The organism is Undibacterium parvum (assembly GCF_003955735.1).
GTDB classification, from domain to species: domain Bacteria; phylum Pseudomonadota; class Gammaproteobacteria; order Burkholderiales; family Burkholderiaceae_D; genus Undibacterium; species Undibacterium parvum.
Genome location: NZ_CP034464.1, coordinates 4,493,745 through 4,550,867, shown reverse-complemented (window position 1 = coordinate 4,550,867; position 57,123 = coordinate 4,493,745). Strand labels below are relative to the sequence as shown.

At 50.9% G+C, this 57,123-nt stretch carries 59 protein-coding genes (2 of these 59 running past the window's edge); 31 read left to right on the top strand and 28 right to left on the bottom strand.

Annotated elements, in window-relative coordinates:
* The 3 genes from EJN92_RS19860 to EJN92_RS19850 form a co-directional block, all read left to right on the top strand.
* Positions 1-327, top strand: the 3' end of a protein-coding gene (locus EJN92_RS19860) for an agmatine deiminase family protein (protein WP_170174925.1). It extends 792 nt beyond the left edge of the window; 327 of the gene's 1,119 nt are visible here — the last part of the coding sequence; its start codon lies off the left edge, out of view; its stop codon occupies positions 325-327.
* A 79-nt stretch (positions 328-406) separates the two neighbouring features.
* Positions 407-1,756 carry an MATE family efflux transporter gene (locus EJN92_RS19855; protein WP_126129414.1) on the top strand — a complete coding sequence of 450 codons (1,350 nt, stop codon included), beginning with the start codon at positions 407-409 and terminating at the stop codon, positions 1,754-1,756.
* A gap of 56 nt (positions 1,757-1,812) precedes the next feature.
* On the top strand, positions 1,813-2,664 hold the full coding sequence (locus tag EJN92_RS19850) for a dienelactone hydrolase family protein (RefSeq protein ID WP_126129413.1): 852 nt from the start codon (positions 1,813-1,815) through the stop codon (positions 2,662-2,664).
* Between the two features lie 31 nt (positions 2,665-2,695).
* On the opposite strand, the gene tatA is transcribed toward EJN92_RS19850, so the two are convergent.
* The 14 genes from tatA to EJN92_RS19780 all read right to left on the bottom strand — a co-directional run bounded on the left by tatA (position 2,696) and on the right by EJN92_RS19780 (position 16,600).
* Entirely contained in the window at positions 2,696-2,908 is a 213-nt protein-coding gene (tatA, locus tag EJN92_RS19845) for a Sec-independent protein translocase subunit TatA (protein ID WP_126129412.1), read from the bottom strand.
* Between the two features lie 82 nt (positions 2,909-2,990).
* Entirely contained in the window at positions 2,991-3,707 is a 717-nt protein-coding gene (locus tag EJN92_RS19840; protein ID WP_126129411.1) for a type 1 glutamine amidotransferase, read from the bottom strand.
* 81 nt (positions 3,708-3,788) lie between these two features.
* Positions 3,789-5,108, bottom strand: coding sequence for an NAD(P)/FAD-dependent oxidoreductase (locus EJN92_RS19835; RefSeq protein WP_126129410.1), 1,320 nt, complete (start codon positions 5,106-5,108; stop codon positions 3,789-3,791).
* Between the two features lie 138 nt (positions 5,109-5,246).
* Positions 5,247-6,092 carry a gamma-glutamyl-gamma-aminobutyrate hydrolase family protein gene (locus EJN92_RS19830; RefSeq protein ID WP_126129409.1) on the bottom strand — a complete coding sequence of 282 codons (846 nt, stop codon included), beginning with the start codon at positions 6,090-6,092 and terminating at the stop codon, positions 5,247-5,249.
* A 135-nt stretch (positions 6,093-6,227) separates the two neighbouring features.
* On the bottom strand, positions 6,228-7,376 hold the full coding sequence (locus EJN92_RS19825) for an agmatine deiminase family protein (RefSeq protein ID WP_126129408.1): 1,149 nt from the start codon (positions 7,374-7,376) through the stop codon (positions 6,228-6,230).
* Between the two features lie 587 nt (positions 7,377-7,963).
* Entirely contained in the window at positions 7,964-8,758 is a 795-nt protein-coding gene (locus tag EJN92_RS19820) for a substrate-binding periplasmic protein (RefSeq protein ID WP_126129407.1), read from the bottom strand.
* Between the two features lie 371 nt (positions 8,759-9,129).
* Positions 9,130-10,125 (bottom strand): agmatine deiminase family protein, encoded by a 996-nt coding sequence (locus EJN92_RS19815; RefSeq protein WP_126129406.1) that lies wholly within the window; start codon positions 10,123-10,125, stop codon positions 9,130-9,132.
* Positions 10,126-13,230, bottom strand: coding sequence for a Tn3 family transposase (locus tag EJN92_RS19810; protein WP_126129405.1), 3,105 nt, complete (start codon positions 13,228-13,230; stop codon positions 10,126-10,128).
* Between the two features lie 108 nt (positions 13,231-13,338).
* Positions 13,339-14,076 (bottom strand): arsenical resistance protein ArsH, encoded by a 738-nt coding sequence (gene arsH / locus EJN92_RS19805; RefSeq protein ID WP_126129404.1) that lies wholly within the window; start codon positions 14,074-14,076, stop codon positions 13,339-13,341.
* A complete protein-coding gene (arsC, locus tag EJN92_RS19800; protein WP_126129403.1) occupies positions 14,042-14,473 on the bottom strand; it encodes an arsenate reductase (glutaredoxin) in 432 nt (143 codons plus the stop codon). The genes arsH and arsC overlap by 35 nt, the downstream gene beginning before the upstream one ends.
* A gap of 19 nt (positions 14,474-14,492) precedes the next feature.
* The gene (locus EJN92_RS19795; protein ID WP_126129402.1) at positions 14,493-15,203 is read right to left on the bottom strand and encodes an MIP/aquaporin family protein; all 711 of its coding nucleotides are present in this window, start codon (positions 15,201-15,203) and stop codon (positions 14,493-14,495) included.
* Entirely contained in the window at positions 15,200-15,700 is a 501-nt protein-coding gene (locus EJN92_RS19790; protein ID WP_126129401.1) for an arsenate reductase ArsC, read from the bottom strand. Before EJN92_RS19790 ends, EJN92_RS19795 begins: the two co-directional genes overlap by 4 nt.
* Before the next feature lie 44 nt (positions 15,701-15,744).
* Positions 15,745-16,224: an arsenate reductase ArsC gene (locus EJN92_RS19785; protein ID WP_126129400.1), complete on the bottom strand. Its 480-nt coding sequence runs from the start codon at positions 16,222-16,224 to the stop codon at positions 15,745-15,747.
* 34 nt (positions 16,225-16,258) lie between these two features.
* Positions 16,259-16,600: an ArsR/SmtB family transcription factor gene (locus EJN92_RS19780; RefSeq protein WP_126129399.1), complete on the bottom strand. Its 342-nt coding sequence runs from the start codon at positions 16,598-16,600 to the stop codon at positions 16,259-16,261.
* 354 nt (positions 16,601-16,954) lie between these two features.
* Here EJN92_RS19780 and EJN92_RS19775 point away from each other — a divergent pair, with 354 nt between their 5' ends.
* Positions 16,955-17,827: an undecaprenyl-diphosphate phosphatase gene (locus EJN92_RS19775; protein ID WP_126129398.1), complete on the top strand. Its 873-nt coding sequence runs from the start codon at positions 16,955-16,957 to the stop codon at positions 17,825-17,827.
* A gap of 169 nt (positions 17,828-17,996) precedes the next feature.
* The gene (locus EJN92_RS19770; RefSeq protein WP_126129397.1) at positions 17,997-19,925 is read left to right on the top strand and encodes a cytochrome c/FTR1 family iron permease; all 1,929 of its coding nucleotides are present in this window, start codon (positions 17,997-17,999) and stop codon (positions 19,923-19,925) included.
* 34 nt (positions 19,926-19,959) lie between these two features.
* Here EJN92_RS19770 and cadR read toward each other — a convergent pair whose 3' ends face one another.
* On the bottom strand, positions 19,960-20,406 hold the full coding sequence (gene cadR, locus EJN92_RS19765) for a Cd(II)/Pb(II)-responsive transcriptional regulator (protein ID WP_126129396.1): 447 nt from the start codon (positions 20,404-20,406) through the stop codon (positions 19,960-19,962).
* 223 nt (positions 20,407-20,629) lie between these two features.
* Here cadR and EJN92_RS19760 point away from each other — a divergent pair, with 223 nt between their 5' ends.
* The 8 genes from EJN92_RS19760 (at position 20,630) to EJN92_RS21650 (ending at position 30,776) form a co-directional block, all read left to right on the top strand.
* Entirely contained in the window at positions 20,630-22,954 is a 2,325-nt protein-coding gene (locus tag EJN92_RS19760; protein WP_265415627.1) for a heavy metal translocating P-type ATPase, read from the top strand.
* A gap of 67 nt (positions 22,955-23,021) precedes the next feature.
* Positions 23,022-23,372 (top strand): hypothetical protein, encoded by a 351-nt coding sequence (locus tag EJN92_RS19755; protein WP_126129394.1) that lies wholly within the window; start codon positions 23,022-23,024, stop codon positions 23,370-23,372.
* Between the two features lie 90 nt (positions 23,373-23,462).
* Positions 23,463-24,794 (top strand): TolC family protein, encoded by a 1,332-nt coding sequence (locus tag EJN92_RS19750; RefSeq protein ID WP_126129393.1) that lies wholly within the window; start codon positions 23,463-23,465, stop codon positions 24,792-24,794.
* A 47-nt stretch (positions 24,795-24,841) separates the two neighbouring features.
* Positions 24,842-26,029, top strand: a complete 1,188-nt coding sequence (locus EJN92_RS19745) for an efflux RND transporter periplasmic adaptor subunit (RefSeq protein WP_227869615.1) — start codon at positions 24,842-24,844, stop codon at positions 26,027-26,029.
* Between the two features lie 11 nt (positions 26,030-26,040).
* Complete coding sequence (locus EJN92_RS19740; protein ID WP_126129391.1) at positions 26,041-29,139, top strand: efflux RND transporter permease subunit; 3,099 nt, start codon at positions 26,041-26,043, stop codon at positions 29,137-29,139.
* 49 nt (positions 29,140-29,188) lie between these two features.
* Positions 29,189-29,518, top strand: a complete 330-nt coding sequence (locus tag EJN92_RS19735) for a P-II family nitrogen regulator (RefSeq protein WP_126129390.1) — start codon at positions 29,189-29,191, stop codon at positions 29,516-29,518.
* A gap of 111 nt (positions 29,519-29,629) precedes the next feature.
* Positions 29,630-30,223: a flagellar basal body rod protein FlgB gene (locus tag EJN92_RS19730; protein WP_126129389.1), complete on the top strand. Its 594-nt coding sequence runs from the start codon at positions 29,630-29,632 to the stop codon at positions 30,221-30,223.
* 208 nt (positions 30,224-30,431) lie between these two features.
* A complete protein-coding gene (locus tag EJN92_RS21650; protein ID WP_126129388.1) occupies positions 30,432-30,776 on the top strand; it encodes a hypothetical protein in 345 nt (114 codons plus the stop codon).
* Between the two features lie 231 nt (positions 30,777-31,007).
* Here EJN92_RS21650 and EJN92_RS19720 read toward each other — a convergent pair whose 3' ends face one another.
* The 3 genes from EJN92_RS19720 to EJN92_RS19705 form a co-directional block, all read right to left on the bottom strand.
* Positions 31,008-31,538 (bottom strand): ankyrin repeat domain-containing protein, encoded by a 531-nt coding sequence (locus tag EJN92_RS19720; RefSeq protein ID WP_126129387.1) that lies wholly within the window; start codon positions 31,536-31,538, stop codon positions 31,008-31,010.
* A gap of 233 nt (positions 31,539-31,771) precedes the next feature.
* Entirely contained in the window at positions 31,772-32,377 is a 606-nt protein-coding gene (locus tag EJN92_RS19715; protein ID WP_126129386.1) for an HAD family hydrolase, read from the bottom strand.
* Positions 32,378-32,983: 606 nt separating this feature from the next.
* Positions 32,984-34,036, bottom strand: coding sequence for a DNA-binding protein (locus EJN92_RS19705; RefSeq protein ID WP_126129384.1), 1,053 nt, complete (start codon positions 34,034-34,036; stop codon positions 32,984-32,986).
* Positions 34,037-34,219: 183 nt separating this feature from the next.
* Here EJN92_RS19705 and EJN92_RS19700 point away from each other — a divergent pair, with 183 nt between their 5' ends.
* From EJN92_RS19700 to EJN92_RS19670, 7 genes are all read left to right on the top strand, one after another.
* Positions 34,220-35,224, top strand: a complete 1,005-nt coding sequence (locus tag EJN92_RS19700) for a site-specific integrase (protein WP_227869614.1) — start codon at positions 34,220-34,222, stop codon at positions 35,222-35,224.
* 207 nt (positions 35,225-35,431) lie between these two features.
* Entirely contained in the window at positions 35,432-35,797 is a 366-nt protein-coding gene (locus EJN92_RS19695; protein WP_126129383.1) for a hypothetical protein, read from the top strand.
* Positions 35,794-36,705: an AAA family ATPase gene (locus EJN92_RS19690; protein WP_126129382.1), complete on the top strand. Its 912-nt coding sequence runs from the start codon at positions 35,794-35,796 to the stop codon at positions 36,703-36,705. The genes EJN92_RS19695 and EJN92_RS19690 overlap by 4 nt, the downstream gene beginning before the upstream one ends.
* A complete protein-coding gene (locus EJN92_RS19685; protein WP_126129381.1) occupies positions 36,705-37,175 on the top strand; it encodes a hypothetical protein in 471 nt (156 codons plus the stop codon). The genes EJN92_RS19690 and EJN92_RS19685 overlap by 1 nt, the downstream gene beginning before the upstream one ends.
* The gene (locus EJN92_RS19680) at positions 37,172-37,672 is read left to right on the top strand and encodes an HORMA domain containing protein (protein ID WP_126129380.1); all 501 of its coding nucleotides are present in this window, start codon (positions 37,172-37,174) and stop codon (positions 37,670-37,672) included. The genes EJN92_RS19685 and EJN92_RS19680 overlap by 4 nt, the downstream gene beginning before the upstream one ends.
* Positions 37,672-38,571, top strand: a complete 900-nt coding sequence (locus EJN92_RS19675) for a CBASS oligonucleotide cyclase (protein ID WP_126129379.1) — start codon at positions 37,672-37,674, stop codon at positions 38,569-38,571. Before EJN92_RS19680 ends, EJN92_RS19675 begins: the two co-directional genes overlap by 1 nt.
* Before the next feature lie 23 nt (positions 38,572-38,594).
* Positions 38,595-38,843, top strand: a complete 249-nt coding sequence (locus tag EJN92_RS19670) for a DUF6602 domain-containing protein (RefSeq protein ID WP_194074948.1) — start codon at positions 38,595-38,597, stop codon at positions 38,841-38,843.
* Here the strand turns inward: EJN92_RS19670 and EJN92_RS19665 are convergent.
* Positions 38,840-41,806 carry a Tn3-like element ISPa38 family transposase gene (locus EJN92_RS19665; RefSeq protein ID WP_003100881.1) on the bottom strand — a complete coding sequence of 989 codons (2,967 nt, stop codon included), beginning with the start codon at positions 41,804-41,806 and terminating at the stop codon, positions 38,840-38,842. The genes EJN92_RS19670 and EJN92_RS19665 overlap by 4 nt on opposite strands.
* A 158-nt stretch (positions 41,807-41,964) precedes the next feature.
* Here EJN92_RS19665 and EJN92_RS19660 point away from each other — a divergent pair, with 158 nt between their 5' ends.
* The 10 genes from EJN92_RS19660 to EJN92_RS19625 all read left to right on the top strand — a co-directional run bounded on the left by EJN92_RS19660 (position 41,965) and on the right by EJN92_RS19625 (position 45,780).
* Positions 41,965-42,255, top strand: a complete 291-nt coding sequence (locus EJN92_RS19660) for a nucleotidyltransferase family protein (protein WP_001247892.1) — start codon at positions 41,965-41,967, stop codon at positions 42,253-42,255.
* The gene (locus EJN92_RS19655) at positions 42,252-42,638 is read left to right on the top strand and encodes a HepT-like ribonuclease domain-containing protein (RefSeq protein WP_003100872.1); all 387 of its coding nucleotides are present in this window, start codon (positions 42,252-42,254) and stop codon (positions 42,636-42,638) included. The genes EJN92_RS19660 and EJN92_RS19655 overlap by 4 nt, the downstream gene beginning before the upstream one ends.
* A gap of 15 nt (positions 42,639-42,653) precedes the next feature.
* Positions 42,654-42,815, top strand: a complete 162-nt coding sequence (locus EJN92_RS21645; RefSeq protein ID WP_170174923.1) for a hypothetical protein — start codon at positions 42,654-42,656, stop codon at positions 42,813-42,815.
* A gap of 59 nt (positions 42,816-42,874) precedes the next feature.
* Positions 42,875-43,231 carry a cupin domain-containing protein gene (locus EJN92_RS19650; RefSeq protein WP_003465043.1) on the top strand — a complete coding sequence of 119 codons (357 nt, stop codon included), beginning with the start codon at positions 42,875-42,877 and terminating at the stop codon, positions 43,229-43,231.
* A gap of 93 nt (positions 43,232-43,324) precedes the next feature.
* Complete coding sequence (locus tag EJN92_RS21480; protein ID WP_157984399.1) at positions 43,325-43,462, top strand: hypothetical protein; 138 nt, start codon at positions 43,325-43,327, stop codon at positions 43,460-43,462.
* A 23-nt stretch (positions 43,463-43,485) separates the two neighbouring features.
* Complete coding sequence (locus tag EJN92_RS19645; protein WP_003100858.1) at positions 43,486-43,812, top strand: hypothetical protein; 327 nt, start codon at positions 43,486-43,488, stop codon at positions 43,810-43,812.
* Positions 43,809-44,309 carry a hypothetical protein gene (locus EJN92_RS19640; RefSeq protein WP_003100856.1) on the top strand — a complete coding sequence of 167 codons (501 nt, stop codon included), beginning with the start codon at positions 43,809-43,811 and terminating at the stop codon, positions 44,307-44,309. The genes EJN92_RS19645 and EJN92_RS19640 overlap by 4 nt, the downstream gene beginning before the upstream one ends.
* Positions 44,306-44,677 carry a hypothetical protein gene (locus EJN92_RS19635; protein WP_003100853.1) on the top strand — a complete coding sequence of 124 codons (372 nt, stop codon included), beginning with the start codon at positions 44,306-44,308 and terminating at the stop codon, positions 44,675-44,677. The genes EJN92_RS19640 and EJN92_RS19635 overlap by 4 nt, the downstream gene beginning before the upstream one ends.
* Entirely contained in the window at positions 44,671-45,228 is a 558-nt protein-coding gene (locus EJN92_RS19630) for a recombinase family protein (protein WP_003100847.1), read from the top strand. The genes EJN92_RS19635 and EJN92_RS19630 overlap by 7 nt, the downstream gene beginning before the upstream one ends.
* A 39-nt stretch (positions 45,229-45,267) precedes the next feature.
* A complete protein-coding gene (locus EJN92_RS19625; RefSeq protein ID WP_456119783.1) occupies positions 45,268-45,780 on the top strand; it encodes a DUF6602 domain-containing protein in 513 nt (170 codons plus the stop codon).
* A gap of 241 nt (positions 45,781-46,021) precedes the next feature.
* On the opposite strand, the gene EJN92_RS19620 is transcribed toward EJN92_RS19625, so the two are convergent.
* Both EJN92_RS19620 and EJN92_RS19615 read right to left on the bottom strand, forming a co-directional pair.
* Entirely contained in the window at positions 46,022-46,672 is a 651-nt protein-coding gene (locus tag EJN92_RS19620) for a hypothetical protein (RefSeq protein ID WP_126129377.1), read from the bottom strand.
* Positions 46,673-47,183: 511 nt separating this feature from the next.
* Positions 47,184-48,503, bottom strand: a complete 1,320-nt coding sequence (locus EJN92_RS19615) for an NAD(P)/FAD-dependent oxidoreductase (RefSeq protein ID WP_126130029.1) — start codon at positions 48,501-48,503, stop codon at positions 47,184-47,186.
* 453 nt (positions 48,504-48,956) lie between these two features.
* On the opposite strand from EJN92_RS19615, the gene EJN92_RS19610 reads away from it, so the two are divergent.
* Positions 48,957-50,021, top strand: coding sequence for a DNA-binding protein (locus EJN92_RS19610; protein WP_126129376.1), 1,065 nt, complete (start codon positions 48,957-48,959; stop codon positions 50,019-50,021).
* A 371-nt stretch (positions 50,022-50,392) separates the two neighbouring features.
* On the opposite strand, the gene ftsB is transcribed toward EJN92_RS19610, so the two are convergent.
* From ftsB to EJN92_RS19575, 7 genes are all read right to left on the bottom strand, one after another.
* Positions 50,393-50,731, bottom strand: coding sequence for a cell division protein FtsB (ftsB, locus tag EJN92_RS19605; protein ID WP_126129375.1), 339 nt, complete (start codon positions 50,729-50,731; stop codon positions 50,393-50,395).
* A gap of 71 nt (positions 50,732-50,802) precedes the next feature.
* Positions 50,803-52,086, bottom strand: a complete 1,284-nt coding sequence (gene eno / locus EJN92_RS19600) for a phosphopyruvate hydratase (protein WP_126129374.1) — start codon at positions 52,084-52,086, stop codon at positions 50,803-50,805.
* Between the two features lie 253 nt (positions 52,087-52,339).
* Complete coding sequence (gene kdsA / locus EJN92_RS19595; RefSeq protein ID WP_126129373.1) at positions 52,340-53,194, bottom strand: 3-deoxy-8-phosphooctulonate synthase; 855 nt, start codon at positions 53,192-53,194, stop codon at positions 52,340-52,342.
* 1 nt (position 53,195) lies between these two features.
* Positions 53,196-54,833, bottom strand: a complete 1,638-nt coding sequence (locus EJN92_RS19590) for a CTP synthase (protein WP_126129372.1) — start codon at positions 54,831-54,833, stop codon at positions 53,196-53,198.
* Between the two features lie 113 nt (positions 54,834-54,946).
* Positions 54,947-55,912 (bottom strand): lipid A deacylase LpxR family protein, encoded by a 966-nt coding sequence (locus tag EJN92_RS19585; protein WP_126129371.1) that lies wholly within the window; start codon positions 55,910-55,912, stop codon positions 54,947-54,949.
* A 2-nt stretch (positions 55,913-55,914) separates the two neighbouring features.
* Positions 55,915-56,730: an alpha/beta fold hydrolase gene (locus EJN92_RS19580; RefSeq protein ID WP_126129370.1), complete on the bottom strand. Its 816-nt coding sequence runs from the start codon at positions 56,728-56,730 to the stop codon at positions 55,915-55,917.
* Positions 56,731-56,765: 35 nt separating this feature from the next.
* Positions 56,766-57,123: the 3' end of a DNA internalization-related competence protein ComEC/Rec2 gene (locus tag EJN92_RS19575; RefSeq protein ID WP_322348670.1), read on the bottom strand. The gene runs 2,006 nt beyond the window's last position; only the last 358 of its 2,364 coding nucleotides appear in the window; the start codon falls outside the window, past its right edge; its stop codon occupies positions 56,766-56,768.

The following is a 57,123-nucleotide window of genomic DNA, read 5'->3' as shown; positions in this document are numbered from 1 at the left end:
ATCTGGGCGCAAGAGGCGCGTGCCATGCATAAAATCATGTCCGCAAGCACCGATGCAAACGGGCGAAAATTTGAGATTACCCTGATCGATGAACCGGTCAAATTGCGCTCAAAAAATCCACAAATTTTACGTTTTTATATTAATTATCTGGCAGTGAATGGTGCCATCATTTCGGTTAATTTCGGCGATGAAAAAAACGATGCATCGGCCAAAGAGACTTTTCAAAAATTGTATCCGGGACGTGTCATTGAAATGCTGGAACTCGATCACCTATACGCAGGTGGCGGCGGCATACATTGCGTCACCCAACAACAGCCACTCGCTTAGCTATGTATCCACAGAAAATATCCGTCCCAGTGCTGTCGCTGCAATTTGTGTCTTGCCGTAAGCCTTTGATGAGCCCTGTATGCAAACTTTAGATTTAGGTCAGGCGCCAACTGGGCGTTTGTTGTGGCAGACCGCCTTGCCCTCGGTGGTCTCTTTGCTGTTGGTGGCGCTTTACCACAGCATAGACCGTATCTTTGTCGGGCATTACGTGGGTACGGTCGGCTTGGCGGCGGTCACTGTGGCTTTGCCGCTGATGCTGTTAGGCTTTGCTGGCACCATGATGGCGCAGGCTGGCGGCTCCAGCCTGATGGGGCGCTTGCTCGGTAGCGCAGATGCGCCAGCGGCGACCCGCGCCTTGGGCCAAACTTTGTTGCTTGCTTTGTTGATTGCGGCTCTGAGCTCAGGCTTGTGCTGGATGTTTCTGGAGCCTTTGCTATTGGCTTTTGGTGCTAGCCCAGCTAGTCTGGCTGATGCGCGCAGCTTTAGCCTGCTAATGATTGCGGCTTTTCCGATTCAAGCGGCCACGGTGGCGCTCGATTGTGGTTTGTGGGCGCAGGGGCGGCCCAAAACCGCCTTACTGGTAATCCTTTCTGGCGTACTGATGAATACCGCCCTGTGCGTTCTGTTCGTGGCGTATTGGGGTTGGGGCGTGCGGGGTTCTGCTTGGGCCACGCTATTGGGCGAAAGTTTTTCTCTGGGGCTGGTCTTGGCGATTTACAGCTGGGGTGGTGTGACGCTCAAGCTACATTGGCGCAGCCTGCGTTGGCACAGTGCGCAGTTGCGCGAAATGGTGCAAGTGGGTTTTGGCAGCGGCTTGGCTGAATTGCTGCCGGTGCTGTTACTGGTCTTGTTGACCCAAGGCATGGCGCGCTTGGCGGGCGACACTGGGGTGGCGCTGGTGGGGATTTTTGAGACCTTGTGGATGCTGACCATGATGCCGGTGTTTGGCGTGTGTCAAGCCGCAGCGGTGCTGATGAGTTTTAACCATGGCGCCGGCCAGCCAGCACGGGTGCAGCGGGTGCTATGGCAAAGCTGGGCGGCGGCCACTGGCGGGCTGTTACTGGCATGGGTGTTGCTGCAAGCCGCGCCGCAGGCCGTGCTGCAGCTATTTGCCGGGGATGCGCCGGACTTGCTGGCTTTGGGGTTACAAGCGATGCCGATTTATTTCCTGGCCTTGCCATTGGCGGCTTTGCCGAATGTCTTAGCGGCGTATTTTCGCTCGTGTGGTCAGGGCCTGCTTTCGGCCTGTGTCGGTTTAAGCCAACCTGTGTTATTTTTAATTCCGGCCTTGCTCTTGTTTCCGCATTGGTGGGGCTTGCCTGGTTTGCTCTGGGCCACGCCGGTGGCGGATAGCCTCGCCTTATTACTCAGCGCTGGTTTTTTGTGGAAGATTAGCCGCCCAGTGGCAGGGCTTAGAAGCTACTCATGAGCTTTGCCGCCGGGTATATCAATTTTGAGAACGATAAATTTTGAAAACGATAGATTTTGAAATTACACCATTACTTACTCACGCTGGTATCCGCTGTCTTTGTGTTTGGATCTTTGCCAGCCTTGGCTGCGCAAGGGCAAGAAGTCCATTTTCCTAGCGCCGATGGCAGCACCCTATTGGCTTGGCTTTTTATGCCCGAGCATGCCCCTTTGGGAACGGTCATCGCTTTGCATGGCTGTGGTGGCCTGTATGCCAGCAGCGGTGCCCGTCAAGGCGAACTCAATGCGCGTCATCAAGCCATGGCCGACATGCTGCTAGAGCAAGGCTATGCGGTGCTGTTTCCCGATAGCTTGACACCGCGCGGGGTGCGTGAACTATGTAGCCAAAAAATTGGCGCGCGCAACATAGACCAAACTGAGCGCCGCCACGACGCTTTGGCTGCGCTGGAGTGGGTCGCACGGCAAAGCTGGGCGAATCCGCGCAAGTTAGCTCTGTTGGGTTGGTCGCATGGCGGCAGCGCGGTGTTATCTGCTACCCACCAAGGACGCAAACAAGTGGCCGCTCAAGCCGCAAAGCCAGTCGTGGCGATTGCGTTTTATCCGGGCTGTAGTGCGGCCAGAAAGGCGGGCTACCAGCCGAATACGCGGCTGCTGCTCTTGTTGGGCGAAAAAGACGATTGGACCGCACCCGGGCCGTGCCAAACATTGGGGCGTGAAGTGGGCGCGCAAGTCCACGTATTCGCCGATAGTTACCATGATTTCGATAACCCGGTGGGTAGCGTCAAACTGCGCAAAGATGTGTCGAATGGGGTGTATCCAGGCGAAGGCGTGCATCCGGGAGCCAACCCGGCTGCACGCAGCCTGGCCTATGCCTTGCTACGCGCAGAACTCAAGGTCGCTTTTGAGTAGTCGGTTCTAACGGCCAACAGAAAAAAACGTTTTAACGCGGGATGTTCTGAGGGATCGGGCTAGCCGCTGCTGGCGCTTCCTTTGCGCCCTCAGTCGCACCCTCAGTCGTACCCTTTATGCCATCCTTAAAACCTTTTACCGCCTTACCAAGATCGCCGCCTATATTGCCGAGTTTTTTGGTGCCAAATACCAACATGACGATTACCAGCACGATCAACCAATGCCAGACGCTAAATGAACCCATGTTTATTCCTAATGAGAGCATGGCTCTCGTGATGATTAATCGGATAAATAGTAATACTGCGCTGCTAGTTTTGCTAGTTATCCTATCTCTTTAAGCCATCTATCCAGCGGCTATAAATATCATCGGCAATCGCCTGGCTTGCGGCAATCCGTTGCTCCAGGCTGGCGAGGATAGAGGCCGAAGACTCTACCGTTGGCAGATGGAGTAGCGCATCGATATCGGCTTTTTCTTCACTGGCCCAGTAGGCTACTTTTTTGGGTTTGACTTCGCAATGAAATTGCATGCCTAGATGTTTATCATCGATCACAAAGGCTTGATTTTGGCAGTAGTGGCTGCTGGCGATTTGTACCGCGTTTTCCGGTATAGAAAAGGTTTCGTTATGCCATTGGAAAATGTCGAAATCCATACGGCCGCCGAACCAGTCGTTGGCGGCTTTCTGACATAAGACCCGTATCGGATTCCAACCGATTTCCGTGTAGTTTGAGGCTTGTACGGTGCCACCCAAAGCCGTGCTCATTAATTGCCCACCCAAACAGTGGCCGATGACCGCGATATCAGCTAAAACAGCCTCTCTCACCAAAGCTTTTTCTTGCCGCAAAAAAGGAAAATTAATTTCGTCGTTCACGCTCATGGGACCACCCAACATGCAGTAGCCAGAATAGCCGGCGATCGACTCAGGCAAAGGCTGACCGGCCTCCATGCGACGCAGATCGTAAGGAATCGCGTGTCTGGCTAAAAAATCGACAAAATAGTCGGGTGTATCGAGTTCTACTTGCTGGACGATTAATACCGGTTTCATGGGACGTTAGCTAAAAAATGAGAATAAAAATGCAGCACCGACCCGACAGGGATAATTGGTGCTGCAGCAAAGTGTGGGTAATTAAACCCCTAAACGGTCACGCAAATCATACCAAACGGCACCCATGGCTGTCAGTGGCACGCGGAACATACGGCCGCCTGGGAAGGGGTAATGCGGCAGTGATTCAAAGGCGGAGAAGCGCTCGGCCTGGCCGCGAATGGCCTCGGCCAGCAAGCGGCCGATTAAATGGGTGAAGGTAATCCCATGCCCGGAGCAGCCTTGCGAATAATAGATATTGTCGGTTAATTTACCGACTTCTGGCATGCGCGATAAGGTCAGCAAGAAGTTACCAGTCCAGCCGTAATCGATCTTGACGTTTTTTAACTGCGGGAAGACCTTGCACATATTTGGTTTCACGATCGATTCTATATGCGATGGATCACGCGCGCCGTACACCACACCGCCGCCAAAAATCATGCGCTTGTCACCAGATAAACGGTAATAGTCGAGTAAGAAATTATTGTCTTCAACGCAGTAATCAGAAGGCATCAATTCATCGGCTAGCTTACCCAAAGGCGCCGTGGTGATGACTTGGGTGCCGCAAGGCATAGACATTTTCGCCAGCTTAGGTTCGAGATCGCCAATGTAGGCATTGCAGGCAACGATCACAAATTTTGCTTTGACTTCACCTTGCACGGTCCGTATCACCGGATTAGCACCACGCTCGATTTTAGTCACGGCGCTATGTTCGTAGATCACACCACCATTTTGTTCAAAGGCGGCGGCTTCGCCCAGTGTCAGGTTTAGAGGGTGAAAGTGTCCACCGGTTTTATCTACCAAGATGGCTTGATAGCGATCGGTATTGACGACATTTTTGATCGCGCTGGGATTGTCGATCAGCTCCAGATCTTTGTGCCCCCATTTTTCCCACAACTCTTTTTGTTCTTCTAAGGCTTTGACTTTCTTCTTCGAGAGCGCGGCGTACACACCACCTGATTTTAGGTCGCATTGAATGTCATATTTGGCGACCCGCTCACGAATGATTTGCGCGCCTTCAAACATCATCTCGGCCAAAGGTTTTGCCTTTTCTTTGCCATAACTGTTTTCTATGACGTCGATATCGCGTGAATAACTGTGGACTATCTGGCCACCATTGCGGCCGGAGGCGCCCCAGCCGACTTTCGCCTGTTCCAGTATCACCACCTTAAAACCAGCCTCAGCCAGATGCAGACCTGCGCTTAAGCCGGTATAGCCAGCGCCGATGATACAGACGTCGGCCTCAACCGCACCGCGCAAGGATGGCCGCTCGGGTGATGCGTTGGCGGAAGCTGCGTAATAAGAGGGTGCATGCGCAGTGGCAGCATCTGTGGCATTGCTGTGATTGGAATTCGTGTTACTCATGGTCTTGCCTTCCTGTGATCTTGGGCGCTACTGCCGACAGACCTAAATTCTTGACGTCTGCCAGCAGCGGCAGTTTTTGTGGCGCGTAGCGAAACACGGCGCGGCCACAAGGAAATTTTTTTACTTGATTGCTGAAGCTTAGGCGGCCAAACCGATTTTTGATTCTTTCGGTAGGATCTCGTCAGAGCTACCTGATTTTTGGCTTTGTGCCACCCGCAGCCGGCAGGCATCACCAAAGGCTTCAAATATGCGTATCGAATGGGGATTTTGTGCCGCTTGCCATTCCGGATGCCATTGCACGCCCAAAGTGAATTGCGGCAGGTCGGGCAGATGCACGGCCTCGACCAAGCCATCTTCTGCATGCGCCAATGCTGCTACGCCATGCCCCAAGATATTCAGACCTTGCCCATGCAGGGAATTCACCGCAATCTCTGTGCTCTGCAGTAATTCAGAGAACCAGGTGTCGGCCACCAGCTTAACTTGATGGACGTCCGCATATTGCTGCGCGACCGGTGCGGTGCTGTCCTCCCGGTGATCCAGCATGGCCGGCAGGGTATACAATTTTTGATGCAAATTGCCACCGCGCGCGATGTTCAGCTCTTGCATGCCACGGCAAATTCCCAGAAAAGGCAGACCCATTTCCAGTGCAGCTTTGATCAAGGGAAGGTCAAAATCATCACGTCCCTGATCCTGAGTTTTTTCTGGAGTGAGGTTTTCTTGATGGTAGTGGACAGGATCGATATTGCTGCCTGCACCGCTGAGGTAGATGCCATCGACCATAGAGAGGTAAAGTTTGAGATCATCCGCACCGAAACAGGTGGGGGCGAGCACCGGCACGCAGCCAGCATGCTCGACCAAGGGGCGCATATATTTGACCGTCATGACTTGGTAATCGTGCTCATTGCGCATCTGTGCGCCCATGGACATCAAGACTATCGGTTTGCGTGGCAGCTGATTAGGCTTGCTAGAATTCTTATTCGACATAGTTGGCTTTGCTGCAGAACGCCGCGACGACAGCGCGGCACCTGCAAAAACTTCAAAAAGAGATAAAACATGAGCATTTGAAACTAGCCAGCAGCTGAACGCTGCTGGCCCTACAACACGGAAACTATGAGCGCTTTAGGCGATCGGTTCTTGTTGGGTAGAACAATGCACGCCGCCGCCCCCGTTATACAAACGATCCAGATTTAACATCTCAATAGTGCGACCCGGGAAAGCCGTCTGGAAGGCCGCCTTGGCAGCTGCATCGCCTGCTACATCGCCAAATTGGGCAGTAATGACGGCGCCATTGCAGACGTAATAATTCATGTAAGAATTTAAAAAATCAGGCGAAGTAACCCGTGTCGTGGCGGGTGGATTGATTTTGATCACTTGTAATTTCCGGCCTTTGGCATCTGTGGCGGCCGACAAAATAGCAAATTGCGAACGTGAATCCGCACCCCAGACCGAGGTGTCGGATGCCGGTGCAACCTGCACCATGACCACGCCTGGACGCACGAAGCGGCTAGTCGCGTCGATATGATCATCGGTAATATCCTGGCCGGCGATACCTTTGACCCAAATGACCTTGCTTGCGCCATACGCTGCCATCATTGCGGTTTCTAATTGCGCCTTGGTTTTACCCGAGTTGCGATTGGCGTTGATGATACTGCTCTCGGTGGCAATCAGGGTACCTTCGCCATCTTGTTCGATTGCGCCTGGCTCAGAAGTGAAGCTAGCGGTGCTGAATGGAACACCCGCTTTGGCGGCAATTCTGCCTGCGACCAGTGAGTCTTTGGCGTGGGTTTGCTTATTGCCCCATCCATTGAAATTGAGTCCAATCGCATCATGCTTGCCAGCACCGTCAACCCTAAACAGGCAACCAGTATCACGTGCCCATAGATCATCGACCGGGATGTCGCTGACCACGGTAACGCTGGTGCCGGCTTTGGTCCTGGCATTGCTGGCGTTAGTGGCGCCATCGGCGCACAAAATGACAGGCTCATATTTGGCGATAGTCTTGGCGATCAGGGCGATATCGGCTTGTATGCCCGGTAGTAAATTGCTACCCCAGATTGCCGTGCTGGCTGGCCAGGCCATCCAGGTTCTGGCGTGCAACTTGTCTTCGCCAGGAGCCACAAAAGTGGCGCTAGGTGGCGGTGGTGGGCAAGTCTGGGCAAAGACTGTTGGCAAGCTGCTGACCAGGACCCCAGCGGCTGCGCCCATGCTAGTGAATTTTAAGAAATTGCGGCGGGAAGCATCTGCTTGCTGATTTTTGTTCTGTGACATTGTAAATTCTCCGTATGGTTTTTTATATTACAAAGCGATGTAGAAGTGATCTCAGCGTCATTTGCTCGCAATCCCTTAATTACTCGATTGCCAGTTGACGATATTCGCGCCGAAATTTATTTCCATCACCATCCTAAGGTGTAAGCGAAACTATAGAAAAGTGATGATTTAAGCTTTGATTGATCTAAAATTCTCATATCGGTGATATATGTTTAAGTTTTCCTAGTGAGCTTGCTGCTAGGAGTTCGTGGGCATGCAATATTCCATATAAAAATCGATGAAGACTGAGATGTACTTTGTTGTATTTGGCACTCAAACCGCATCAGCCTTGCTCTTTTTTTGGCTGGGTGAGCAGCTCAAACAGGGCGCACGCTGCTAATGCGTAGGCAGTCCTTTTCTGAGTATTTGGGAAAAATATCCAAGTCATCACGCAATCTACATGCGCCTCGCAGCCGTTTTTGCTGCCAGCAAGCGCATGGAATATGCGCAAAGGATTTTAGTAGTCCCCTTTTGACACTCCGAAATTGGGAAAATTTAAGGGAGGGGAGGGGAGGGGAGGGGAGGGGCGGCCCAAGCCATGCCTGGGCTCATTCCATGATGGATTTGATGCTTAGTCCATATTTTTGCAAAATCGCGATGCCTTGAGGGCTTTTTAGAAATTGTAGATAGTGCTTGTCCCAATGCGCATTGAGTTCTTTGGCACCCGCGAAATCGGGACGGAAGGCCATGTGCAAGGGTAAGCTCAGTACACAATTTGCTTCGCGAATTGCCTCTTTCATGCGCAACTTCATGAGCTGATACTCGACTGCCGGCCGCAATTCTGCGAAGTAATCAAAGCGGCCCGCCTTTAATTTGCGCATACTGAGTTCTATCGGGTTATCGGCAGCGATACTGTCGACCTTGCCATCGTTCTGATGCTGGGCGATGTAGCTCAATAGTTCAGGCCAATAAAAATAGCCGGCAATCACGCCCAGTCGTCCTTGTAAAAGCGAGGCTGTGCTTTGATAGGTCCAAGTCTCTTGCGCCCGCGTGTAAAAGCACATGCGCGGCGACATGACGGCGACACTAGACAAGGCAGCTTGCGCAAAGTGAGGGTTGTCGTCTTTGGCAGCACCGGGTATCAGATCGACCCGTCCTTCTTTAAAATACTTAAGCGCGCGTTGAAACGGTACGAATTCGTAGCGTACTTCCCAGCCTAATTGGCCGTACAGTTGCTGAGCAAATTCGTAGGCAAAGCCATTTTGCCCGGAAGCCGGATTACAGCTTAAAGGGCAGTAGTCATCGCCAGCGATGACGATGGTTTTTTTTGCTTGATCCGCTAAAGTCAACTGGGCTACCGCACTCAAGGCCAAACCACAGATGACTTGTTTCAAACGGTGCATACCAACTCCTAAGTCTATTGCAAACGATCAGGTAGATCGCGTATTAGTCTAGTTCAACTTGGATAATGAAAAACCAAACACTCGTTTTAATTCTATGAAGTCGCACAGATTATCTATTGCGCGGGTAGAAATGTGGCGCTACCCCAACGGATTGTTATGCTCAATTGCCGGGATGGGAACTTCTAAAAAACCCATACTCGGGCGCATCGCGGTGTTGCAAATCCTCGCAATACCGAAGTATTGCTCCGGTTTGCGCCTTGCGCTGCATCCCGATTACAGGGTTTTTAGAAGTTCCTGGATCGCATTGCGCAATCGCTATGCGGCCTGCAGCCTGATTTGAGGCTGCAAGCCGCATGTTTATTCGGATTTATTTAGACGATTTGCTGTTGCGTAGCGCAATGTATAGTGCCACCGCCATTGGCAACGCCATCGGTGGCGATCTGTATTACAGTGCGTTCGGGATAGGCCGCCTGCAGAATATCGTAGGCTTTTTTATCTGCCGCAGCGTCACCGAATTGCCCCATCAAGATACAGTTATTTGCTTCGTAGTAGCCGACATAACCAGCTGCAAACGTGTCATTAAAACTCTTGCGCTCCGTCATAGAAATCCCTGGGTTACGCGCTGCAATTGCGCTCAGTACTGAGCTCTTTGGGGTCGCCAATTCGAGTAAATTAAGCGTGGCATCGGCGGCGCCTAAATACTTGAGCTTGTCGGCGGCGCTCCAGCTGGCGACTTGGGCTTGATAGGCTAACAAGGCATCTTTGTTTTTGGCATCGATACTCTTATTGATCTTATCCGGCATCAGACCTCCATCCCAGTTAAACAGGATGCTGTTGTCATTGTAAAAACGCGCGTAGAAATCGACGTGGCCATCAGTGATTTCTGCCGCCTTGATACCGGGTATCCAAATCACTTTCTCTACCCCCATGATGCGCTTGATTTCAGCCTCAAAATCGGCCTTGCCCTTACCCGGGTTGCGGTTGTTATTGATGATGCAGCTTTCTGCGACCACCGCCAAGCCACGGCCATTGAGCTCGATTGCCCCACCTTCCATAGTGATCCAGGTGGCTAATTTAGGGAAGGAGAGCGTGCTATTGATAAACGCCGCGATGGTTTTATCACCGCTGATGTCCTGATCTTGTACGCCGTTGGCGGCTTTCTGAGCGTCTTTGACCCAGCCCGACAAATCAGTGCGCAGCTTTTCCTGGCCCCAGCCATTGAAGTTGAGGTCGATCCCGTAAATCTTGCCATCTGACCCTTTGCTGAACACCGGCGCCGTATCGCGTGTCCATAGATCATTCACACCTTGATTGGCTAATTGTGCCCATCCCCTCGAAAAGGTAAAAGTTTCTTGATGGCAGCAAATTTAGGCCAGCGACCCCTCATCATCCTCGTCTAGTGCGGTTTTCCAATATCCAGGTTCTGCATATCGGGCTGCCAATGCGTCCAAGTCAGGTATCGGCGTTTCTGCCGTAAAATCAAATTTTCCAATCATGTTCACGTGACGCCAAGCGACTGGCGATACGCCTCGTAAAACATTGATCGCCGCTTCGTCTCCGGTATCGCGTTTTTGATCATATACTTTGGACAATAACAAGGTATTGTAATAGATAATCGCATTGGCAATTAAGCGTGCGCATTCATTCCAGATATGCTGCTCTGCTTCAGTTTTAACGCGAAATTTTCCACCATTGACATAGGAAACCGACTTGCGAAATCGATGGTAAGCCTCGCCCCTATTCAATGCCTTTTGCACGCTTTGCCGCAAAGTTACGTCGTCTATGTAGTCAAGAATGTAAATTGTTCGACAAATGTTGTCCAGTTCCCATAGCGCTTTCTTGGTTTGATTTTGACGTGCGTAGCTGCTGAGTTTTCGAACGATTGTCGCTTGTGTGACGTCTTTCTGCGCTAACGATGCCAGGATGCGTTGAACATTGGGCCATTCAGTGATGATGATATCTTCGTATATTTTGCGCGATGGTTTGATCAGTAGATCACCATAGTCCTTAAGGTTATGAAAACCAACCAATTTTTCCATCTTTTTATGTAGATTCCGATACCGTGGCGCAAACTGATATCCGAAAGCTTTCAAAATGAAAAAATTTACTTGATTTGTTCCGTGCGTGTCTGTGGAATGCAGATCCGGTTTGATGTCCGAGGTATTGTTGTAAAGTATATCGAAAACGTAGTGACTCTCGTGTTCGTGTGTACCTATCACTTTTGCATTGATAGGTACATGGTTGGCTACAATGGTGTATCCACTGACGCCTTTATGTAGTCCAAAATATTTGGGCGAATGCCTGGAATTAACAGTATTAATTTGAGTTTCTATCCGCTGTCCATCACTGCTGGAATGCACTTCATCGCGGATTTCGAATAGGTGAAATGCCGATAAGGATGCGGTTGCATTGCTGATTACGTCATTGGATGCGTGGAGTGTTTCCTGACGTAAAAAATTACGTGCGGTATTTAAAAGTGAGGCAAAATTCAAGCCTGAAACCTCTGCCATTTTCCCTAAGCCCATATTTGTTCCCATGGCAACGATGCAGGCAAGCAGCTCCTTCGGATCAGGGTCGTGTTTCACATAGCGATCAAGTACATGCGTGAATGAATTCAAAAAGCCGGTACGCTGATGGACAAACCACAGAAGATCGGCGACACCTATACCCGGAAGTTTGCCGTAGAACGGGCTGTTGACAGGCTCCTCCTCACTTGGATAGAGTAATGCCCATTTCTTTTTTTCGCCTCGGCCACTAACCTTGATGTGTTGATTGACTGCGTCCGTAATGCGTTGATTGACTGCCTGAATTTTTGTCTCAAGCTCAACTTGAAGTTGTTCTAACGTTTGCTCTATTGGGGCAATCAGGATTGCGGCTCCGATTTCCTGCAGGATCGCATCCTTGTTCTTCCAGCGTTCTTCACTGATTAAATCATCTTCGAAGCGTCGGAACTCAACACTATCTTTGACAAATAAATTTCCGGCCTCCAATGCGTTGCGCAGTAAACGATAGAGCAGGAATTCATAGCGATCGATATCCAATGGATTTTCTTCATCACCGTCTTTGCTATCCGTGCCTTCAACAGCTGGAAAAAGATAAGGTTGCAGGGATTTGGGAATAACGTCAATAGGAAACAGTGAAGGCTTGGTTTGGCGAAGTGATTTTCCTTGCCGCAGCAGATCCTGCAAAAATTTTACTGCGTCGAGAAGCGGCGCTTCTTCAACCCTGCCAGCAAAATCGAGTACGCAAAAAAGATGCCGTATGTTGCGTTTGAATTGACGTGACAGAGATGCGTAATATGCCCATTCAAAGGCCGTCTTATCAAACTCAATATTTTGCAAATACTTTGATACAACAGGAAATTGCTCTTGTTCCAGCAAGTTGAATGCTTGCGTTTTAACTTTGGAAAACGGAGCATCTTCAGGAATGGAAGTATCAGTAAAAAGACCAAGTACCTGCCCAGCACCTTCAAGATACTCAGCCATATCCTCCATGGATTTTTGCAGCGCTTCATCGGAGGCGTGCTTGGCTTCCTTTTCGTATTGATGAACTAAGTGAACAAACGCTTCAATAAGATTGTCGTTGATTTGACGGAAGCGATGATAAGCGAAACATAATAGATACAATCGCGTTGCTGATGGTGCCATACGCCGCAATTTGTAGACCGTGTAAAACTTTACTAGAGACGCGTAGTATTTCCCGCTTTCTACCGATAACCCTGCATTTGTAAGAAACGTCCGCGCAAAATCGTGCAGTGGTTGAAAAAACTTGCGCCGGTCGACTTCCTGCTTTAGCTCTTTATTACTAAAGTCTCTCGCTTCGCGTTTTAGGGCACTAATACGGTATACATTTTCATCCGCCTGCAAAAGCGCATCGAGTTGCTCTGTCGTCTCCGATGTCAGATTTTCGGCCAATAATTTGGTTATCCGATTGCGTTCGCTAGTAACTGCACGACCGACTAGATCCTGTAAGTAGCTATAGCCAGGAGCAATAATTCGTTCGTTTTGCATATACTCCAACAGCTCGCGCAAAATGTATTGCGGCTGTGTTGATAGCATAGAGAAACGCTGGGCTTTATTTTCAAGTTCGTCTTTAATTGTCTGGTCGGCGTTCCGATAATTGAACAGCGCCAATATGATTTTTTGGTGTTCGAGTCTTGTTGGCTTGGATAAGGTTTTTAGTAAAGATGCGGCATTCTTATCTGTAAAATGACGTTTCTCCACATAGGCATAATCATCTCCGACCTGCTCCGGTTCATAAACAAAAAAACGCCGTTTGGCTTTGAAATAGCCGAGTTGCAGTGCTAAGTGGATAGCCACCGCTGCGGTATGTATGCGCTTGATTGTGTCAAGCTCAAGTATGCTGAAATCGAAGTAAAGTTTCCTATCATCATCGTTAAATTTTGGTAGATCATAAAGATCCTCTACTTCTTCGATGGACAGGATGTTAAGGCGGCGTGTATCAGAGGACATAATGGAATTGAGGGGTGACCGAGATATGCAAAATGAGGCCTAGTCCTGTAATTAGAACGTAGGCGGAAAGAGGCCAAGTAGCAATTCGCCGAGGCCCGATGATAACTCTTATATCGCTTTCTGATTGACCCGTTTGGATAACTCTGCTGCACTCTCTTTGCGCTCGCTGTAGCGGTCAACCAGATACGCTGAAGCATCCCTGGTCAGTAAAGTGAATTTCATCAACTCTTCCATGACATCCACTACACGATCATAGTAAGCCGATGGCTTCATACGACCAGCTTCGTCAAATTCCAAAAAGGCTTTCGCGACGGATGATTGATTAGGGATAGTGATCATGCGCATCCAACGACCCAAGATACGCAGTTGATTCACCGCATTGAAAGATTGCGAGCCACCGGAAACCTCCATCACAGCCAAGGTCTTGCCTTGGGTTGGACGTACTGCGCCACCCGACAAAGGAATCCAATCTATCTGCGCTTTCATAATACCGGTCATGGCACCGTGGCGTTCAGGTGAGCACCACACCATGCCTTCCGACCACGATGCCAGCTCGCGCAATTCCTTTACCTTGGGATGGTCTTCTGGTGCGCCATCGGGTAAAGGTAAGCCTTGCGGATCGAATACCTTAACTTCTCCGCCCATCGCCTCCAATAGACGTGCTGCTTCCAAGGTTAAAAGTTTACTGTAGGAGCGTTCACGTAACGAACCATACAGTAGCAAGAAGCGTGGCGCGTGCGTTGTAGGCGCTTGATGTGTCAGTTTTTCCTGATCAGGTTTCTCAAATAATGCCTGATCCAGGCTAGGGAGATTAAGATGTGTGAGCGACACGATTACCCTCCGCATCAATTACTTTTTCGCCGTCTTCTTTGGTGAATTCTTTCAGTTGCGGCAATGGCAGGATATCTAAAACAACTTCCGACGGACGACACAATTTAGTACCTACTGGCGTCACAACAATAGGACGATTGATCAGGATGGGATGCGCCATCATGAAATTAATCAAATCATCATCGCTCCATGTCGTTTCATCGAGATGTAACTCTTCGTAGGGTGTGCCTTTTTTACGCAGAACTTCGCGTACAGAGACGCCCATCGCTGCGATCAGTTCTACTAACTTTGTTCTCGAAGGAGGATGTGTCAGGTATTCAATGACTTCCAGTTCGACACCGGTATTGCGGATCAGCGCCAGAGTATTACGTGACGTGCCACATTTGGGATTGTGATAAATGGTAATGGTCATGAGCTATCTACTAACGAAATTAATGAGGTGCAAAATCACTGGGAGCCACAGTTCCGCCAACAGTGGCGTCTTTCGGTGGTGCAGGATACAACCAGCAAAAGATTAGCGTTGCCATAGCAGCACCCAGCAACTGGGCGATGATGAAGCCTGGTGCATCGATGGGACGAATGCCCGCGAAGGTATTGGTGGCTGCACGCGCCAGCGTTACAGCTGGATTGGCAAATGAGGTTGATGAGGTAAACCAATACGCTGCCGTAATATACGCCGCTACTGCAAACGGAGTGACCGCCGGACGGCTACGTGAACATCCTATGATCACGGCAATCAAACCAAAGGTGGCAACGAACTCGCTCCACCATTGCGACGTGCCAGTACGGATATGCTCGGATGCAAAAAAGACCGGATCTTGAAACATCACATGGGCAGCTGCCACACCAGCGAACGCGCCGAGAATCTGCACCAGAATATAAGGTAGCACTTCCGCGCCGGGCATATTCTTTTGCCAGGCTTCAGATAGTGTGACGACAGGATTAAAGTGTGCACCGGATATGGTGCCAAACATCAGGATCAAGGCAATCAAACCGGCGCCGGTCGCAATCGCATTGGCCAATAAAGCGAGCGCCACGTTGCCACCGGCCAGCCGCTCGGCCATGATGCCGGAACCTACTACCACCGCCAGCAAAAAGGCGGTACCTAGTCCTTCGGAAACTAAACGTCGTGCAATGGTCATGGCTTAAGCATCCCTATTTTGTCGAGTTCCAGCTTTAACGCCAGACGCTCCAGTTTCTCCATCGGCAGACACAAAAAAATATCCAGCCTGGTCTTGATTTCGCGGCAAATGCGCGCAAACGCATGGTGTCTTTCTTCTTCACTGCCTTGCACTTCAGCGGGATCTTGAAAGCCCCAGTGTGCGGTGACCGGCTGCCCTGGCCAGAATGGGCAGATTTCACCTGCAGCCTTATCGCAAACGGTAATGACAAAGTCCATATGGGGCGCATAGTCTGGCGCAAACTCGTCCCAGCTTTTGCTTCGTAGATCCGTGGAAGGATAGCCAATATGCTGGATTTGTTCAATCGCGAATGGATGCACGATACCCGTAGGATGGCTGCCCGCGCTATAGGCTTTGAAGCGGCCTTTGCCAGCGACGTTTAACATCGCCTCTGCCATGATGCTGCGAGCCGAATTGCCCGTACATAAAAACAGCACGTTATACACTTTGTCGTTCATGGAACTCTCCTGAACAGATAGGTTAATCAGATAAGCAAGAAAGCTTAGGGCATCAATTGACCGACACGATCAAGTTCCGCTTTTAGTTGCGTCATGTCGTTTTGTAGCTGGTCCAGTGGCAGTGCCAGAAAGGCTTCAATCCGTGTGCGTAAGATGCGATACGCAGTCATGAACGCCGCATCGATTTCCGCATCGGTACCAGTCACGTGTGCTGGATCTTCCACTCCCCAATGAGTGCGCAATACCGGTCCCAGGTAGGCGGGACAAGTTTCCCCTGCGGCACTGGCACAAACGGTAATCACGATGTCCGGTGTGGCAGGTAGGTTGTCCCATGATTTGCTGTAGTAACCTTCGGTAGCGATGCCTTCACGTGCCAACAAGGCAAGCGAGCGTGGGTGCACTTCACCCGTCGGTTTACTGCCCGCACTCATCGCTCTCCAGCCTGCAGGCGCCAGATGATTAAAGGTGGCTTCGCCCAAGATCGAGCGGCAAGAGTTACCGGTGCAAAGAAATAAAACGTTCATAAAACGGTCCTTGAGTAAAAATTGGAATACGTGATTATTTGGCGAGAGTGCCGACTGGCATACATTGCTGTATCTGCACAGGCGTGCACGGATTGCCGCCGCAACAGTTGTCGGTTAAAAAGCCCAGTACCGAGTTCATGGTCACGATATCGGCGGAATAGATGACAAAGCGACCGTCCTGTCTAGCAATCACTAGATCGGCATGCGACAACTCTTTAAGATGAAAGGACAAGGAAGACGGCGGTATACCCAGTTGTTCGCCTATTTTGCTGGCCGCCAAGCCTTCCGGCCCGACTTGTACCAATAGGCGAAAGACGGCGAGGCGAGATTCTTGCGCCAAGGCGGCGAGCGCGGAGAGGACTTTTTTGGTTTCCATCTATTTTTTCCATTAACAATTCATTGACTATAATTCTATAATAATGGAAATATGAAATAAATGCAAAAAAATACACACTTACTAACAAAGTTTCTCTGATGGATGACACAACAAGTTACTTGCTCTTTGAATTACTTATTGAGGCTCACTAGTGTCCGGTTAAATTGCTTTAAAAGCTGAAGAATCCAACGCGGGTTCAAATATAAATATCAGCCTCAGATACCAATCGAACTCTCGCCGATAATGTACATGGCCGCAATCAAATAAGCCTTGACTCTATATCAGCTATAGACTTTAAAATAATGCAGCGTTGATTCTACCAACGGCAATAATGCCCAATAAAAGGAGAAAATTTTGACAAATGCTTGCAGCGCCGGTCTGGATATCGGTTTCGCCTCATTGACTTACATACAGGTTGGTATTCTAGGAATCATCCAAGGTATCACTGAGCTGCTGCCTATTTCGTCTACTGCACATATGCGGGTCGTGCCAGCACTTTTGGGATGGCGCGATCCTGGCTCGGCATTTTCTGCCGCGATGCAGCTTGCCGCTCTGGCGGCAGTCATGAGTTATTTTTGGCGCGATGTCGTTGCAGTAAGCTCAGGCAGCGTAGCCGCAATTGGGCGTAGAGACTTCAACGACAGGTGGTTTCGTTTAGCGATAGCGATCATCATTGCGACGATTCCAATCTGCCTTGTAGGCGTTGCTCTTTCCTCAGTATTAAATTCGTGCGCTTCCCCTTTGCGCAGTTTACTGGTGATCGGTGTTGCTTCATTGACGATGGCAATTCTCTTGCTTGTAGCAGAAGTCACTTGTAGACATCAGCGAACTGTCGAGCAGGCCCGATTCAAGGACGCTCTACTCATCGGCATCGCCCAAATTGGCGCATTGATTCCTGGAGTATCGCGCTCGGGAGCAACGCTCACCGCCGCAATGACGCTCAATTTTAGGCGAGAAGAAGCTGCTAGGCTGTCATTCCTGTTGGGCTTACCTGCGATCGCATTGGCTGGATTAAAAGAATTGTGGGTGCTTTACCATGCGCATATTTCTGCCGAGGCATGGTCCTTGCTCGCGTTTGGCTTGCTGGTGGCGAGTGTATCGGCTTTCGTCGCTATCTGGGGATTGATGCGATTCCTGGAGCGTTTTTCGGCTTGGCCATTTATTGTTTACCGCGCTGCACTTGGTGTGTTCCTGATCGGCGCTGTACTAACTGGTTTTTTGCATTAGGCCGGAGAATTCAGCATCGTCGATGCTTGCCTAGCGTAATTCAAGCCACACAAAACAAATCTAACCATTGACTAAAATGGACAGTCAAGCAGGCTGCATCATTAATTTAAAGTATAATGATTCTCATTCCAGTACCTCAAACAGCAAGACATTTTTTGAAGTAAGCACTATGTCCATTCTACGAACTCTCTTTTTTATCCTGTTGGGTTTCCTGTACGCAGCCTCGCCCGTAGCGGCGCAAACCATGCAACAACAAGACAAGACCAAGCAAATCTGGCAATTACTGGACTATTTGGCGGTCGATTATGGTGCAGCCGTCAAAGAGGGCAAAGTCGTCAGTCATGCTGAGTATGGCGAAATGCAGGAATTTGCTTTGTCGGCAGAACGACAACTTGCAGAACTGCCAGCCGACGCAGCGCAACAGAATTTATTGCAGCAAGCGGCTCGGTTACGCAGCTTGATTGCAGATAAATCTGTGGCAACGTCGGTTTCTACACAGGCCCGTGAATTAGCAGGGGCTCTATTGGCGGCTTACCCGGTTCCAATGTCTCCATCCAGAGCACCTGATTTGGCATTGGGTGCACAGTTGTTCCAGGCACAATGTGCAAACTGCCACGGTGGCCTGGGGCGTGGCGATGGTCCGTTGGCAGCGAGTCTGAATCCACCGCCGATCGCGTTATCGGGGCATGATAGAGCCAAGGAAAGAAGTCTATTTTCTTTGCAACAGATCATATCCCAAGGTGTGAAAGGGACTGCCATGCCATCTTTTGCACAACTCACTGACGATGAACGCTGGGCTATTGCTTTCTTCGCAGCAGGTCTTCCCTACACCGATACCGACCGTGAGGCCGGCAAAAAGTTATGGAAAGACAATCCATCTTTACACGCCATTCTGCCGTCCCTTAATATCTTGAGTCAAACCTCTGAAACAGCATTATCGAAGAATTTGCCACCTGATCAGGCTTATCAGCTGATGGCGTATTTGAAGAGTAATGCACAAATCCTGGAGCAAGAAAAATCGGATTCAGTCGTGTTGTCGAAATCGCGCTTAAAGGAGAGTTTGGCGGCATTGGATAATGGAAATATTCCTGAAGCTTCCCGTTTGGCAATCTCCGCCTATCTGGATGGTTTTGAACCGGCTGAACCGGCACTAAAAGTCAAAAATATAAAGCTGTTCAACGATGTTGAAAAGACCATGGGCGATTTTCGTGCTGCGGTGACAGCGGGTAGAGCCAACGAAGCTCGTGCGATTGAACAGCAACTGACATCACAATTGAGCCAAGTGCAAACAGTCTTGCAATCGGGTAGCAGCGATCCGATCAGCACCTTGGTCAGCGCCTTAACCATATTGCTCCGCGAAGGGATTGAAGCCTTACTGGTAGTGGTGGCGATGGTTGCTTTCCTGAAAAGAGCTGAGCGTCAAGACGTGCTGCCATATGTGCATGCGGGCTGGATCGCTGCTTTGGCTGCTGGTGGGCTAACTTGGATCGCGGCGACCTATCTGGTCACGTTTAGCGGCGCAAGCCGGGAAATGACAGCAGGATATTCTTCCTTATTTGCTGCCGTAGTGTTACTCAGTGTTGGTATCTGGATGCATCAGAAGAGTCTAGCAGGTCGTTGGCAACAGTACGTTAAAGAGAAATTGTCTTCTGCATTGAACAAGCGCTCTGCCATGATGTTGTTTTTGCTTTCATTTGTCACAGTGTACCGAGAAGTGTTTGAAACCGTACTGTTTTATGCTGCCCTATGGGGCGACGGTAACGGTGGCTATTTGTTGGCAGGGTTATTGGTGGGAATCGTCATTCTGGCAGTGATTGCTGCGGTATTACTCAGAACTTCGGCCAGACTTCCAATCAGTGAATTCTTCGCTGTCAGTTCAGCATTGGTTGCCATATTGGCGTTTGTCTTAGTCGGCAAAGGTATTACTGCATTACAGGAGGCTGGCGTGATCAACGTGACACCGATTCCGGTGCCACGCATCGACTTTCTCGGCATTTATCCGTCGATGCAAAGCATCGCATCGCAAGTTGCAATACTGGCTATCATTGTCGTCAGTTTTATGTTGAATCAACGTCTTGGTACAAAGCGTATAGGATAAATGCGTTATTTCACTGGAGAATACGGTGGCTTCTTTAATGGCAGCCGCCGCCATGGCTACCGAGATTTGTTGCCTCGAATCCTTCTGTTGTCGCCAGATTTTGCAATATCCCACAGTCTTTGCCAGCCTCGGACGTCTGACAAAGGCTGCGTAAGTTTTTTAATTGTTTTTCTAACGCCTTGAGCTCTTTAATGCGATCGGCGACATGACCGATATGCTTGTCTAGCAAGAGATTCACTTCAGAGCAATTGTCTTGCGGTGCGTCCCTGAATTTCAATAAATCGCGTATTTCATCCAAGGTCATATCAAGTGAACGACAATGCCGGATGAATTGCAAACGTTCTGCGTGCCCTTCGCCATACAACCTAAAATTACCACGCGAACGTACAGTCTGCGGCAATAAACCTTCTTTTTCATAGAAACGGATAGTTTCTACCAAACAGCCTGAACGTTTTGCCAGTTCACCAATTTTCAGTTCCATCGTTGTCCTTCATTATTAAATAAATAGTGCTTGACTCTGTACCTGCTACAGGGTGTTAAATGTCAACTATACACCTAGAGGAGCATTCATGACGACACCACACAAAGACCAGGCTAAGCATGCTTGTTGTGATCATAAGCAGGTAGAATCCACACAAAGCATCGCTGCGTATGTTGCGTCGGCTTTAAATGAAGTTTGCGTCTTGACTCTTCGTATCGATAAAATGGATTGTCCAACCGAAGAATCACTGATTCGCAATAAGCTTGAAAAGATGGAAGGAGTCAGCAGTCTCGACTTCAATTTATTGAAGCGACGCTTAACCGTGCACCATACCCTCGCTGATGCCTCCACTATTGTCGCTGCAGTCGCGGCATTGGACATGTCTCCCGTAGTCGAGCAAGCGGCGCCAACGGCAGACGGTACGTCAACTGTCATGTACACCATACAAAACATGGATTGTCCGACCGAAGAAGCGCTCATCCGCAACAAATTATCCAAGATGCCAGGTATCCAAAAATTGGATTTTAACTTAATGCAACGCAAACTCACGGTCACGCATACGCTAGGCAAGGCCGATGTTATTCAACAAGCCTTGATCGCCATTGATATGCAAGCGGTTCCCGTTGAGGCCGTACCTGGACAGTCGCTATCGTCAAACGCAGCTCCCTCGTTGAACTCCGCAAAAAAATGGTGGCTATTAGCGTCGGGGGCAATTGCCGCCATACTCGCTGAAGTCATTGCCTGGAACACCGGCTCAGACAAATCCTGGCCAGTCATAGCATTCTCGCTTTTTGCCATTGCGGTGAGCGGTACCAGCACCTACAAAAAGGGCTGGATCGCGCTCAAAAATTTCAATCTCAACATCAATGCCTTGATGACGATCGCAGTGAGTGGCGCCGTGATCATCGGGCAATGGCCGGAAGCGGCCATGGTGATGGTGTTATTTACTTTGTCGGAGACGATAGAGGCGATGAGCTTGGATCGCGCCCGCAATGCGATTCGCGGACTAATGGCGATGACGCCCGAAAAAGCCAGTGTGTTGCAAGACGATGGTAGCTGGAAAGATATCGAAGCAACTTCCATTGTTATAGGTGCTATCGCACGCGTAGCGCCAGGTGAACGCATCCCCTTAGATGGCGAACTCACCAAAGGACAATCGTCGATTAATCAGGCGCCGATTACAGGCGAGAGTATCCCTGTCGCCAAAGCAGTAGGCGATAAAGTATTCGCCGGTACTGTCAATGAGACTGGCTCATTTGAATACAAGGTGACAGCAATACAAACCAACTCAACCTTGTCGCGCATCATCCATGCGGTTGAAGAAGCTCAAGGAAGCCGCGCGCCTACCCAGCGTTTCGTCGATAGTTTCGCAAAAATTTACACCCCCATCGTATTTCTGTTGGCCTTAGGCGTCATGCTCGTCCCACCGCTTGTATTAGGACTTCCCTGGATGGTATGGATTTACAAAGCATTAGTCTTATTGGTGATCGCCTGTCCCTGCGCACTGGTGGTATCAACTCCGGTGACCGTGGTGAGTGGCTTAGCGGCTGCTGCCAAGGCCGGTATTTTGATTAAGGGTGGCGTCTATCTGGAAGAAGGCCGTAAGCTAAAATCCATTGCCTTAGATAAAACTGGAACGATTACTCAAGGTAAGCCTGTCGTGACCGAATTGGTTGCACTGAATGGCGAGAAAAGTAAAAGCTTGCACCTTGCAGCAAGTCTGGCCGGACGATCGGATCATCCGGTATCGGGTGCACTCAGCACGTACTGGAAAACGCAGCCAGCCACCGACGGTCTATTAGAAGTGAGCGATTTTGAAGCACTTACTGGACGAGGTGTCAAAGGTAAAATCAATGGGCAATGGTATTACTTGGGTAACCATCGTCTGATTGAAGAATTAAAAATCTGCACCCCAGAAACAGAAACGGCCTTAAATCGACTCGAAGCGGATGGTAAAACCGTCGTCATTATCAGCGATGACAAGACGCCTTTATTACTCGTGGCTGTCGCCGATACCGTAAGGGAAAGCAGTCGCCAAGCCATCTTGGAATTGCATGAGCTCGGTATCCGAACCGTTATGCTGACCGGCGACAATGAGCTCACCGCCAAGGCGATCGCTAACAGCGTCGGTATCGACGATGCCAGGGGCAATTTACTGCCAGAAGATAAATTGGCGGTCATTAACGATGAACTCAGCAAACACGGCACAGTCGGCATGGTGGGTGACGGCATTAATGACGCGCCAGCACTGGCAAAATCGAGTATAGGATTTGCGATGGGCGCAGCTGGTACAGACACTGCGCTAGAAACTGCCGACGTCGCTTTGATGGATGACGATTTGCGTAAAATTCCGCAGTTCATTCGTCTGAGTCAACGTGCAGCAGCTATCTTGAAACAAAATATTGCCCTGGCCTTGGGCATCAAACTGATATTCTTGGTCATGGCAGTGATAGGTATCGCCACACTGTGGATGGCAGTATTCGCCGATATGGGTGCAAGTTTGCTTGTGGTATTTAATGGTTTGCGCCTAGTAGGTAAATTGAAATGAGTATGTCGGCCACTTTCCTTATACCGACTTCATTATTAAAATCGTTTTCAGGCATATAATTCGCGTCATGCTCAAAAAATTCGTTCTCATGCTGATTCTTGCATTCACCTTCCAGTTAGGCTGGGCGGTGGCGAGTACCTATTGCATGCATGAAACGGGCAAAGCCTCGCAACATTTTGGGCATCATGATCATCAACACGAGGCTACGCCTGAACCACAGCAATCGAGTAAGAGTAAGATTGGTGCAAATGATATTGATTGCGACTTTTGTCACCATTCTTATGCGAACGTCGTGACTGTTCAATTCTTGGATTACCTATTTCCAACTGTCTCAGATAATACAGAAATCCCACAGCTTACCTACCAGTCCTACATTCCCGACAGTCTGACTAAACCGAACTGGCTCCGCATCAGCTAAGCCTGGCGGGACTGTCTTCTCATATTGAGCGCAGCAAGCGCTGTCGCGACCTCTCGCCAAATATCCCCATGTTTTTCTTTGGAGAATTTGATGCGTCTTTTGATCTTGCCGCTCAGTATTGCGGCACTGCTGGTCACCCCTGCCATTTCTCTGGCAAGTGACAGCACAGCTAATACAACCGTAGTTTCCATCCCAATGAGCGCTGTCGCTGATACAAGCTCGGCGGTACCACTCACACTAGAGCAAGCCTGGCAGCTCGCTGAACATGGTAATGCCAGGTTGCGCCAAGTCCAGGCGCAACTTAGCACCGTACAAGGCGAACTGAGCGATGCCCGCTCGCTACTCTGGAACAATCCCAAGTTAACGGGAGAAAGAGTAAGACGTGAGGTGCCACAGACTGGCATGTCCGCAGAAAATAGGCGGGAATGGTCGACCGGTATTGAGCAAACCTTTGAACTCGCCGGGCAGCAAAGCTATCGCCGCAAAGCGACTGAGCAACAACTGCAGGCGCTCGATGCGTTAATCGAAGATACCCGTCGTGAGATCCGTGCCGAAGTTGAGCAACGTTTTGTCCAGGTGCTCTCGCTGCAAGAACGCATCTTGACCGAACGTCAGTCACTTAAAATCATCGAAGACACTGCCAGCTCGGTTAAAAAGCGCGTTGCCGCAGGTGAAGATAGCCGACTCGATGGTAACCTCGCCAGCGTGGAAGCCGTGCGAGCCAGCAACCAAATTGGCGTCCTGGAAGAGCAGTTAATCCAGGCGCGCACCGAACTGGTGCAGACCTTACAACTACCTGGCAATGGGCTACTTAGGGTCGTCGGCACGCTCAGCGCCCCAACACCGACCTATACGCTAGAAACATTATTATCGAGTGCGACAAACCGCCCCTTACTGCGTGCGCTTGATTACCGTGAACAGGCTGCAAAAAGTCGTCTCGCTCTGGAACGTGCAACACGTTACCCTGATCTAACGGTAGGTGTGACGACCGGCAGAGAGGGGGCGACCAGTGCCCGCGAACGACTGACCAGTTTAACAGTGTCGTTACCACTTCCCTTATTTCGCAATAATGCAGGAGGGATCGGACGTGCCGCAACAGAACTGAGTCAGGCGCAAATCGAGCGTGAAACTTCTGCGCGCAATACAGCCAGCAGTGTGACCTCACTCTGGCAAAAACTCCAAAGCCTGACGCTGCGGGTCAATGCATTGCAACAAAGCGTACTTCCCGCGCTGGAAGAAAATCAACGTTTATCGGTCAAGTCTTTGCAGTCCGGCGAAATCGGCTTATTTCAATTGCTGGTGGTAAATCGCCAGGTGCTTGATGGCAGACGCGACTTGATTGATGCGCAAACCGAGTGGCGACTGACTCGTCTCTCTTTGCATCTGACTGCAGGTTGGAATGAAGCCTCGACGTCCCGATGAGTGCGTCTCTTTACCTTTTTAAAAACAATTCTAACGAAATGACATCTATGATCCCCAACAAATCGCGCAGTGGTTGCGTATTGCTCCTGTCCCCACTTTTATCTCTGTTATTGCTCGCAGGCTGCGGAAAAGACGACGCAGCCAAAAAGGCTGAACCAGCCAAAGAAAAACCTGTGGCCTCTGCTTCCGCCCATACCAAAGAACCTGGGCTACAGCTGTCTAAAGAAGAAATAGCGGCTGCAGGCATCACCATCGCCCCGTTGCAAGAACAGGAACTCCATGAACAGATCAGTGTAACGGCGACGATTCAGGCTAATCAAGATAAATTGGCCCGGGTCGCCCCCCGCGTTGCCGGCAGAGTGACGCAAGTCATGGCCAATCTGGGCGACAAGGTCAAGCAAGGCCAAGCGCTTGCTTTGGTCGATAGCGTTGAAGTGGGCGAAGCCCAATCGTCCTACGTGCAGGCGGTCTCCGAACATGCATTGGCAAAATCCGGCATGGAACGCGCTGAAAAACTGTATGCCGACCAAATCATTCCGCAGAAAGACTATTTGCGCGTGCGCGCCGATTTTGAGAAAGCCAAAGCGGTGTTGCGTGCAGCTGGCGAGAAACGGCAGATACTTGGCATCGCTGGCAGACAGGATTCAGCTGGCACCTCTGTCTTCGCGGTCTCGGCACCATTTGCCGGTACGGTCATAGAAAAGAAAGCGGTATTAGGTGAACTGGCGCAATCCGAGAAGGAAATGTTCAGTATCGCGGATTTATCCAACGTCTGGATCGAGACCAACTTGTACGAAAAAGATGTAGGCAAAGTCAAGATCGGCGCTGAGGCACAGATTACCACTGCCGCCTACGCAAGCGAGATCTTTAAAGGCAAGGTCACTTATATCAGCAGCTCCATGGATAAAGAGTCACGCACAGTCAAAGCACGCGTAGAGGTACCCAATACTGATGGCAGGCTCAAGCTGGAAATGTTTGCCACTGCGGCGATTGCCACGTTGGGAACCAGCAAGGCATTGCTCTTGCCTGAGCAAGCGGTGGTGCTGGTGCAGGGACAGCCTACGGCGTTTATCCAGGATGCAGACGGCTTTGAGGCACGCGCAGTCGAGCTAGGTGATAAATTGCAAGGCCAGGTCATTCTCAAGTCTGGCATAGCACCCGGTGAAAAGGTGGTGACCAGTGGTGCTTACGCCTTGAAAGCCAAGATGTTGAAATCGCAGATCAGCGCGGATTAAGGGACATCGCCATGTTAAATAAAATAGTGGATTTATCCCTCCGATACAAAGTTCTGGTGTTGGTGATTTTTTTATTGGTCATCTTGCTGGGCGCTAAAGCCTGGATGGAGTTGCCCGTCGATGCCTTTCCTGATGTCACACCGATACAGGTGAACATTTATACAGAATCGCCAGGCCTTGCCGCCGAGGATGTGGAAAAACTCTTGACCGCACCGATTGAAACTTCGATGGCCGGTCTTGCCGGCGTGGAAGCGATACGGTCGGTATCCTTATTCGGCTTGTCCTACGTCAGCGTCAACTTTAAGGATAATGTCGACATCTATTTCGCCAGAAGATTGGTCGGTGAAAAACTCCTGGAAGCCAAGGAACGTATTCCCGCTGGCTATGGTGAACCTGCGGTCGGGCCGAATAGTTCAGGTTTAGGGCAAGTCTTTTGGTACACCATAGAATCCGCTGATAAGAAAATGTCGACCATGGACCTGCGTACTTTACAGGACTGGAACGTGCGTCTTAAGCTGCGCACCGCGCCCGGTGTGGACGATGTCACTTCTTGGGGCGGCGATGAAAAACAATATCAGGTACTGATCAATCCCAACCAGTTGATCAAGTATGGCCTGAGCCTGAAAACGGTGATGGAAACCTTGACCGCAAACAACCGGCAAGTCGGCGGCCAATACCTGAACATAGGTCAGGAACAATATCTGGTGCGCGGTCTTGGCCTGGTGGCCAATGCCAAAGATATCGGTAACGTCGTGCTGGCTACACGTGAAGGCACACCGGTCTATGTGCGTGACGTGGCCGAAGTCAAGGAAGCCCCCTCGCTGCGTTTTGGTGCTGTCACCAAGGATGGTAAAGAGGTCGTACTCGGCATGGCATTGCAACGTATTGGCGAAAACGCCAAGGGTGTGGTGGAAGCTGTTAAACAAAAGATCAAGGTGGCTCAACAGGCGCTACCTAAGGGCATCACGATCAACCCGGTCTATGACCGCACCGACCTGGTCGACAAAGCGGTCAAGACAGCCGAAAGCGCGCTAGTGGAAGGTTCGGTGCTGGTGGCGATCATCCTGTTCTTGTTCCTGGGGGAGATCCGTTCCGCGATTGTCGTGATCGTGGCCTTGCCGCTGGCGATGCTGATCAGCTTCATGCTGATGCAGCAATGGGGCTTATCAGCGAACCTGATGTCTCTGGCCGGGCTGGCGGTGGGCATTGGTATGATGGTGGACGGTGCTGTGGTGATGGTGGAGAACGGCTTTAGGTTGTTGTCTCATCAGGCGGGCAAAAAGGTCAATAAGACACACGTCATCCTGGAGGCTGCGCGAGAAGTCATGAACCCGGTCGCCTTTGCGATCCTGATCATTATCGTGGTGTTTCTGCCCTTGTTTTCATTAACAGGCCTGGAAGGCAAAATGTTCAAGCCGATGGCGCTGACCATCACCTTCGCAATGATAGGCTCCCTGTTGCTGACCATGACCTTGGTGCCGGTCTTGTCCGCCTTGATCCTTAAGCCCAAGGAAGAGAAAGATACCTTTGTCGTTCGCTGGGCGAAGAAACTGTATTTGCCCTTGCTGGACTGGGCGTTGGATAGCAAGAAAAAGGTCATCACAGGTGCCATCGTGACGTTGATCGCTGCGCTGGCCTTGATCCCTTTCCTAGGTAAGGAATTCATGCCGACCTTGCAGGAAGGTGGAATTTTGTTCCGGGTCACCAGCATCCCATCAACATCGCTGGAAGAGTCGATCCGAATTTCTCAGCAATTGGAAAACGCGCTGAAACAATTCCCGCAATCGACGTCCTCCATTGCGATGATAGGTCGTGCCGAAAAAGGTGAAACGGCGGACGTTAACTACATGGAGTTACTAGTCAACCTGAAGCCGCAAGGCGAGTGGCCGAAAAAAATCTCGGTTCCAGACCTCGCAAAGGAAATGCAGCAGAAGCTAGAAACTGTTGTGCCAACAGCGGTGATTGCCGCCACCCAGCCTATTCAGAGTCGCATCGAAGAGTTGATTTCCGGCGTGCGTGCCACTCTGGCTTTAAAATTGTATGGCGAAGACCTCAACACGCTAGACCGTCTGTCAGAGCAAATGAAGGGGGTGCTCGACAAAGTGCCGGGTGTGGCAGACCTATCTCTGGAGGCGAACAAGGGGAAGCCTCAATTGGTGATCAAGGTCAACCGCGACGCGGCAGCACGTTACGGTATCAATGCAGATGAAATTCTGGAAGTCGTACAAACTGGAATCGGCGGCAAAGCGGTATCGACACTGATCGATGGCACCAAGCGTTTCGATATTCAGGCCTGGCTAGCACCGGAGTTCCGCAATAATGTGCAATCCATCGGCAATATTCCGATCCGCTCGCAAAGTGGCGCGCTAGTCCCACTCAGTAATGTGGCAAGCATCGAGCTTGATGAGGGATATTCCTTCATACGGCGCGAGGAATTGCAGCGTTATGCGGTGATCCAGATGGACGTACAAGGCCGTGATATCGATAGCTTCGTCAAGGAAGCTGAAGCAAAAATACGCCAACAGGTGAAACTGCCTGAAGGCTATGTCATCGAATGGGGCGGCGCTTTTGAAAACCAGCAGCGTGCCATGAACAAGCTGCTCGTGATCGTACCGCTCACTATCGGTTTGATTTTTATTCTGTTATACACCGCCTTCAATTCACTCACTTATGCCACGCTAATTATCGCCAACGTGCCGTTTGCAACGATAGGCGGTGTCGTCGGCCTCTTTATCACAGGGCAGTATCTGTCGGTGCCGTCAGCGATTGGTTTCATTGCCGTGTTCGGGGTGGCGATGCTGAATGGCATTGTGCTGGTTACGTTTCTCAATGAACAACGTGAGCGCGGTATGTCGGTGCGTGAGGCGGTACGGCAAGGCGCAGCGTTACGCTTGCGTCCGGTATTGATGACGGCGTCAATTGCGATCTTTGGACTGGTACCTATGTTGCTGTCCAGTGGTGTCGGTGCGGAAACGCAAAGACCGCTCGCTACAGTCGTAGTCGGTGGCTTGTTCACCTCGACCGCATTGACCTTGTTGCTGTTGCCCCTGTTGTATGAATGGGTAGAAGAGCGTAAAGAGCGCAAGGCTAAAGCAAAGCTTGCTGACTAATCTATGCGCCGCTCGTAGTGGGCGGCGCATTTCTTTTAAGGAGAATCACATGAAACAAATTAAGGCATTCATCCATCCGCACCGTATCAATTCGGTTACCGAGGCGCTGCGCGATTCAGGTTTTTGCGATATCAGCAATGGAACCAGTTGCTACAACCTGACCGTTTCCACAGTACAGCGCCTTTTTACTAGCGCTGATCCGGCACAGCAGCGCTATTCACTGGATCTGGCGGAACCCGTTGTTGCAGAAACAAAATTGGAGTTGATCTGCGAGGATGATCTGGCTGATCAAATAGTGGCCATTATTGCGCTAGCGGGTAAGCCTGGTCCCGGCTGGGTATTTACTACCGATATTCAGTCAGCGGTCAAAATCGAATAACTGAGGAGATATTTTCTTACGACGCTGGGAAGTTCGCTACAGACTACGTATTGATAGTAGAAAATTCTTCAGCGTCAGAAACTAGATGTTCTTAATTTGACAGAGTCTGCAATGAATCCTATAGAAAAATCTTCGCCACTCGTTTCAACTGCTATCAATTCTGATTCCAATGACAAATTGAGATCGGTTACGCCTGCAGGAAAAGCTTTCGCGGAAGCATTAGCAAAAGTTAATGGGCAGTCCTCAACTAGTACGAATACACCACCGCTTAAGCTTAAGGATAACTTTAATGAACATCCGTTATTAATCGCGTCTCAGTTCAATGCGCGAAATCCCGAGTCTCTGTCGCATGTCAATCCACCCGTTGCTAAGAATGAGGAAGAAGATAGCGTACACGAGCGTGCTTTAACACTTAGGGCATTTCGTCAGGAAGTACTGGCATCCAATATTGCCAATGCCGATACGCCAGGCTACAAAGCGGTTGATTTTGACATTAACGAAGCAATGCGAATGGGGAAAGATCCTCGATCCGTAGAATTAAAATATGTGATGCCAGCACAAGGCAATATTGATGGGAATACGGTCGATATGGATGTCGAACGAGTTAAGTTTATGGAAAACCAAATAATGTACAACTTTGCAGTGGATCGCGTACGTGGGCATTATAAGGATATGGAAGACTTATTGAAAAATACGCCATATTGAAAACTAGCCGCTCTATTAAAGTGTTGGTTTAGTAAAAAACTATTCTGTTAAAATCCCTTCACAACCTAGTGAGGGGATTTTTTTGGGCTCAAATTATGAAAAGCCACCGCGGATACCTCTGGCATATCGAGATATCCAATTCAATTTTTGCAAAAATCCCCACTGTATTAATTACAGTCTCAGTTTTGTGCTATGAATAAGGAAAATAATGAAGAAAATATCTACATGTTTGTTGTTGCTTTCAGTACTGTCGTCTGGTTCTATTTGCGCTCAAGAAAAAAATTTATGCAAGATACTTTGTGTATCAGAGAAAAAAGAATGTCGTAAAACAGCGGACGCAAAATTACAAACAGATACGCATCCTTTTATTACAGAATCAAACTCAAACTCGCGAAACCAATCTGGACAAGATATGCAGGCTCGCATCAATTCGCGGCAAACACAAAAAAATGATTCGAAGAATTTGAGAATCGAAAAGTATAATGCATGTGACTCTAGCTACATGCAGTGCGTAAAGCTCTGTGCACAAGAAAATAAAAAGGACGCGAAATAGTATTTTCATTAATTGGCGCGTTTTCAAGTAAGTCAGCATGCCTTCGGGGGATTTCAACTGACATTCACAGCATAATGATCTACTTGATTTTGCAAAGTGTGGGATTATCTAAAATTTGGACAAAAAAATTCCCTCACAAGGTTGCGAGGGAATTTTAGAAGGTTTGGTTTTTACTGCCACCACACTTTAATAGAACGGCTAGTATTGAAAATTGGGCGCAATATTAACCTACTAGTGCAGTTTGAATGCACTCCCATTGAGTTGGCGCCGACCTGATGCACATGCGTGGAGCAGAGAAGTCAATTGATGTTGCTGTGTTAAGGTCGATATTGCCAATGCATTGAGTCCAGATGCGTCATACATAGTAGGGTCTGCGCCGACAGCAAGGAGCATGTCCACCGCTGCAAGATGCCCTTTATAGACGGCCCAGAATAAAGGCGTTTCTCCTTTTTGGTTGCCCTTATGAGGGTCTGCACCGCTCTCCAGCGCGATCCTCAACGCCACATCTCTTCCGTTGTAGGCAGCCCACATCAAAGGGGTCCATCCCAGGATATCTGACGTATTGATATCGGCACCATTTGCCAGCAGAATTGCGACGACACGATATTTCTGCTGATAGATGGCATGAGAAAGTGCCGTAATTCCTTGCGAATCCGAGTTCTCAATGGCGAACCCCTTCCGTATCAACTTCAACATCCGATCCGCGTCGTCAGTGCGAACGGCGGCTAACATGTCGAACCATTTTTTGTGAAGACCGGTCATGTCAAAAGCCTCGATCAATTTTGGAAATTATTGCCTGATGCCAAACTTATCGACCATTTCGGGAAAAACTTGATGCAAACCGACTGATGCATGTCAGTTCGGCTGTAGTCGAGTGAGTCAAAATTAAGCGCTGGGCTATTCACTTGGCTGAATGGCAGCGTAGCGTCTATTATTCCTTGACGTTTATCAAACAATATCTTTCAGTCATTTTGAGGCAAGCGGGCAGCATCACCTTACAAAGGGGCCCGAGCCAGCCACCAAGTCGCAAATCCCGCCAAATCTTCGTGCATGGAGTGTGCCAATTTTTGTTCAGTCCCTACGTTTGGGCTGCCGTTGGGTTCACGAAGAACAAGTGCAGCGTGGATCTCACTTGGTATGCCACGCAAATACGGCAAAAAATCATCGACGAATGCAATCGGTCGCAACGCTTTTAAGGCGGCTGCTTTCGGGCTCATGCCACTATTGGCGCTATCAGTAGCAACAACACATTCAATTGGAAAGCCGCAGTCGCGTAGGTTTTGTAGGCGTGCTGATTTATGCTTTTCTTCGACAGCACTCACGCAAACTAGATCAAAGCCTGCATCACGCAGCCTGATGCACGCATCGACCGCACCAGAAATCGCAGGAATTGTGGACCAAAATTCTTGATCGAAGCATGTCCGGAATTGATCTAACTTTTCACCGGCTAATCTTTGTACTTCCCAGCGATCAATCGGCCAATAAGCCAAAGGGTCGCGTATTGCTGGCAGAACACCAAATGCGCGATGCCAGGCAAGTCTATAAGACTGGTGATAATCGAGGAGAACACCATCTGCGTCCAGAGCGATAATTGGTTTCATCAATTGAGTTTCAAGTTATTAATAAGTTGATTTCAATTTTTTTCAGGAGATTTCGCGCGCGAAACTGTATTCAGACAACCTAGAGGCTTTATGTGCGGCCCTTCGGTTGCCCGAATAACTAGAGATAACTTATTGCTCCGTATGTAATCGCCGATGTATCCGCCAAAAAGAAACACTTGGTATGACTATCCATTGCCCCAGTGGCGCTAAACCGATGCCAAAAAATGTAGGCATCGCTGACGTATAAGCCCAATTATGGGTTACGGTAGTATTGTGCCATTCGCTAAAGACAGTATAACCAACGCCAAGCAAGATGGTACTGATGGCCACTTCTCTAAACCGACCATACGGCCAAGTTTCGGTTCCCGCGAAAATCAATGACAACACCAGGCTAAGAGTACCTATCATTGCGTCCCCTGCAGTGCAATGCAAGACCATATAAACTATTTCTTGATAATTTTCATGCGTCCAGATTGTATAAAGGGGAAGTTGCAAAAACTCCCATAAGATATTGAACAGAATTAGAAAAAACACGTAACTTCTTAAGGATCGCAACCATACTGATGATGCTCTGGTAAACATGTATAGTCCTATCCTTTATGGTGATTAATTTTTGGAGGATATATTCGTATCCTTCCGTTTAGTGGCTTGTGCTTGCAGTTCCGCCCGTTCCTGGATCAGGATAATTCTTTCTTGATCAAGCTTTTCCAATTTGGAATCGGACTGAGCAAGTCGCTCCAACAGCTGTGCATTCTGCGCTTCTTGCGCTGCCATCGTCATACGCGACTCGGTCAAACTCCGTTGCGACACATCTAATTTACTCATGAGAGTTTGATTCGACAACAAAAGATCTTTTTGTTGATGGCTTAATTGGTCTTTTTCCGATCGCATGTAGCCGAGTTCGTCTAGATTTGCGAGAGACGACTCCAGGAGGCGCACATTCTCTACACTCAGGTGTGAAATTTGTGCCTCCTGGTGCGCAATCGTCGTTTGCTGTCCCAATAATCGCTGTTGAGCACCTGTCAGTTCTTGTTCTAAGCGCGCAATGCGCTGTTCGTAGGCCTGTTTTTCTTCGACTCTTTGTGTGGCCGTCGCCTCCTGATAATGATCAAATTGAGCGCGGGTGAGGGTCAGCTGCTGATTAAGCGTGGCCACTTCGGCCGCTCTGTCCATTAAACGCAGCTGCAGCCCCGAGGTGTCGCTCTCTCTTGCAACTAGGGTCATATTCAGTGACTGCTGTTCTTTTTGCAGCTTGGTAAGTGTTTGTTGACTTGCTTTCAGCTCGGCCGCGATTGCAGCCTTCTCTTGGCTCAGTAGGGCGTTTTCATCATGCAATTGCTGTTCATGGCAACGCACCGTTTGCAGCTCTGTTTGATGGTGTTGCTGCGCCTGTATTATTTTTTTTCCAGTTTCGATTTGTAGGTGCTCATACAGGCTTTTTACTGCCACCAAAAGCGATGTCGGAATACCGGAATCGGAGGCTGTCATCGTCTCTTGGTGCTCAGCTTTCCAGCGTTTTAGCATAGGTGCAATCGTGCTTTTACTACCGGTATTGCCCATCGCATCCCGGACAGTATCGACCGTAGGCGATTTGCCGCTATCAGCCAATTGGGATGCAGCTTTAGCGACATCAGAATAAAGTATGCCAGCACGTGCCATAGTCTGCCTCAAATAAAGTAATGTAAAACGTATTACGTAATATAACGTTAAATAACGATATTGTAAATTTTATTAAATTAAATATTTTAGTTTCGATAAACTAAATTATCGCGTGTCATGATAAGCGCAGAAATGCTATGCTGCGTAATCTTCGATACAAACAACCAATTTGAGCGTTAAATCATGATTGACGACATTCCACCTCAAAATGGTGACAGTTCAGCAAGTCTCCTTACGCCGGTACTGGTGGGTAATGCTAGTACACTCACCAACGTCGATCTCATGGCGCAACACCAGGCTTTTTTAACTGCGGCCACCTCGGACAATACCCGTCGCACGTATCGCTCAGCTATCCAACACTATTTGACCTGGGGAGGCGTATTGCCTGGTGATGAGCCCATGACGATCCGGTATCTACTGGCCTTCGCAAATACGTTAAATCCCAGGACACTGGCGTTACGATTGACCGCGCTCTCGCAATGGCATGTTCATCAAGGCTTCGCCGATCCTACTGCCAGTTCAACCGTACGTAAGACTTTGATCGGCATTGAACGCGTACATGGAAAACCAAAAAAGAAAGCGAAGGCGCTACCTGTAGAGGATCTGGAACGGATTGTGGACAATCTACTAAACCTCAATACTCTTCTGGCTAAGCGTGACAACGCCTTGCTACAGCTGGGTTATTTTGGTGGATATCGCCGGAGTGAAATTGTGGCCCTGCACGTGGAGCATGTCGCGTGGGAGACAGAGGGCATCGTTATTACGCTTCCACGCTCAAAGACAGATCAGCGAGGTGAAGGAATTACTAAGGCCATCCCTTATGGTGAGGAGGTGTGTTGTCCAGTCACGGCATTGCGTACCTGGCTCGAAGCCGCCAAGATCGACTCCGGGTCACTCTTCAGAACCGTCACTAAATGGAATGAAGTGGGCAGCGTTGCGCTCCATCCAAGCAGCATCAACACTATTCTATCCAGTTGCGCCAAGAAAGCCGGTTTGGGTTATATGCCAGAGTTAAGCAGTCATAGTCTGCGCCGAGGCATGGCCACCAGCGCCTATCGTGCCGGCGCTGATTTTAAAGACATTAAACGGCAAGGTGGCTGGCGTCATGATGGGACAGTTCAAGGCTATATCGAAGAGGCTGGGCAGTTTGAAGAGAATGCAGCAGGAATGCTATTGCGACGTAAATAATTTTAATTTTACAAGTTTATTGGAGCGGCAACACTCAATCAATAACTTATTATTCGCCCTTTTTATAATTTAGGTGTATATTTATACAGTGCCATATTTAGCATTAAATAGGTAATATTCACTATATATAGTTGGTCGATACTAAATATAGTGTCTCAAACGATATTATTGCGGCCAATACATCGAATTGCCATGATGGGAGTCATCGTGAATCAAAATAGTCCGAATAAGCTTGCGGGGTTGCTAAATGCATCAATGAATCACGCTGCGGCACCGAATCTTTCAAGTATCTTTACTCAAGAGATGCTTGATCTGGCGATGGCTCCACCGCCAAGAAATACCTTGCTTGATGCATGGACTGACCTTACAGCTTCACAGTCCGAGCCGGAGAAATGGCGCTACGTCATTAATCGCTTTAAACATTTTCAAGATAATCTTGCATTAACGGCCAGCCAGTTCAAAGATGGCGAGACCAAGTTCAAAGGTGTGTTCTGGTGTTTGAACGCCGTATACAGGGGAAAATGGGCAAGTCATCCGTGCGTAGTACTTTTTTACGAAAGCGCGAATTTATGACTCAATTTACCATAGTGAAAGATGCGGATTTACCAAAAGGTATTCATTCCGATATAGCTCTGCCCAACGCCGATCTTGGTCATCTGTGGGACTCCATTATCCTTGCTTCTGAAATTAAGGAGCGGCTTGTATCGCAGGCCATACTTAATTTCACGATCCGCCCGAAGGTGTCGCGCAGTGTCCTGCCCCTTCATGGTGTCCTTCTGTTGGTTGGGCCGCCCGGCACCGGAAAAACGTCGCTGGCCAAAGGCCTTGCAAACCGTATTGCTGAGCTTCTTAAGGGCCAGAAAATGCGCTTGCTGCAGGTCGACCCGCATGCTCTGACCAGTTCTGCAATGGGCAAGACACAACGGGCAGTGTCCGAACTCTTCTCGCAGACAATCGCCGAAGCAGCCGCTCTGGGTCCAACTATCGTTCTGCTGGACGAGGTGGAAACGCTTGCAGCCGACCGTGCGAAACTGAGCATGGATGCCAATCCAGTTGATGTACATCGTGCAACTGATGCTGTATTGGTGCAGCTAGATACGCTCGCCGAGCGTTTTCCTAATCTCCTGTTCGTGGCGACCAGCAACTTCCCGCAAGCGGTGGACGCCGCATTCACCTCACGCTGTGATCTGGTCCTGCAGATCCCTCTCCCTGACGCAGATGCCTGCCGCAAGATTTTGGCGGATTGCCTGTCCGGCCTGGCTGGGACATTCCCTAACATTGGCAAGCTTTCGTCTATGCCGGAGTTCGGCGCCTGCGCCACCGCATGTGAAGGACTCGATGGCCGCACCATCCGCAAAGTGGTGGTGAGTGCCCTGGCGCAGCGCAAAGAAACAGCGCTCAATCCGAACCTCGTCAGCACCGATGACATCGTCGCAGCGGCAACTCAGGCCAAGATGAACCGCAAAAGCGGAGGTCTGTAATGACGACCGTTATCCGCAGGACGTTCCAGAGTAGCCCTTTTCGCAACACCCATGACACCTGGATGGCGATTGTGGAATTGCTGACTGGCGGCAAGTCCACCGAGGCCAGAAAAGCCTTGGTCGCAGTCGCTGGCGTGGCCGCCAGCTGTATCGCCGACCAATGCCCCCGGTCGGCGCCAATCATCGTCACTTGCGACGGTCCCCGGACGCGCATTTACTGTTTATATGACGATGATGCGCTGGAGGGATCCGACGCACAGGAAAGTGCGCTTGGCTTTGATGCCCTCAATGGCGACTGGGGCATATCCATTCCGTGCAACAAGGACGAACTGTCATGGGTGGTCAGTGCCCTGGCCGAGCACTCGGCCAGAATCACGGCGCGCGATATGGAGAGCGGCTTGACGACTAACGAAATACCTGCGGCAAGCGGCGCCAGCCTGGTTCTTGACGTGGAAGGGTTTATGAAATGAGCGCCGTTTCCGTCTATACCTACACCCACTCAGTGACCTATGTCGCCGATAACATCCTGAAAAGCTTCCGCGACATCATCCGACTTAGCGGACTAAATCCCAAAGAACTGACCGATTCCTGGCAGAGCAAACTGCTGGCGTTGAGCACATGGATCGCATCGCAGGATCTCGAAAAGGTCATTCTGGAAATCTACCACCCTGTCACCGGGGCATTGGTTGTGCGCTGGGATCTTGATATCGTCTATAACTGGTCCACCGATGAAGGCACTTTTTACACCGACACGGACCAGTTGCGCTACGCCATCCAAAAGGCAGGCGTGGTGCCGTCGGAAGCCAAATACGATGTCTTGCTCAAAACGAAGCCGGGCCGCCCGGATGTTCAAGGCTGGGGACCTGTGGAATTTCGCTCCACGACCGGCATGGTCAAGCAAAGCCTTGGATCGACCGTCGAACACAATGGCCTAGGTGCCCAAGCCGCGTACTGGAGAAAAGCATAATGCTGACCGTCAATGATGCCTTCCGCAAGTTCAAATCGCGGCTTGAACTTACCGACCGTGAGCAAACCAATGCCAGCCAGCGGCACAAGGAGGTGCGCGAATACGTCGCGACCAAGTTTGCCGTTGAACGCGATTTTCTGACCGGTTCCTATGCCCGTCATACCAAGACCAAGCCGCTGAAGGACATTGACATCTTCTTCATCCTGGCGGCCTCGGAAAAGCACTACCGCGACAAGGCCCCCTCGGTGATTGTCAGCGACGTCTATGATGCGCTGGTCGAAAAATACGGGGCATCTGCCATGCGCAAGCAGGGGCGGTCGGTGAACATCGACTTTGGCGTCAAGCCGGACCTCGATGATAATACGGACCACCGGATCTTGAGCATCGACGTCGTGCCGGCGTTCGCTGCCGGCGACGACTTTGAAATTCCCTGCACGGATACCGGGAAGTGGATCAAGACCAATCCCAAGATCCATGCGGAGAAAGCGGTCAACGCGCACGACGCCTATTCGAAGGAATGGAAAGGTCTGGTGCGCATGGTCAAGTACTGGAACAACAACCCTAAGCACGGTGAGAAGCCTGTAAAGCCGTCGTTCCTTCTCGAAGTCATGGCGCTGGAATGTCTCCATGGTGGCTGGGGCGGGCAATTCGACCGTGAAGTTCAGGCATTGTTCGCCACCTTGGCTGACCGTGTTGTCGATACCTGGCCCGATCCGGCTGGCCTTGGGCCTGCTATCAGTGACGGCATGGACAGCGCACGGAAGCAGCGCGCGCAAACACTTCTCAAGGAAGCCGGTCGCCAGGCAACCGTTGCCATTGACTATGTCCGTAAGGGGCAAAACGGCGATGCGCTCAAGGCGCGGCGCGAACTGTTCGGCCCGCGTTTCCCTCTGTCGTAATCACAAAAATGACTGGAAATACAATGAGTAAATGGTCTTTATCCGGGCTGCTCGCCAGCCTACACCAAGATATTGAATTACAGCTTTCGATCGCACGAAAAGCATTTGCGCATCCAGGAACGAAAGGCGATGCTACCGAAGGTGTTTGGCTGAAACTGCTACAACAATATTTGCCGCAGCGTTACCAAGCGACATCGGCACATGTTGTCGATAGCACCGGTGCTTTTAGCGATCAGGGGTCGTCTCAGAAAACGGAAAATAAAGCACGCTAAGCCGGTTGCAGCGGCCGTAGCGGCCTGAACTTGCCCGCGCCGATCTTGGCGCTGCTGCGCCAGAGGTAATCGCCGGTCAGGTTGATGTGCTCCCAGCCGAGCGGCGACAGGTACTGCAACAGGCCGTCATCGACGGCTTGACCGTGGCCACGCAAGGCGTTCGCGGCCCGCTCCAGATAGACCGTGTTCCATAGCACGATGGCCGCCGTCACCAGGTTGAGGCCGCTGGCCCGGTAGCGCTGCTGCTCGAAGCTGCGGTCGCGGATTTCCCCCAGGCGGTTGAAGAACACGGCGCGGGCCAGCGCGTTGCGCGCCTCGCCTTTGTTCAGCCCGGCATGCACGCGGCGGCGCAGCTCGACGCTTTGCAGCCAGTCCAGGATGAACAGTGTGCGCTCGATGCGTCCCAGCTCACGCAGGGCGACGGCCAGGCCGTTCTGGCGCGGGTAGCTGCCAAGCTTCCTGAGCATCAGCGAGGCCGTCGCCGTGCCCTGCTTGATCGAGGTGGCCATCCGCAGGATTTCATCCCAATGGGCGCGGACGTGCTTGATGTTGAGCGTGCCGCCGATCATCGGTTTCAACGCCTCGTAGGTGGCATCGCCCTTCGGGATGTAGAGCTTGGTGTCGCCCAGGTCACGAATGCGCGGGGCGAAGCGGAAGCCCAGCAGGTGCATCAACGCGAAGACGTGGTCCGTGAACCCTGCCGTGTCGGTGTAGTGCTCCTCGATCCGCAGGTCGGATTCGTGATACAGCAGGCCGTCGAGCACGTAGGTCGAGTCGCGCACGCCGACGTTCACGACCTTGGTGTGGAACGGCGCGTACTGGTCGGAGATATGGGTGTAGAACGTCCGCCCTGGGCTGCTGCCGTATTTCGGATTGATGTGGCCGGTGCTCTCGGCCTTGCTGCCGGTGCGGAAGTTCTGGCCGTCCGACGATGACGTGGTGCCGTCGCCCCAATGCTCGGCGAAGGGATGTCGGAACTGCGCGTTGACCAGCTCGGCCAGTGCCGCCCCGTAGGTTTCGTCGCGGATGTGCCAGGCTTGCAGCCAGGCCAGCTTGGCGTAGGTCGTGCCGGGGCACGATTCCGCCATCTTGGTCAGGCCCAGGTTGATCGCGTCGGCGAGGATCGTGGTCAGCAACAGGTTTTTGTCCTTGGCCAGGTCGCCTGACTTCAGGTGGGCGAAGTGCCGGGTGAAGCCCGTCCATTCGTCTACCTCCAGCAGCAATTCGGTGATCTTGACGTGCGGTAGGATCATCGCCGTCTGGTCGATCAGGGCCTGTGCGGTATCGGGCACCGCCGCATCGAGCGGCGTGATCTTCAGGCCCGACTCCGTGATGATGGCGTCCGGCAGCTCGTTGGCCAGCGCCATGCGGTTGACGGTGGCGAGCTGCGTTTCCAGCAGCGTCAGCCGGTCATGCAGGTACTGGTCGCAATCGGTGGCCACGGCCAGCGGCAATTCGCTGGCCTGCTTGAGGCTGGCGAATTTCGCGGGCGGCACCAGGTAGTCCTCGAAGTCCTTGAACTGGCGCGAGCCTTGCACCCAGATGTCGCCGGAGCGCAGCGCGTTCTTCAGCTCCGACAGCGCGCACAGTTCGTAGTAGCGCCGGTCGATGCCGGTGTCGGTCATCACCAGCTTCTGCCAGCGCGGCTTGATGAACTCGGTCGGCGCGTCGGTGGGCACCTTGCGGGCGTTGTCGCTGTTCATGCTGCGCAGCACCTCGATGGCGTCGAGTACGTCCTTGGCGGCGGGCGCGGCCCGCAACTTGAGCACGTCGAGAAATTCCGGCGCGTAGCGGCGCAGCGTGGCGTAGCTCTCGCCGATGCGGTGCAGGAAATCGAAGTCCTCGGGTTGCGCGAGCCGCTGCGCTTCGGTGACGCTCTCGGCGAAAGCATCCCAGGACATGACGGCCTCGATGGCGGCGAACGGATCGCGGCCCGCTTGCTTGGCCTCGATCAGCGCCTGGCCGATGCGCCCGAACAGCCGCACCTTGGCATTGATCGCCTTGCCGGATGCCTGGAACTGCTGCTGATGCTTGTTCTTGGCGGCATTGAACAGCTTGCCCAGGATGCGGTCATGCAGGTCGATGATTTCGTCGGTGACGGTGGCCATGCCCTCGATGGCGAGCGCCACCAGGGTCGCGTAACGCCGCTGCGGCTCGAACTTCGCCAGGTCGGCGGGCGTCATCTGGCCGCCCTCGCGGGCGATCTTGAGCAGCCGGTTCTGGTGAACCAGCCGCTCGATGCCGGAGGGCAGGTCGAGCGCCTGCCACGCCTTGAGGCGTTCGATGTGTTCCAGCATGTGCCGCGAGTTTGGTTTGACCGGGGATTGCCGCAGCCAGGCCAGCCACGTCGTCTTGCCGTTGTCGCGGCGCTTGAGCAGATCGTCGAGGCGACGGCGATGCACGTCCGTCAGCGGCTCAGCCAAGGCGTCGTAGAGACGCCGGTTGGCGCGGGTAATCGCTTCGGCGCTCGCCCGCTCGACGGCGTTGAGGGCGGGCACAATGACCGACTGCCGCCGCAGGTGCTCGATCAAGGCTCTGGCCAGCACGATGCCCTTGTCGGTTTGCATGGCCAGCTCGGTCAGCAACTGGACAGCCTGCCGGTAGTGGCCAATCGTGAACGGCTGGAAGCCGAACACCGTTTGCAGCTCGACCAGGTGCTCGCGTCGGGTCTGCTCACGCTGCCCGTACTCGTCCCAGCTTTCGATGCCGACCTTGAGCTGGTTGGCGACCAGTCTCAGCAATGGCGGGAACGGTGGCTCATCAGCGCCAAGGATGACGCCGGGAAAGCGCAGGTAGCAGAGCTGCACCGCGAAGCCCAGCCGATTGGCCGGGCCGCGCCGCTGCCGGATGATGGAGAGGTCGCTTTCGCTGAACGTGTAGTGACGGATCAACTCATCCTTGGTGTCCGGCAACGCCAGCAGGCTTTCGCGCTCGGCGGCGGAGAGGATCGAACGGCGGGGCATGCGGTTTCCTTCTTCTTGAAAACGTAGGTTTGTGACAAGCCCGCCAAGGCAACCGGCGCGGCACGGGAATCAAGGCATTGCGATTCTCGAAAATAGTTCTTGAAATTCTATTCTTGATTGCATATCATCTCAACGAGTTTCGATAAGAAAGGATGCGCATGCGACCGTCTGTTGTGCTTGACATGAAGCGAAGCGCAGTGCGTGAAGCGGTAGGCCGCTTTCGCGCCGCGAACCCGCGCGTCTTCGGCTCGGTGCTGCATGGCACCGACCGGGATGGCAGCGACCTCGACCTGTTGGTCGATGCGCTGCCCGGTGCCACGTTGTTGGACTTGGGCGATTTGGAAGAAGAACTGAAATCGCTGCTCGGCGTTGACGTCGATCTGCTGACTCCCGGCGACCTGCCGCCGAAGTTCCGGGCCAAGGTGCTCGCGGAGGCGCAACCGATATGAGCGAGAACCGCCTGCCCGATTACCTCGACCACATTCAGCAGGCCGCAACCGATGCGCGCAGCTTCGTGGAAGGGATGGCCAAGGACGACTTCTTGGCCGACAAGCGCACCCAGCAGGCCGTCATCATGAGCCTGATCGTCATCGGCGAGGCGGCCACAAAGGTGATGGATGGCTACGTCGAGTTCACCCAGGCGCATGCCGACGTGCCGTGGCGCAGCATGCGCAATATGCGTAATCGCATGGCTCACGGCTATTTCGACATCAACCTCGATGTGGTGTGGGAGACGGTACAGGAATGGCTGCCGGCGTTGCTCCAGCAATTGCCCGCCGTGCGTCAGGATGCCGACGATGAAGACCGTAACGACAAAGGCATGGAGCCATGACCAATCAAGCCGCCGATGTTCGGCCCCTCTGGCGTGTTCGATCCCGCGACCTATGAGCCGCGCTCGGGCAAGACCTTCTGGATGGCCGCAACGGACGTGAGTTCGCTGGTGGGCAAGGAGGCAGCAGCCGACACGCTCATCGGCAACTGCACGACCGCACGACCAGCCTCCCGTTAAAATTCGAGTTAGAACTCATATCCAGCCTGTCTGGGTGCACTGTGAAAGAGGGATCTCCGATGACTGTTGAATCGAGAATATTTTCTGTAGCCGAGTATGTTCAGCCGTCCGAAGGCGAGCCTATTCGTTCCGTTGTGCTTGAAACCCGAGACTCAATTATCGTGGTTTGGCATGTCCATCCCGGGCAGGAAATTGCGGCTCACATTCATCCTCACGGCCAAGACACGTGGACTGTTTTGTCGGGAATGGCTGATTACTTTCAGGGCAATGGGATTGTTCGTGCCCTCAGGGAAGGTGAGATAGCCGTGGCAAGACCGGGCCAAGTGCACGGGGCGCGAAATACAGGTACCGAGCCATTTGTGTTCGTCTCGGTTGTGGCATCAGCCAATGCCGGTTTCGTATTGGCTGAGCGATAGAGCCCAATCTCTGGAGTTGGTCCAATGAGCGGTCGGGGAGATAGGTAACAGACATGCAGCGGACACGGCTGCTAAACCAGGTCGCAAACCTCCTTGCGTCGCAGCGTGCCGCAAGCGACGCGATCAATCGAATGGGGTCGGCATGAGACTGAACACCATCCAGTTCCCGACCGCGTAGCCGCCTGTCCTGCCGATCAGGTCTTGACCATCGACGCCTGGGATCAGTCCTGAATGTTCTTGGAGACCACTACGTTATGAGCCGCAGCCGCCGCAAAACACCCATCGTCGGGCACACGACCTGCGGCAGCGAGCGCGAGGACAAGAAGCTCTGGCATCAGCGCTGGCGCACCCGTGAGCGCACGGCGCTGACCAGCGCGTCGCCCGAAGCCCTGAGCGCCCATCTGCCCCTGCTGGAAAACCAGGCCAGCAGCGTCTGGTCGATGGGCAAGGATGGCCGCTCCTACTGGCCCGTCAAGCGCCAGGCCGCCACGGCGGATCGCATCGCCAATCACAAGGGACGCAACCCGCAAGAACGCGCCTCCCTGAAAAAGCGCCTGCTGCGCAAGTGGATGAGCAAATGAAGCTCTCCTTCCATCAGCACATTGCGCTGTTCTGGATGATCGGTGCTCCGGGCGTCTTCGCGCCCGTGATCGAGAACGCCAAGCGGCCCGATGCCGGCGCCGTCATGGCGTGGGGTGTCGCGATCGTGGCGGTGATGATCCTCTTCACCCCTTTGCTGCTGCGCTGTCCACCATTCCGGCGCTGGTATGGCCGGACGGATGCGCTGTCGGAGCGGCAGCGCCAGGCGCTTGCCGAGCGCGGCCTGCGCCGCTACTACCAGACCGCTTTCGATGACGGCTACGTGCCCCGCGTGATGCCCTACGTGTGGCGCATCATCTGGACGGTCGGCGGGTTGATGGCTGTGACCGCCGTACTGCCTACCAACACCGGACGGCCAGCCTTCGATGCCTTGGTGGTCTTCTCGACCTGGTATCCGATAGGCGTGATGCTGCTGGTTTTCGCGTCGAGGCCCCTTGGCCGGTTGATTCGCCAAAGAGCACAGGAGCGGCGGAAATGAGCACGTCAACCATCGAGGCGCTGGCCAGCGCCTGGGCAAGGATTGCCGAGGAAGCGGAATTCCCCGCTGACTACGAGGGGACTGCCACACCACAAGCGCATCGGGCTAGCGAAGCTATTCAGGAGCAGATTCGGGAGCGCATCGTCGCCACCAACGACATGCGGCTGTTCAGCCTGCTGCACCTGCTGGGTCAGGCGTCGCTGCGCATGGAGCAAGCGCTGTGGCCGGAGGATTACGAGCGGATGACGCGCGAGGTTGAGGAAGCCCTGCGGCAAGCCACCGACGCCAACGCCAGATCGTACACCCACGAAGAAGTGATGCAGGCGATGCAGGAACGCATCGACCGGGCGCGAGACAAGCCATGTTGATTGGCTATGCGCGCGTCTCGACGCAGGATCAGAACCTGGAGCTGCAACGCGAAGCCTTGAGCAAGGCCGGATGTAAAAAGGTCTTCGAGGACAAGGTGAGTGGCACGCGGGCAGACCGGCCTGGCTTGGCCAAGACGCTCGAAATGCTGCGCGAAGGCGATACTTTGGTCGTCTGGAAGCTCGACCGGCTGGGCCGGTCGGTCAAGCAACTGGTCGATCTGGTCGGCGATCTGCACAAGCACGGTGTCCAGTTCAGGAGCCTCACCGACTCCATCGACACCGGCACACCATCCGGGCGGTTCTTCTTCCACGTCATGGCGAGCCTTGCCGAAATGGAGCGCGAGCTGACCGTCGAGCGCACCCGCGCCGGGCTGGAAGTCGCCAAGCAGCTCGGCCGCAAAGGCGGCCGCAAGCCGAAGATGACCGACAGCAAGATCGAGTCGGCCAAGAAGCTGCTGGCCAGCGGGGTGCCGCCCAAGGACGTGGCCAAGAACCTCGGCGTGTCCATTCCGACGCTGTACCGCTGGGTGCCAGCCTCCACGCACGCTTAGCGTGCTTTATTTTCCGTTTTCTGAGACGACCCCGATCAGATCGACGTTGTAGTGTTCGACCGCCAGTATTCGCCTTTCATATTTCGGCATGGTGATCAATTCATTATTCCTGCGGAAAGCGTCTACGCGGTGTTTGAAGCCAAACAATCAATCAACGCTACATTAGTAGCGTATGCGCAGGAAAAAGTTGCTAGCGTACGCAAATTACACCGAACCAGCCTGCCAATTCCCCATGCTGGTGGAACTTATCCGCCGAAGGCGCTGACGCCGATTATTGGCGGTATATTGACTCTTGGCAGCAACTGGAACCCACCGCTTGGCGATGCAATGCGCGCGGTTCTCTTGAGCGGCGATGCCGGCGGCAAGCTCGATCTGGGCTGTGTCGCATCGCATGGAGTGTTTGACTATGATGAGGCGACCGCCGCGTATAACATTCACGAATCAGGCAAACCAGCCACCGCTTTTCTTTTCGAATTAATCGCCCGACTCCAGGCTACCGCGACAGTCCCGATGATTGATATCCATGCCTATGGAGCATGGCTGGACGTCTGAGCAGAGGTAAGTGGTTAGAAATACCTGCAGCATGACGACCCGGAACGAGTGTTTTGATTCATAACTCATTGATTTAAAAGACATCCAAAATAATCTGGGCTTTGGGCTTACAACCCCCTGTAGGGATACAGCCCATTCCCTCGAAAAGGTAAAAACGTTAAGGTTGGACGCTAATTCATTATTACGGATATACAAATAAGCAAGAAAAAACGGATTATTTCGGTAAGAATATTACAAGTAATCAGTGTTCAAGACTATTCCAAAAAGAAACTTTTACCTTTTCGAGGGGATGGGCACAATTAGCCTGATTGCGATTGCTGGCGTTGTCGGTCTTGATCAGCAACTCGATGCGATTGCGGTTCATCGCTGGCAGGGCGCGCCCATTACTAAAAATTTTACCGTCTACGCCTATGTTGGTGCTTGGGTTCCAGCGATTGAAGTTGCCGGTGCCGGCAAACACTTTATCGAGCAAGCGATTGGCTTCGGCCAGATCGGTGTTATTTGCCACCAGCATGGTGACGTCTTCAAAGCGCGACAATTGGGCCGCGATACGCATCAGATCTTCACGCGCTAGCAGGCGGCTATTCGACATATCGCGCTCTTCTGGGGTGCCGTTGAAGTTACCCCAGGCCGAGACCGAGGCACCGTAAGCCATCCAGGTAGCGGCGTGCGATGCGCCTTCTTTCGGCACCAGATAAGTCGTCACCGGAGGCGGTGGTGGTAAAGGCTCGGGCGGCTGTGGTGGAATAGGTTCATCTGGATCTTCACCGCATGCGGTCAAAGGCAGCGCCAGACCAGCGAGCGCCAAGGCCCCGGCGCCGCGCATGAATTGCCTGCGCTGTTGTGATGCAAAGTTGATGTGATCTACTTCTACTGATTTTTCGTGCGCCATATGCCTTACTCCTAATATTTTTTCATATTGAAATTTCCATCTGTCCCATGCCGTGATCGGCTTGCCCTGAGAAAGATCTTGCTCAAGGACAAAACCAGTTTATCGCCAGAAATTTTCAAAAAAAAGAGACATATACTGCACTATTGATTCAGTTTTCTCATGACTCCTAAGTTTATTTTGTTTTTGCCTAGATATTTGGTTAATGCACGGCAGGCTAACAGTCTTCGTAATAAACGCTAGCCATAGGGGGGGGCAGGGGTGAACGAGGAATCTCATTAAAAACTGCGCAGGCGCTCAATCAGGGCCTGTATGGCCGTCTAAAATTGCCCTGTTGCGCTGCCACTTACATCATTTACATTTTCTGTTGCAAATTCAACCCAGCATGGTGCTCGATTTTGTTTGAATAGGGAGCGCTTACGCAATCCCTATGCGGCCTGCAGGCCCAAATGCTGCCAGCAAGCGCATGGAATATGCGCCTACACGTGTGGGGCGTGGCGTGTAGTTTGCGTAGTCAGTGCAGCTTGATGCGCGGATTTCTGACCCTGTCTATGCTGGCGACCCAAGTGGCCAGCCAGGTGTGAAACCAGCCGTAGACCACCACTTGATGATGCTTGTGTAGCGACCAGTACATCCATTTGGCGATTGTGCCTTCGATGAAGATAGAGCCACTCGCGAGCGCCCCCATCAAGCTACCGACGGTACTGTAATTTCCTAGCGAGAGCAAAGAGCCGTGGTCGGTGTAGCGATAAGTCAGCAACTCTTTGCCATTGAGCATGCGTATCAGCGATTTGGCCAGTAGGCTCGCTTGCTGATGCGCGGCCTGGGCGCGTGGCGGCACTGCAGGCAGGCCTTCTCCTTGCGGGCAGGCGCAGCAATCGCCGATCGCAAAAATGGCCGGATCGCGGCTAGTTTGCAATTGCGCGTTGAGTACCAATTGATTGATACGATTGCTTTCCAGTCCATCGATATCCTTTAAGAAATCGGCGGCCTTGATACCTGCCGCCCACACCACGATACCGCTGGGGATGAATTTTCCGCTGGCCATCATGACCCCGTCTTTGCTGACCTCCACTACTTTTTCATTGGTGTGAACTTCCACGGCGATACTGCGCAACTCTTTGGCGACCGCTGCCGCAAGGCGTTCAGGCAGCATTTGCAGTAAGCGCGGGGCGGCATCGACCAAGACAATCTTCAAGTCTTTTTCAGGATGAAAATTTACCAAGCCATAGCTGGATAATATTTTAGTGGTCATGTGCAGCTCGGCCGCTAGCTCGACCCCAGTCGCGCCGCCTCCTATGATCGTGACGGTGAAGCGACCTTCGCCTGCGACCTGCGCCAATGACTGCGCGCGCAGGCAACAATTCACCAGTTTTTTGTGGAAACGCTCGGCCGCCGCTAAGGTATCGAGCATGATGCAATGCTCACGCACGCCCTTAGTGCCAAAATCATTACTCTGGCTACCCAGTGCTAGCACCAAACTATCGTAAGCGATCGACTGGGTGGGCAATAGCTCCTCATTATTCTCATCCAAAGTCGGTGCCAGAAAAATTTTCTTATAGCGTCTGTCCAGGCCATTCATGCGCCCCAGGCGGAATTCAAAATGATTGGCGCGCGCTAAGGCGAAATATTCTCTCTCATCCGCTTGGCTATCTAAGGTGCCAGCCGCGACCTGATGCAGTAGCGGCTTCCACAAATGGGTAGGGCTGGCATCGACCAGGGTAATCAGGGCTTTCTTCTTCTTGCCTAATTGCTGGCCCAGGCGCACCGCTAATTCCAGGCCGCCGGCACCACCGCCGACGATGGTAATTTTATGCAAAACTTCATCAAACATCGCACTCACGATAAATATCCTCAATGTTGGAAAATGGGCGACCGCAAATACGCAACGGCTAGTGCGCACAGCGTAGAAGGCGATCTAATGGAGGCAGTGTGACGTCATATGGCTCCATTGAGTAGTGCCAATAATTGATTTTCAATGGAACCATTTATTGGGCGAGCCTAACAATAGCCGAGCTTACTGCTAAGAAGCTACTAGCCAGACAGTTTTAGTTAGGCCTATTCAAACACGAATCTTTCTCAAGATCACAGACGTTAAGCCGCTGGATATTTTACTGAGTACTGAGCCAGGCTTTGTATCAATGACCGAGGAAATTTTCATGCGATGAAGATCGTTGATTATTCAATATTATCAATAATAATAGACATTATAAGAGTAATGTCATATTTATTGATTTAAAAGTTGGAAATATAACGTAATACGTTGTATTATCAACCAATAACTTCAATGAATGAATATATGGATACTCTTGAACAGAATGAGCGCATGCTCTTGGCGGACATCGACGTACTTCGCAATCAATTCCCACAGACACAGGATCTGTATCGTGAAGTGTGTGTGGCCATGTTCTTCCGCTATGGAATGACGCCGACAGCCAATAAGTTATACCAGCTGGTGCGAAAAGGCAGCATGTCGGCACCTGCGGAAGCCCTGAATCGTTTCTGGGAAAACCTGCGCGACAAAAGCAGGGTGACTGTTAGTCATCCCGATTTGCCGGAATCCTTGAAAACCGCAGCGGGAGATCTCGTTGCCACTTTGTGGTCAGCGGCCCAAAATGCCGCTCAAGAAACGCTGGCATCTTTGAAGGTTGATGTGCTGTTGCAGGTTGAACAGGCAAATGACAAGGCCAATTTGGCGGTTGCTGCCCGCGACCAAGCAATATCAACATTTAATAGCATGCAAAAAGAACTAATGGAAACGCATACTGAATGTGATGTACTCAAACACGAAATTACAGCCTTAATATCGACGAACTCATCGCTCGAATCTCAATTGGAAGACTCAAAAAATGATATATCCGTAAGTAATGCGAAACTAGATGATGCTCTCCGTGAGCTGGTCTTAGAAATGGAAAAACTCCGTGCTTCAGCAAAATTAAACGAAGATAGACTGGCGTCAGCGGAAAGACGGGCGCTTCTAGAAATCGATCGAGAGCGCACAGCTAATATTAGGCTTCAAAAAGCACTAGAAACAGCGCGCGTTGAATACAAAATGAAGGTCGACGTGCATCACGCTGAATCCAATGCGTTTCAGTCTCAGATGGCCAACCTGAGGCAAACAATAGGCAATTTAGAAGGTGCGATTCAAGCCGCTTCTGAAGCTCGCGAGATTGTCAATCGCGAACTAATACAGTTAAAAATTCAGATTTCCAACAATACTCATGCCTTGGCAGGCTCGGCTGTAGAGAGAGACTTGCTTCTTCGTAAGCTGCATGAATGCGAATTGGGAGCTGCAAAAAATGCGGCGGCCATTCAACCGACTACGCGAGCTAAGCGAAGAAAGACAGAATAATGACTAGCGAGAGCAATGTTTTCAACCGGATACTTTTACGTTAAAGCATTCCGATTAACGTAATAATTTGGACTGATTGAAATGGACCAAAGCATTAGGTAAGTAGAGTCCAAAGTTTTACATTAGCGCGTTTCTGTCGCAACAAACGTGAATAAATCATTAAATTCAAATACTTATTGCAGTAAGGGTATCAGATTTATTTCATTTTATTCGGGAAGTTCCACATTTACGTCCACTAAGTGACTACTTTTACTTCGCCGAACGGTTAAATATCGCTTCTATTGATGCGTAAATTTTGAACTTCAATTTTACATAATATAAATTATGCGAAATACCAGGCTATTATTTGCCTCTCCGATTCGCTTACTTTGCTATTGCCGCGCACCAATAACTGGCTTACTTCCTAAAGCTGCTGCCGGGTTGGATTTTAATTCGGTGCCAGCATTAAGTATCTGTACAAAGATTTCATCTCTCTTAATCATTCCCAACTCAAAACGAGCGCGTTCTTCTACAGCGCCTGTACCTATTTTTAGATCTTCAACTTCTGAAGCGAGTTTATTATTTCTCTCTTTCAGATCTTCATTCTTCTTTTGCGCTGCGCTTACTTGCCTATCTAATTCCCAAACGCGCAGCCAACCGCCTTTACCCAACCACAGCGGATATTGAATCAACAATAACAAGGTGACGAACACGATGGCAAGTAAGCGCATTGAGTTTTAATCTATCAAAAATAAAGTACATAAAAAAGGAGAACAAATGCTCTCCCTTTTACAAATAAAGCTTACTTCAAATTATAGAAAGCGTCGCGGCCTGGGTAACTAGCCACTTCACCCAAATCTTCTTCGATGCGCAAGAGTTGATTGTATTTTGCCATACGATCAGAACGGGACATAGATCCTGTTTTAATTTGCAGAGCGTTCATACCGACGGCGATATCAGCAATCGTGCTGTCTTCGGTTTCGCCAGAGCGATGTGAGATTACCGCTGTATAGCCAGCGCGCTTAGCCATTTCGATAGCGGCAAAAGTTTCGGTCAAAGTACCAATCTGATTAATTTTGATCAGTATCGAATTAGCGATGCCTTTTTGTATGCCTTCTTTGAAGATCTTGGTATTGGTGACGAACAAGTCATCGCCAACGATCTGCACTGTTTTTCCGAGTTTCTCTGTCAGAATTGCCCAGCCGTCCCAATCGCCTTCGGCCATGCCGTCTTCGATAGAGATGATAGGATATTTGTCGACCCAAGTTGCCAGCAAATTCGTGAAATCAGTAGCCGACAAAGTCAGTCCTTCGCCTTCCAAGTGATATTTACCGTCTTTGTAGAATTCGCTAGCGGCGCAATCGAGGCCAAGAGCGATTTGTGTGCCTGGCTCGTAGCCAGCGGCTTCTATCGCTTGAATAATCAGTTTGATGGCAGATTCATGATTTTCTACTGATGGTGCAAATCCACCCTCATCGCCAACAGCTGTCGTTAAACCTTTGTCGTGCAGGATTTTTTTAAGTGCATGAAAAACTTCTGCACCGTAACGTATTGCTTCGCGAAAACTAGGTGCACCAACCGGGATAATCATGAATTCTTGAATATCCAGATTATTATCGGCATGTGCGCCGCCGTTGATGACATTCATCATCGGCACTGGCATTTGCATGGCGCCCGAACCACCGAAGTAACGATACAACGGCAAGCCAGCCTCTTCAGCGGCCGCTTTGGCGACAGCCATGGAAACTGCCAACATGGCGTTTGCACCTAGGCGCGATTTGTTTTCAGTACCATCTAAATCGATCAAAGTACGATCCAGAAAAGCTTGTTCGTTAGCGTCTAAACCCATGATCGCTTCGGCTATTTCTGTGTTGATGTTCTCGCAGGCTTTGAGTACGCCCTTGCCCAGAAAACGCGATTTATCGCCGTCCCGCAGCTCCATCGCTTCGCGGCTACCGGTCGAGGCACCGGAAGGTACTGAGGCACGCCCCATAACACCAGATTCCAGCAAGACATCGCATTCAACGGTAGGATTACCGCGTGAATCCATGATTTCACGACCGATAATATCAACAATAGCACTCATTCAATTCTCCTAAACGATCAATTTAAAATAAGAAATTCGCCAACAAAATAAAATAATGCGGCTGGGTCTCACCGTTGCATGTAACGGGTTTCTAGATAAAACGACATTTTGATTTTTGGTAATGACAAGAATATGGCAGCGGCGCTTAATGGCGGCACTGTCAGCGTATCTTCAGGTCGATGGGTTCAAAAGCTTTTATCTTCACCGCCCGCCACCTGAGTCGGCGCGGACGGGACTTGCATCACGCAATAAATCAGTTAAAACTGGACTCCAGGAATCCATTCTTTTTCACAACCCGATCAAGGTCGATCAAAGTTGATAGCAATTCTTTCATGCGTCCTAATGGCACAGCATTCGGACCGTCCGACATGGCCATTGCAGGATTCGGATGAGTTTCCATAAACAAGCCAGCTACGCCAACCGCAATCGCCGCACGCGCCAATACCGGAACAAACTCGCGTTGCCCGCCGGAAGATGTGCCCTGCCCGCCCGGCAACTGCACCGAGTGGGTGGCATCAAAAACCACAGGGCAATTGGTTTCACGCATGATTGCGAGCGAGCGCATATCGGATACCAAATTATTGTATCCAAATGAGACACCACGTTCGCAGGCCATGAAAAGATCTTCGGATAAGCCAACTTCTTTAGCTGCAGCGCGCGCCTTGGCGATGACATTAATCATATCGTGGGGCGCTAAGAATTGGCCTTTCTTAATATTGACTGGTATCCCAGATTGCGCACAGGCCTGAATAAAATCAGTCTGACGGCACAGAAATGCAGGCGTCTGCAAGACATCGACCACCGCTGCCACCGGTTTAATTTCTTCGATCGCATGGATATCGGTCAATACCGGCACATTCAATTGCTTCTTGACGTCAGCCAAAATCTCTAAGCCCTTCTCCATTCCCAAGCCACGGAAAGACGTACCGGATGAGCGGTTGGCCTTATCGAAAGAAGACTTATAGATGAAAGGAATACCTAAGGCTGTCGTCATCTCTTTCAAAGCACCAGCAGTATCAAGCGCCATTTGATGGGACTCAATAACGCATGGACCTGCGATGAGAAAGAAAGGATGATCGAGGCCGACATCAAAACCGCAAAGCTTCATGTTATTGTCCGTTCGCTTTTTTATGGGCAATCGCTGCCTTGGCAAATGAGATGAACAAAGGATGTCCATCACGTGGTGTTGATTTGAACTCAGGATGATATTGCACACCTAAATACCAAGGGTGTACATCGCGTGGCAATTCCATGATTTCGCACAGGTCTTCGGTCGGGGTTCGTGCCGAAACTGTTAAACCCGCTTTTTCTACGCGTGCCAAATAATGATTGTTTGCTTCGTAGCGGTGACGATGGCGTTCAGTGACGACATTACCGTAGATCTCAGCAGCTAAAGTGCCGGGATTTACTGCGCAAGTTTGTGCGCCCAAACGCATGGTTCCGCCCAGATCTGAATTCTCGTCACGAGTCTCTACCTTGCCGTCATGGTTTTGCCATTCATTAATCAAGGCCACGACCGGTTGTTCGGTTTCCATGTCGAACTCGGTCGAGTTTGCCATGCTTAAACCAGCCATATTACGTGCATACTCAATCAAAGCAACTTGCATTCCGAGGCAGATACCGAGGTAAGGTATTTTATTTTCACGCGCATAACGTGCCGCCATAATTTTGCCTTCAACACCGCGCTTACCGAAGCCACCTGGTACCAGAATCGCGTCGAATTTCTCTAGCGCCTTGGTGCCGTGCGCTTCAATTTCTTCAGAGTCTACGTACTCAATATTCACACGGCTTTCTGTGTGTATACCTGCGTGACGCAAGGCTTCCGTCAATGATTTGTAAGACTCGGTCAAGTCAACATATTTACCAACCATGCCGATAGTGACTTCTTCCTTAGGGTTCTCTAAGGCGTAAATGAGCTTATCCCACATCTCTAAATTAGCTGGCTGTGGTGATAGCGCCAACTTGTCGCAAACAATCTTATCCAAGCCTTGATCATGCAACATTTGTGGAATTTTGTAGATGGTGTCAGCATCCCAAACCGAGATCACAGCATTTTCCGGTACGTTAGAGAACAGCGATATCTTAGCGCGCTCATCATCAGGTATAGGACGATCGGCACGGCACAATAAGGCATCTGGAAAAATACCGATTTCGCGCAATTTTTGTACGCTGTGCTGTGTCGGTTTGGTTTTTAATTCACCAGCCGAGGCCAGGAAAGGTACCAAAGTTAAATGCACAAACGCAGCAGAATGGCGACCAGCACGCAAACTCAGTTGACGCGCAGCTTCCAGGAAAGGCAGGGATTCGATATCACCAACCGTACCACCGATTTCGACCAGAGCCACATCGTAGCCGGTTGCACCGCGATAGATGTAATCTTGAATTTCGTTGGTGATGTGCGGAATAACTTGGACAGTTTTGCCCAAATACTCACCACGACGTTCTTTACGAATCACAGATTCATAAATCTGGCCGGTAGTGAAATTATTCACTTTTTTCATCTTGGCTGTGATAAAACGCTCGTAATGACCCAAATCCAGATCGGTCTCAGCGCCGTCGTCTGTGACGAACACTTCACCGTGCTGGAATGGACTCATGGTGCCCGGATCAACGTTGATATACGGATCGAGCTTAAGCATGGTGACTTTGAGGCCGCGCGATTCAAGAATCGCAGCGAGGGAGGCAGCAGCAATGCCTTTGCCTAATGAGGAGACTACGCCCCCAGTAACGAATACAAACTTGGTCATTGCAGAAGGTGCCAGACGGCACAAGCGGGAAATTCGAATTATACCCCACGTAGATCCCGCAATGCCAATTCACAATAGATATTTTAATGATTTATCTGTGCTTTTCACTAAATTTACATGCCATAAATAAATTGTATTCGAGCAAAATTTTGCGCGCCCATAGAATTATCTAATTCTTTAATTTCATTACTACGACGGATTATTGAGGCATATAGGCCATATGTCGCGCCGCGCCACTGATAGCCTAGTTCTAACTCGGCCACGGCTGGCTTGGGATGCACTGCCGATTGTTGTTTGTTGAAGTAACCGCCTTGCAGAGTTGCGTCATAGCCAATAGCCTTTACCTCAGCGCGTAAAAAGCCGTAACTACCCGGCTGTTCTGGCAAGGCATTATGCCGGCCTAAACGTAAAGTTGCGCCCATACTGGCATCGGTAAAGATATTTCCAAAGCGGGCTTTGAAGCTAGGACTGAGGTCCACATTCTGATTAAAAGACCAGCGGCCGGGCCGCCATTCGCCGGACAAAACAGCACCCCACTCTTGATGCAATTGCGTATCCCAGCCTTGTGGTAAGGGTTGATTGAGCAGCTTATGCAATTGGGTCTGAGTCCCCTGCCCGCCTGCGCAAGGGCCTAAACAGCCCACATCCAAACCCAGGCCCCAGGCTTGGCCGTTAGATTTAGCGAGTTCTTTGAATATGCCTGTATAGAGCCATCCAGCGTAAGGATGGTCTATATTTGAAATTTGGTTAGGATACAGCTTGATATCCGAGGCCGTATATAGGTCTTGCGCGATTCTCCAGCCATAGCTAATGGAGAGATCCTCACTATTGAGAACTTTCGAAACTGAAATTTGATTACCACTGGTATAAAAACCATCGTCTTTTCGCAATAACAAACTGTCATTATCGATCGCCAGTTTAAATACTGTAGTCCCGCTGCTAGAAACGCGCTGCCACTCATCCTCAGAGGGTGCGACATCGGCTAGGGCGTTTTTATTACAAAGCGAAAATAGCAGAATAGACAAAGCTAATTGCCAGTGCTTATACATTTTTTTCGGTGTTTTTTGTGGCGTGTGCATTTTCAGGCCTTCAATTTAAATGAGTCAATCATCGCATGGACAGCTTTAGCTGTTTCGGCTGGCACCTCCATAGGCAACAAATGACCGCCAGGAATTTTAACAAAATTTTTGCCGACCAATTTCCTGGTCGCGGCTAAGCCTGCTTGCCGGCATTCTACCGAGTCGTCGCCACCAACAAAACCTATGGGTACTTTTACCCCTTTTCTGGCAATGGCGCCCAAATGATGCGGTAGGGTTCGATAAATTTGACTCTCTACCTCGCGCGTAAAACGTAAAGTGACGCCCTCATGATGCGCACTCATTCCACAACTGACGTAATCCTTCAATACTTGAGTCGGCCAGATTGCAAACATCTCCTTACTGACAAAGTGTGCGTAGGCTTCAGCCTCGCTTTTCCAGACATTTCTACGTTTCTCGGAGAAGCGCGCTGGCGAAAATTTTTTATCTAGGCCCGTCTTCTTGAATAATTTCAGCATCAAAGCACGCCAACCACCCACCAAAGGCGAATCAAGTACCACCACAGAGCTGATTAGATCCGGGCGTAGATGCGCCAGCATGAAAGCTAAAATCCCACCAAGAGAATGGCCGACCAGGATCACCGGTTCTTGATATTGCTGCGTCAAGGTATCGATTAATTCCTGCACCAGATGCGGCCAGCCATCAGTCACAGGATAAGCCGGATTATGCCCATGAATTTCTAGAGCGCGCACATCATAATGTTCTCTAAGATGCTGAAAAAATACCGCATAGGTCCCGGCTGGAAAACTATTAGCATGGACAAAATGTAGTATCGGCTTGCGAGTATTTGGAGTGGGCATTTGCATAAATGATGGAGACATATACTGTATGAGTATCAACGTCGATACCAATAACGTGCATGTTCGGTGCGAAATTCGGAAATGAGCAATGTTGTCCCGAATTGTAATGTGATTGCACCCGATTCGTCTGTTCTTAGACGGTTTACTCCAAACTCAGCATAGCGATCGAAAACTTCAGGCTTGGGATGATGATAGCGATTTCTATATCCGACCTGAAAGATCGCAACTTGCGGCTGCACTGCGCGTAAGAATGCCGGGGTTGAAGAGGTGCCGCTGCCATGATGTGGCGCCAGCAAAACAGTGCTCAATAATTTAGGCGCTATGCTATTGAGCATTTCATCTTCCTGTATCGCCTCTATGTCACCAGGCAACAACAATGACAGCGTGGGAGTT

Coding starts and splice junctions, on each gene's coding strand:
- EJN92_RS19840 (WP_126129411.1), bottom strand. CDS start 3,707: ATGAAACCGGTATTAATCGTCCAGCAAGTAGAACTCGATACACCCGAC.
- EJN92_RS19715 (WP_126129386.1), bottom strand. CDS start 32,377: ATGAAACCAATTATCGCTCTGGACGCAGATGGTGTTCTCCTCGATTAT.
- EJN92_RS19610 (WP_126129376.1), top strand. CDS start 48,957: ATGAATGAATATATGGATACTCTTGAACAGAATGAGCGCATGCTCTTG.
- EJN92_RS19660 (WP_001247892.1), top strand. CDS start 41,965: ATGCGACCGTCTGTTGTGCTTGACATGAAGCGAAGCGCAGTGCGTGAA.
- ftsB (WP_126129375.1), bottom strand. CDS start 50,731: ATGCGCTTACTTGCCATCGTGTTCGTCACCTTGTTATTGTTGATTCAA.
- EJN92_RS19785 (WP_126129400.1), bottom strand. CDS start 16,224: ATGAACGTTTTATTTCTTTGCACCGGTAACTCTTGCCGCTCGATCTTG.
- EJN92_RS19630 (WP_003100847.1), top strand. CDS start 44,671: ATGTTGATTGGCTATGCGCGCGTCTCGACGCAGGATCAGAACCTGGAG.
- cadR (WP_126129396.1), bottom strand. CDS start 20,406: ATGGAACTGAAAATTGGTGAACTGGCAAAACGTTCAGGCTGTTTGGTA.
- tatA (WP_126129412.1), bottom strand. CDS start 2,908: ATGGGTTCATTTAGCGTCTGGCATTGGTTGATCGTGCTGGTAATCGTC.
- arsC (WP_126129403.1), bottom strand. CDS start 14,473: ATGACCATTACCATTTATCACAATCCCAAATGTGGCACGTCACGTAAT.
- EJN92_RS19830 (WP_126129409.1), bottom strand. CDS start 6,092: ATGTCGAATAAGAATTCTAGCAAGCCTAATCAGCTGCCACGCAAACCG.
- EJN92_RS19810 (WP_126129405.1), bottom strand. CDS start 13,230: ATGTCCTCTGATACACGCCGCCTTAACATCCTGTCCATCGAAGAAGTA.
- EJN92_RS19755 (WP_126129394.1), top strand. CDS start 23,022: ATGCTCAAAAAATTCGTTCTCATGCTGATTCTTGCATTCACCTTCCAG.
- EJN92_RS19675 (WP_126129379.1), top strand. CDS start 37,672: ATGCTGACCGTCAATGATGCCTTCCGCAAGTTCAAATCGCGGCTTGAA.
- EJN92_RS19740 (WP_126129391.1), top strand. CDS start 26,041: ATGTTAAATAAAATAGTGGATTTATCCCTCCGATACAAAGTTCTGGTG.
- EJN92_RS19730 (WP_126129389.1), top strand. CDS start 29,630: ATGAATCCTATAGAAAAATCTTCGCCACTCGTTTCAACTGCTATCAAT.
- EJN92_RS19735 (WP_126129390.1), top strand. CDS start 29,189: ATGAAACAAATTAAGGCATTCATCCATCCGCACCGTATCAATTCGGTT.
- EJN92_RS19640 (WP_003100856.1), top strand. CDS start 43,809: ATGAAGCTCTCCTTCCATCAGCACATTGCGCTGTTCTGGATGATCGGT.
- EJN92_RS19750 (WP_126129393.1), top strand. CDS start 23,463: ATGCGTCTTTTGATCTTGCCGCTCAGTATTGCGGCACTGCTGGTCACC.
- EJN92_RS19645 (WP_003100858.1), top strand. CDS start 43,486: ATGAGCCGCAGCCGCCGCAAAACACCCATCGTCGGGCACACGACCTGC.
- kdsA (WP_126129373.1), bottom strand. CDS start 53,194: ATGAAGCTTTGCGGTTTTGATGTCGGCCTCGATCATCCTTTCTTTCTC.
- EJN92_RS19760 (WP_265415627.1), top strand. CDS start 20,630: ATGGATTGTCCAACCGAAGAATCACTGATTCGCAATAAGCTTGAAAAG.
- EJN92_RS19720 (WP_126129387.1), bottom strand. CDS start 31,538: ATGACCGGTCTTCACAAAAAATGGTTCGACATGTTAGCCGCCGTTCGC.
- EJN92_RS19705 (WP_126129384.1), bottom strand. CDS start 34,036: ATGGCACGTGCTGGCATACTTTATTCTGATGTCGCTAAAGCTGCATCC.
- EJN92_RS19770 (WP_126129397.1), top strand. CDS start 17,997: ATGTCCATTCTACGAACTCTCTTTTTTATCCTGTTGGGTTTCCTGTAC.
- EJN92_RS19790 (WP_126129401.1), bottom strand. CDS start 15,700: ATGAACGACAAAGTGTATAACGTGCTGTTTTTATGTACGGGCAATTCG.
- EJN92_RS19580 (WP_126129370.1), bottom strand. CDS start 56,730: ATGCCCACTCCAAATACTCGCAAGCCGATACTACATTTTGTCCATGCT.
- EJN92_RS19585 (WP_126129371.1), bottom strand. CDS start 55,912: ATGCACACGCCACAAAAAACACCGAAAAAAATGTATAAGCACTGGCAA.
- EJN92_RS19685 (WP_126129381.1), top strand. CDS start 36,705: ATGACGACCGTTATCCGCAGGACGTTCCAGAGTAGCCCTTTTCGCAAC.
- EJN92_RS19650 (WP_003465043.1), top strand. CDS start 42,875: ATGACTGTTGAATCGAGAATATTTTCTGTAGCCGAGTATGTTCAGCCG.
- EJN92_RS19590 (WP_126129372.1), bottom strand. CDS start 54,833: ATGACCAAGTTTGTATTCGTTACTGGGGGCGTAGTCTCCTCATTAGGC.
- EJN92_RS19690 (WP_126129382.1), top strand. CDS start 35,794: ATGACTCAATTTACCATAGTGAAAGATGCGGATTTACCAAAAGGTATT.
- EJN92_RS19795 (WP_126129402.1), bottom strand. CDS start 15,203: ATGACCATTGCACGACGTTTAGTTTCCGAAGGACTAGGTACCGCCTTT.
- arsH (WP_126129404.1), bottom strand. CDS start 14,076: ATGCGGAGGGTAATCGTGTCGCTCACACATCTTAATCTCCCTAGCCTG.
- EJN92_RS19615 (WP_126130029.1), bottom strand. CDS start 48,503: ATGTTTGATGAAGTTTTGCATAAAATTACCATCGTCGGCGGTGGTGCC.
- EJN92_RS19620 (WP_126129377.1), bottom strand. CDS start 46,672: ATGGCGCACGAAAAATCAGTAGAAGTAGATCACATCAACTTTGCATCA.
- EJN92_RS21645 (WP_170174923.1), top strand. CDS start 42,654: ATGTTCGGCCCCTCTGGCGTGTTCGATCCCGCGACCTATGAGCCGCGC.
- EJN92_RS19680 (WP_126129380.1), top strand. CDS start 37,172: ATGAGCGCCGTTTCCGTCTATACCTACACCCACTCAGTGACCTATGTC.
- EJN92_RS19635 (WP_003100853.1), top strand. CDS start 44,306: ATGAGCACGTCAACCATCGAGGCGCTGGCCAGCGCCTGGGCAAGGATT.
- EJN92_RS19835 (WP_126129410.1), bottom strand. CDS start 5,108: ATGAGTAACACGAATTCCAATCACAGCAATGCCACAGATGCTGCCACT.
- EJN92_RS19780 (WP_126129399.1), bottom strand. CDS start 16,600: ATGGAAACCAAAAAAGTCCTCTCCGCGCTCGCCGCCTTGGCGCAAGAA.
- EJN92_RS19700 (WP_227869614.1), top strand. CDS start 34,220: ATGATTGACGACATTCCACCTCAAAATGGTGACAGTTCAGCAAGTCTC.
- EJN92_RS19825 (WP_126129408.1), bottom strand. CDS start 7,376: ATGTCACAGAACAAAAATCAGCAAGCAGATGCTTCCCGCCGCAATTTC.
- EJN92_RS19745 (WP_227869615.1), top strand. CDS start 24,842: ATGATCCCCAACAAATCGCGCAGTGGTTGCGTATTGCTCCTGTCCCCA.
- EJN92_RS19665 (WP_003100881.1), bottom strand. CDS start 41,806: ATGCCCCGCCGTTCGATCCTCTCCGCCGCCGAGCGCGAAAGCCTGCTG.
- eno (WP_126129374.1), bottom strand. CDS start 52,086: ATGAGTGCTATTGTTGATATTATCGGTCGTGAAATCATGGATTCACGC.
- EJN92_RS19670 (WP_194074948.1), top strand. CDS start 38,595: ATGAGTAAATGGTCTTTATCCGGGCTGCTCGCCAGCCTACACCAAGAT.
- EJN92_RS19820 (WP_126129407.1), bottom strand. CDS start 8,758: ATGCACCGTTTGAAACAAGTCATCTGTGGTTTGGCCTTGAGTGCGGTA.
- EJN92_RS19655 (WP_003100872.1), top strand. CDS start 42,252: ATGAGCGAGAACCGCCTGCCCGATTACCTCGACCACATTCAGCAGGCC.
- EJN92_RS19855 (WP_126129414.1), top strand. CDS start 407: ATGCAAACTTTAGATTTAGGTCAGGCGCCAACTGGGCGTTTGTTGTGG.
- EJN92_RS21650 (WP_126129388.1), top strand. CDS start 30,432: ATGAAGAAAATATCTACATGTTTGTTGTTGCTTTCAGTACTGTCGTCT.